The organism is Flavobacterium cheonanense, from assembly GCF_039539185.1.
Lineage (GTDB): Bacteria > Bacteroidota > Bacteroidia > Flavobacteriales > Flavobacteriaceae > Flavobacterium > Flavobacterium cheonanense.
On record NZ_BAABCT010000008.1, the window covers coordinates 1 to 57112 of the forward strand.

Here is a 57112-nt window from a genome sequence, read left to right on the forward strand (position 1 = left end):
AAGTTGTACTGAAGACCAACACCAAGCCAACAGAAGATCTGAATTTATTATTACTAAATTGTAGATTATTTAATATACAATTGTTTAAACCCTGGGAACCGTTCAAGTAATTGAGCGGTTCTTTTTTTACCTCTTACTTACCTGTATGAAGTAAACAATTTGAAGGTTGTACCATAAATACTTTATTTAATGTACTACAAACAAATACTGATAATAACGTAAATTATAAACCATTTAAGGAACTAAAAAAGAAAGCAACTAAGATGAAAGTAACATCTAAATAACCTTCTAAAACTTCTTTACAATTATGTTTCCTTCCCATCGGTTACTTAAATAGTATATTCATTTAAAAGACCAATAACGTTGGTGAAATTTATTCATTACTATTTCTTTTATTGCATGATAAGTGTTAACAATAATGATAAAAACACATAAAAAAAACCATCTGAAAACAGATGGTTTATTCAAAATTAAACAAAACTATAAATCAATTATTTTTTCATAAACATATTAGTGTAATACTTTTTACCTGTAGCAGGGTTAACTGTAATAGATATTCCGAAGTGAGTATAATCTCCATCTAAATTAGCTTTGTGTCCAGGACTTTGCAACCATGCATACAAAGCTGAATTTGGGGTAGAAAAATTATACGCAATATTTTCTCCAACTTTTACAGCACCCAAAACTTGTATTATATTGTTTGAACGCTCTTCAAAATAATCATGATTAACTACATTATTGTCAATCATGTATTGATTATGCTCTAAAGACTTATATGAAATGTGGTTAATAATTTCTAAAGCATTAAGACCTTTATTTACTCTATAATCATTGATTACTTCAGCTAATTTTAACTCATCTTGAGTGTAATTATAATCAGTGATTAATTTCGCTTCAACTTGTCCTTCTTCTTTAGAATCTGGTGAACAAGAAATCATAGTGAATACCAAAGCCATTGGCACAAACAATCTTAGTAGTTTTGCTTTCATAATAGTAGGTTAAGTTTTTTAAAGATAGATGTGGGGCAAAAATCTTTATGTTAATATTGTATGAACGTTTTCTCTGATTTGGTTATACAATATTACTACTATGTCGTTAAACTGACAAATAAAATCGATGAAATGCATCTTTTTTATTTTTTAATAAGAACTTTTCTTACAATTAAGATGAAAGTCTTTCAATTTTCCAGTTAAAATCATCTTGCAATTGATATCTAATTCTATCATGAAGACGATTAGGACGACCTTGCCAAAATTCAACTTCTTGAGGTCTAATTAAATATCCTCCCCAATTTGTTGGTCTTGGAATTTCTTTTCCGTCATAATATTGTTCTAATTCCCTTAACTTCTCTTCTAAAACAAGTCTAGATGCAATTACCCTACTTTGGTTAGAAGCAATAGCTCCAAGCTTGCTGCCTGTAGGACGAGAATCGAAATAATTGTCAGACACATTGGTAGGAGTTTTTTCAGCAATACCTTTAATTATTACCTGACGTTCTATACTTGGCCAAAAAAAAGAAAGACAAACATTTGGGTTGTTTGCTATGGCTTGACCTTTTTCTGAATCATAATTAGTGTAGAAAATAAAACCTTCTTCGTTAAACTTTTTAAGTAGTACGACTCTAGATTTAGGAAATCCATCAACACCAATAGTAGAAATAGTCATGGCATTGGCTTCATCAACATCATCTAAATCTTCGGTTTCATGGAACCATCTATTAAATAAATTGATTGGATCTTCTGGAATAGTAGTTTCCAAAAGTTCACTTTTTTCGTAGGATTTTCTGTAATTGCTTAAATCTTTCATTGTACTATAAATTGCTTTTATAGATACAAAGTTACTGAGATTTTGTTCTTAAAACGGAAACAAATGTTAAAATGAATTACTATTTAGCCCTGATGCTGGAATTGTTTGAGCTCTTTTTATATTGTTGCCTTCGAGAGCATTTCGACAGGATCAACATAAAACCTCAGGCAACAATATAAAAAAGCGAGTTCCTGCAGCAGGAAAAGGGTTTTCTGATAATGACCGAGCCATTCGCTCCTACTCCATTTCAAATTCTCTTCCATCGTCTGCCAGAAGAACGTTTGGAAAAATGGTTTGAGCTTCGGTTTTAAAGTATTCTATGTTGCCATAGCGTGTAGAATAATGTCCAAGTATTAGATGTTTGACTTTTGCTTTTAAAGCAATTGTAGCGGCTTGTTTAGCAGTTGAATGCATAGTTCGTTCCGAAAGATGGGCTTCACTTTCTAGAAAAGTACTTTCGTGATACAGATAATCTACATTTTCAATAAGTGGAATTATAGATTCATCGTACATAGTATCACTACAAAAAGCATAGCTTTTAGCAACTTGTGGATCAAAAGTTAGTTCTGAATTTGGAATAATGGTTCCGTTATCTAAAGTAATATCGCCACCATATTTAATTTTATTGAAATAAACTTTATCTATTTCATAATTTTCAACGGCTTCTACATTTAACTTTCGCTCTATATTTTTTTCTTGAAAAAGAAATCCATTGGTATAAATACGATGGTTAAGAGGAATGGTCTTCACTACTACTCTATCGTCTTCAAAAATAGTTTCAGATTCATTGGATTCTAATTCGTGAAAATATAAATTATAACCTGTGTAGGAACCAGAAGCTCGTAATTGAAGTAGAATGATTTCTTTGATTCCTTTTGGGCCATAAACGGTTAAATCACTTTCTCTGTTGAGCAACATAAAAGTTGATATTAATCCAACTAATCCATAAAAATGATCACCATGAAGATGAGAAATAAAGATATGGTTAATTTTAGAAAACTTGACTTTGCTTTTTCGCAATTGCACTTGAGTACCTTCTGCACAATCAATTAAAAACACACGATTTTTAATTTCTAAAACTTGAGATGTTGGATTGGAAATGGTTCTTGGAGTAGCAGCGTAACAGCCTAATATAGTAAGTTTCATTTGATAGTTTAGAAGTTTATGAGTTTAAATGTTTAAGGATTTCTAAACTTATAACTTGTCCGTTTTATCATTCTCAATTTTACCCAACTTCACTACTTTAATTATAATATAAATTAATAATCCAAGATTTACAGAAAGTCTTAAATAATCAAATTCTTGAGTTTTAAAACTTGTTATTAATCGGCTTGCAAATAAATAAGTTAAAATAAATAAAACTCCTACGTATATATATAATATTGTCTTGTTGTCTAGTTTCATAAATATTGTATTGATTAAAAAGATGAGATTCCTTCGGAATGACAAATGGTGATTAAAATCCTAAATCGCGTTCGATTTCTTCCATTTCAATAATATCGTGTGCTTCTTGTAATGAAGGAACAACAATTAACTTTGTTGGGACAGCATTAAAATCAATTCCATCGGCAACAATTACGAATGATTTCTTTCCTTTTTGGTGAGCTTTTGATAAATCAGAAAACAATTTAATATCCTTTAAAGTAACTTCTTTATCATGAGTAATGTCTAGAATTAAATTTTGAGATTTAAAACTATTGTGCTCATGTGTTACTTTTTCAAGAAATGAATTTACATTACCTTGAGTATCCTTTATGGTCGTTGTATGCCCTTTTTGATCTACTTTCATTTATTGTTTTATTTTTGAAGCTAATAAATAAATCACTGCCATTCTAATCGCAACTCCATTTTCAACTTGATCTAAAATAACCGATTGTTGAGAATCTGCTACATCTGAAGTAATTTCAACTCCACGATTTATTGGTCCTGGGTGCATGATTACTATTTCTTTGTTTAACGAATCTAATAACGCTTTATCGACACCATATTGTTGTGCATATTCTCTAGTTGATGGAAAGTAATTTACATCCATACGTTCGTTCTGAACTCGAAGCATATTGGCAACATCACACCATTCTAGAGCTTTTCTTAAAATAGGTTCAACAGAAACTCCTAGACTTTCAATATATTTTGGAATTAATGTTTTTGGTCCACACACTTTTACTTCGGCACCTTGCATTTGCAAGGCATAAATATTTGAAAGTGCTACACGCGAATGCAAAATATCACCAACAATAACCACTTTTTTTCCTGCAACTTCACCTAATTTTTCTCTAATCGAAAAACTATCCAATAAAGCTTGTGTTGGATGTTCATGAGCACCATCACCAGCATTTACAATACTTGCTTTAACATTTTGAGATAAAAAATAAGCTGCTCCAGGATTGGCATGACGCATCACCACCATATCCACTTTCATTGAAAGAATATTGTTTACTGTATCAATTAGTGTTTCACCTTTTTTAACAGATGATTGTGCTGCTGAAAAACTAATAACGTCTGCTGAAAGTCTTTTCTGAGCTAATTCAAATGATAATTTTGTTCTTGTACTGTTTTCAAAAAAGATGTTAGCAATAGTAATATCTCTCAAAGAAGGTACTTTTTTAATTGGTCGATTGATGACTTCTTTAAAATGGTCAGCCGTTTCAAAAATCAAATCGATGTCTTCTTTTACAAGGTATTTTATTCCTAATAAATGGTTTACACTTAATTCTTTCATTTATATAGTTAGTTGTGTTGTAGTTGTAATTACTTTTTCTAAATCAAATAAACAGCATCTTCACCATCATTTTCAATCCAGCAAACTTTCACTTTTTCATTATTTATGGCATCTACTTGCCTTCCTCTATAATCGGGTTGAATTGGTAAATGACGACTAAATCTTCTGTCAATTAAAGTCAATAGTTCTACTTCAGATGGTCTTCCAAACGATTGAATTGCGGTTAAAGCTGCGTTAATGCTTCTTCCTGTATACAAAACATCATCAATGAAAACCACTTTTTTATTTTCTACTAAAAAATCTATTTGGGTTTTATTGGCTTCTAATGGTTTTTCACCTCGACGAAAATCATCTCTAAAAAATGTTATGTCTAAAAAACCAAGCTGAATGCTTGCTACTTTGTATTCTTGCTCTAAAATTTGCTTAATTCGCTCTGCCAGAAACTTTCCTCTTGGTTGTAAACCTATTAAAACGGTTTCAGAAAAATCAAGATGCTTCTCAATTAACTGACAAGCCAAACGATGTAGAATGATGTTAACTTCTTTTGCAGTGAGTAATATTTTTTGACTCATAATGAAGTGGTTGTTTGGTGTGTAAAAGTAAATAAAATTATTTGAAGCTACTAATTCGTTGCGCATAAAAAATCCCTTTACTGCTGGTAAAGGGATTTAGCTTTATTCTTTCTCTATTTATTTTGAAATCCAATCTACAATTTCTGCATCTGTAGGAAGTACTTGTGGCGAAACTACTTTTTCTAATTCACCATTTTCATTAATCAAATATTTTTGAAAATTCCATTCTACTTGACTGTCTTGCAAACCATTTCTAGATTTTTGAGTTAAGAATTGATACAATTCACACATATCACTTCCTTTTACAGAGACCTTACTCATCATAGGAAAAGTTACACCATAATTTTTCTGACAAAAAGCACCAATTTCATCATTTGTTCCAGGTTCTTGTTTTCCAAAATTATTGGCAGGAAATCCAACAATTACAAAATTTTTATCTTTGTATTTTTCATAAATTGCCTCTAAGTCTTTGTACTGAGGAGTCAATCCACATTTAGAAGCCGTATTTACAATTAGAATTTTCTTTCCTTTTAGAGAAGCAAAATCAAATTCATCGCCACTTAAATCTTTAACCTTAAATTGGTAAATGTTTTCTTTATTCATAGTTTCAGTTTTTGCAATCAACTCAGATTTAGCATTTGTTTGTGCTTCATTTTTACAACTAACAAGCATAAATACGGATAACAATGCTATAAATTTTGTTTTCATAATTATTTATTTTTTTATAAAATTACGTAATAAAGTTAGGTGTAGTTCACTTATCAATATATAAATAAATGTTAAATTTTACATTTTATAAAACCATAAGTTGTCACTTTACGTAGATAAAATTACTCTAAATAATTTTATTAATTTTGAACAAACCCAAAAGCTTATGACACAAGAACAACTGATTCCGCTAATTTTAAAGAAAGACGACCGAGCGTTTACTATCATGTATGATATGTACTCAAAAAGTCTGTTTGCAGTAATTTCTAACTTGGTAAAAGAAACTGATGAAGCCGAAGATGTACTACAAGAAGTATTTGTAAAGATTTGGAAAAATATTGAATCTTATAATGATTCCAAAGGACGCTTATATACATGGATGTTGAATATTGCAAGAAATACAGCAATAGATAAACTTCGTTCTAAAGGATATAACAACAGTCAAAAAAACCTATCATCTGATAATTTCGTACATCTGTTAGACGACAGCAACAAGTTAATCAATCGCATCGATACGATTGGAATTCAAGAATTCGTAAAAAAATTAAAACCAAAGTGCATCCAATTAATTGAATTGCTATTCTTTCAAGGATACACCCAACAAGAAGCTTCTGACGAACTTGAAATTCCGCTTGGCACTGTTAAAACACAAAATAGAAATTGCATCAATGATTTAAGAACTTATTTACAAGTATAATGAACACACAAGAATACATAGAATCAGGAAACTTAGAACTTTACGTTTATGGTTTATTAAACGAAAGCGAAACTAAGGAAATTAGCGAATTGGCAAAGATCAATCCGGCTGTAGGACAAGAAATCATTTCAATTGAAAAAGCTATTCTAAATTTATCAAGCAGTTTTTCTCCAAACATATCTGCAGAAAATTTTGAAAAAATCAAAGCCAAATTAGAATTGAAACATGGAAAAGTAATTGATATGAAACCAAAATCAAATTGGTCACAATATCTTGGATGGGCAGCTTCAATTGCACTATTAGTTGGTGTAGGATATCAATATACCCAATTAAATTCAACATCACAACAATTGAACACTATTGAAACTGAAAAATCAAATCTTCAAAAATCGGTAGTTGAATTGGAATTAAAAAACAAAGAAACTGCAACGGCGTTGAATGTTATTAGAGACGAAAAAAACACAATTGTAAACTTGGCTGGACAAACGGTTGCTCCTACTTCATTTGCTAAAATCTATTGGAATAAAGAAACTTCAACAGTTTATGTAGATGCAAAAGGATTGCCTGAGCCACCTGAAGGAAAAGTATACCAAATATGGTCTTTGAAATTGAGCCCTACTTTAACTCCAACAAGCATTGGATTATTAGAAGATTTCAAAGGAAACAACGAAAAATTATTTGCTGTTAGCGGAACTTCTGATGCTGAAGCCTTCGGGATTACTCTTGAACCAGCTGGCGGAAGTAAAACGCCTACAATGGAACAATTATATACTTTAGGAAAAGTATAATTATTTTAAACCCTAATTTAAAATAGAAAAGGTTCAACTTGATTGTTGAACCTTTTTTTATGTCTAATTCTTTAAGAATTTTTTGTATCTGAAATAGGCAAATGTTGCTAAGATTGTTAATCCTGCTAGCGAATAATAAAACTCTACTGGAGTTACAACTTTATCTCCACTCGCATAAGAATGTAAACCTGTTAGATAGAAATTCACTCCAAAATAAGTCATCATGATTGAATAGAAAGCAACTACACTCATCAAATTATAAATCCATAATCCGCGTAAAGCAGGAACGAAACGAGCATGAATTACAAAAGCATAAATCATAATACTAATTAATGCCCAAGTCTCTTTTGGATCCCAGCCCCAATATCTACCCCAAGATTCATTTGCCCATTGTCCGCCAAGGAAATTTCCAATGGTTAGCATTACTAAACCTATGGTTAAAGCCATTTCGTTGATATAAGTGATTTCTTTGATGTTCAAACTCATTTTGGCTTTGTTCTTTTCGTTGGTGAACAACATCAATACTAAAGCTACAACACCTAAAATCATTCCTAGCGTAAATGGCCCATAACTTGCAACAATAACTGCTACGTGAATCATTAACCAATACGAATTCAAAACCGGTTGTAAATTAGCAATCGCTGGATCCATCCAATTCCAGTGAGCAATCATTAAAATCATAGAAGCTACGAAGGTTCCAGAAGCAACCGTTAATTTAGACTTTCTATCGAATGCTAAGGTAAAAAACATCGTTGCCCAAGCTACATAAATCATACTTTCATAGGCATCACTCCATGGAGCGTGTCCTGATATATACCATCTTGCGATTAATCCTAATGTATGTAAACCAAATAAAATACTTATTAATATATGAAAAGCATTGATGATTATTCGAATTGATTTCTTCTCAAAAAAGATGTTTACAATAGTAAATACCAACATTAGTACACCACAAAGCATATACAAATAATAGAGATTTTTGAAAATATCATATTTATTATACATTATTTCAGAATCAATCTTGTCATCGCTTGGCCTTACTGCTTTACCTTCTTTCTTTTGATAATTTTCCATACCAACTAAGAAAGTATTAGCCATAGTATAGTTATCATCTTGTGAAGATTTCATCAAAGCATCTAGGTAAATCGGAAGTGCATTTTTTATGGTATCCAACGATGTTCCAGTAGCATGATTTATTTCTAAATAGGAAGCCCATTTGTTATTTTTATCATTTGGTACAGGAAATATTTTTAAGATTTGACCACTCAAAGCTGTATTTAATAGATTTACTTTTTTATCAGTTTCTATAAAATCCTTCTCAAATTTACTTGGAACTTGTGCCTTGTAAGCCGATTCTAAATAAGGTGACAATTTATAATTTCCTTTGGCATCAAAAAATGACTTTAATGAAGCATAGGTTTCCTTTTTATCAATTCCGATAATTTTTCTAATACTGTCGTTTCCACTTTTTATATAAACCAATGGAACTTCATACCAAGCAATAGGAAACTGCGTCATAGAAACAAATACTTGATCCGAATTCATATCTTCGTAAGTATCTTTCTTACTAACTTTTCTAAGTAATTCTGATGAAAACGTATTGATTGGTTTCATTCTTCCACCTTCATCTTGAATTACCAATCGTCCAAATTGAGCGGCATGTTTTTCAGAAACTTTATATTTTAAAATAGAATCAACATAATTAAATTTTGCACTCTTTGTAGGAACTTTTTCTTTTCCATGATTGTGACCATCGTGATTATTGTGATTTTGAGAAAATCCAGTAAAAGATAACATTAATGCCAAAATGGTAATTAATTTCGACTTTTTATCTTTAATAACTTCTAACTTTCGTTTCAAATCAGTAAAACGAGAATGTTTTGTAAACAATATGGCCATCATTGCAAAGAATAAAATAAAATAACCAATGTAGGTAATTAAGGTACCCCAAAAATCATGATTTACAGAAAGGACAGTACCTTTTTCATCTGGATCAAAGTTGGCCTGAAAAAATCTAAATCCTTTGTAGTCCAAAATATTATTCATAAAAATTCTTGCGTCAAATTTGTCATTTCCGTCAATTACAGTGACTTTACTTTCAAATGATGAATATCTTTTTTCAGTTCCTGGATAACGTTGTGCGATAAAGTCATTTAATTTAAGACTAAATGGCAATGTGTAAACTTTACTTCCAAAGAAAAAAGTAAATTCTAATTTTCCAATTTTAACTGTTTGAGGTACACCTTGCTTACCTTTAGAACCTACTAAAGTAATTTCCTTTTCTTGACCTTCTGTTTTTACCTTAAGTACTAAAGCATCTTCACCATTTTTTGCTTTATAATCACCACTTGGTTTATAATCTTTTTCTCCTTTTATAGGTTGATCTGGAAATACAAATTGTGCGCCTCCCATGTTATATAGTGAACGAAACATCAACGGTTGAACTACATCTTTAGCAACTGTTCCTTGAAATTTATCTGCCATTCGCATAAAATTTCCTTCAAAAGGAGCTTCAATTGTGGTTGTTCCGTCTTTAATTGTGATGTTGATTGCGCCTTTAGTGTAAGAATTTAGAGCAAATAAAACATTGTGAATATTTTGAACTTCACCTTCTTTCAAATAATGTTCATGACGTTCACCGCCACCAGATTCAACCATTTTTAAATGAAACTTTCCGTTTGGCGTTTCTTTGATTGATTCTTTAGCATCAAGAATAAATTTTTCATATTCTACCTCAAAAGAAGTTTCATCGAATTTATCTTGAAAATTGAAATGATTATCTGCAATTGGTGAAAGAGACACTGAAGAAAACAATAATGGATGTTCAAATACTCTTCTTCTCATTTCTCCTTGATATTGTCCATCTACAAAATAAGTAAGATAATTTTTATCAGAGTAAATTTGATTAGAAGCTTCGCCTTCGCGAATTGGCATCATACCTTCATAACTTATATATCTGGTAATTGCTGCACCTATAATAATAAAAATAAAAGAAAGATGTAATAATAAAGTAGCCCACTTCTCTTTTTTCCACAATTGATATCTAGAAATATTTCCGAAGAAATTGATTAAGAAAAAAATGTGTATGGCTTCAAACCACCATGCATTATAAATAATTACTCGAGCTGTATCTGTATTGTAAGCGCTTTCAATAAAAGTTCCAGCTGCCATTGCAACAGCATAACCAATAAATAGAACAGCCATTAAACGTGTTGAGAAAAGTATAGATTTAATTTTTTCCATGAGGATTTTTGGAATGATTTTAAAAAAGTGTCACAAAAGTAAATTAAAATTGTGGATTTTTTTAAAATTATAACATGGTTTTAAGGGATTTTTAAGAGACGTTGAGAATATTAATTTTTACTGGTGCAGTAAAATATATTTTCAATATTTTTACCGAATGATTTCAATTACTATAATTGGTTCGGGCAATGTCGCACAACATTTAATAAAAGCCATTTCTAAAACTACAATTTTAGAAGTGACTCAAGTGTATGTACGAAATATTGATTCTGTTTCGCATCTAATTGATTATGATAAAATTACAAATGACATTTCGAAGTTAAAAAATGCTGATTTATATATTATTTCAGTTTCTGATGATGCTATTCAAACAGTTTCAAAATCCTTATTTTTTTCTAATAAATTAGTAGCACATACTTCAGGAAGTGTTGCTATGGAAGAACTATCAGACAACAATAGAAAAGCCGTTTTGTATCCATTACAAACTTTATCCAAGAAAAAAGAAGTCGATTTTACAACGGTTCCACTTTGCATCGAAGCTCAAAATGAAGCTGATTTACAACTTTTAACTGAAGTTGCTCAAAATCTTTCAGATCATGTCTACAATGTTGATTCGGAACAGCGAAAATCTTTACATGTTGCTGCGGTTTTTGTTTCCAATTTTGTAAATCACTTATATAAAATAGGAAGTGATATTTGTATCGAACACAAAGTACCATTTGAAATTCTAAAACCATTAATTTTAGAAACTGCTAAAAAAGTTCAAATAATGGAACCAAATGAAGCACAAACTGGTCCGGCAAAACGAAATGACACTTCAACAATAAACAAGCATTTAGCAATATTAACTGATGAAAATCAGAAAGATATCTATAAAATTCTAACCAAATCTATTATCGATAATGGCAAAAAGTTATAAAGAAATAATGAATACAATTGACACCTTTATTTTTGATGTTGATGGTGTTTTAACCGATAATTCTGTTCACGTTTCTCAAAATGGTGAGATGTTGAGAATTATGAATATTCGTGATGGTTTTGCCATGAAAGCTGCTATCGAAAGTGGTTATAATGTTTGCATCATTTCTGGTGGAAATAATGAAGGTGTTCGAATTCGCTTAAGAAATTTAGGAATTACCGACATTCATTTAGCATCACCAAACAAGGTAGAAACCTTTAAAGAATACACGGAATTATACAATATCAAGCCAGAAAATGTACTTTACATGGGAGACGATATTCCTGATTATCATGTGATGCAATTGGTAGGCTTACCAACTTGTCCGCAAGATGCTGTTGCTGAAATCAAAGCGATTTCTAAATACATTTCTCACAAAAATGGTGGAAAAGGCGCTGTTAGAGAAGTTATAGAACAAGTTATGAAAGTACAAGGAAAATGGCATTTGTATTACAACGGAAAACACGATTAACGATTTACAAGTTTCGGGTTTCGAGTTACGAGTTTCGTGGTAAAGGTTAATTAAAATTCATTATACAACAATACAACAATACAACAATACATTATACAACAATACATTATACAAAAACACATTATACAAAAAAAATGAACTTCCTAAAACTAATACGTTACCAAAACCTTCTTTTAATAGCATTAATGCAACTTATTATTCGATTTGGATATTTAGAACTCATCAATATTCCGCTTTCACTTTGGTATTGGCAATATTCTTTGCTGATTTTAGCAACTGTTTTAATTGCTGCTGGTGGTTATGTAATCAACGATATTTTCGATCAAGAAACTGATGCTGAAAACAAACCAAATAAAACAATTATTGGAAAATCAATTTCTGAATCTAATGCTTATATTATTTATGCTTCACTAACTATAACTGGAGTTGCGTGTGGATTTATTTTAGCTAATTCTGTTTCTCATCCTAACTTTGCAGTGGTTTTTGTTTTGATTGCTACACTACTCTATTTTTATGCAAGTACTTTAAAACAAATAGCTTTAGTTGGAAATATTGTAGTTGCATTATTACTGGCTTTTAGCGTCATTATCATTGGAATGTTTGACATTTTTCCAAATACATTTGATATCAACCGAAAACAAATGACTTTGGCTTTTAGTATCCTTTTAGATTATGCCAAGTTTGCTTTCATTATCAATCTAGTTCGTGAAATAATTAAAGACATTCAAGATGTAAAAGGCGATACTCTTCAAGAAATGAAAACCTTACCAATTGTTATTGGTGTTGCAAAAACTAAAATAATTGCTTTCATATTGTTATTGCTGCCAAGTTTGTATTTATTGTATTACTCTAAAACGTATTTATTTGAAAACAACTTGTTTTATGGATTAGCTTACATTTTAGCTTTAGTTGTTGCTCCAATGATTATGTGTTTAGTTCAAATTTGGAACGCCAAAGAAAACAACGATTACAAAAAAATTAGTACGCTTTTAAAATGGATTATTTTCTTCGGAATTTTATCAATCGCCGTCGTTACTTTAAATATCAAATACAATGCTTAAGGACTATAAAATAATTTTAGCATCTGGTTCACCACGACGTCAACAATTTTTTAAAGATTTCGATTTACAATTTGAAATTAGATTAAAAGAAATTGAAGAAATCTATCCTGAAAATCTAAAAGCTGAGGAAATTACAAATTATCTTGCCGAACTAAAAGCAAAAGCGTTTGAAGGTGAATTAGCAGACAACGAAATCTTGATTACGAGTGATACTTTAGTTTGGTTAAACGACAAAGCTTTGGGCAAACCAAAGGATTATGACGACGCTTTTCAAATTTTAAAATCTTTATCCAATCAAACGCACGAAGTAATTACATCGGTTTGTTTTAAAACAACTACTAAAACGGAAACTATTTTTGAAATAACAAAAGTATCTTTTCGAGAATTATCTGATGATTCAATACGTTACTATTTAGATAATTACAAACCATTTGACAAAGCTGGTGCCTACGGAATTCAAGAATGGATTGGTCTGATTGGTATACATAAAATTGAAGGTTCTTACACTAATGTTGTTGGTTTACCTACAGAAAAAGTATATACTTATTTAACATCTTATTTGGATTAAAGTGTGTAAATTTACATTACAATAAAAAGTGATGAAAGTTTATGGAAACCGAAGAAGAAATCAATGCAAAAATTTTAAAAATTACAATGGTTATTCAAGAAAATTATCCTGAATTATCAAAGTACTTAAATGAAATGCCTATCACAATTCCAATTGATAGCAATCCGAAAATGAATGTGAAAAATCTAGAAAAATATTACGATTCTTTAGTAAATCTTTTCAGAAATTATGTTGCAGTACATCAATTAAATTACATTAATCAGCATAAAAATTCAGGACATTTGTGACAAAAAAAATGTGATATATATAACTTTAATTAAAATTTATGTAACACATTAAACGAATCATTTAATCAATTTTACACCTACAAATAAGGTTTAACTAAAATTGAAACAAAATGAAAAAATTCACTTTCTACACTATGATGTTGTTACTAACTGTAACCATCTTTCCAACCAATTCTTTTGCAATTAATGAAAAGGTTCCTACATCATCATCCAATCCAAAAGAAGTCCCTGCTGAAGTAAAACTACTACTAAATAGATTGGAAGAAATTAAAAAAATGGACAAGTCCAATCTAAATTCTACAGAAAAAAAAGAACTTAGAAAAGAAGTTAAAGCAATTAAAAAAACTTTAAAATCAACCGGTAATGGCGTTTACCTATCAATTGGTGCTATAATTATCATTGTTCTGTTATTAATTTTATTGCTATAAGTAAGATGAAATTAAAACTATTTCTTTTTAGTTTACTGCTTATTGCAACTAGTACTATTCAAGGTCAAACCGAAGTAAAAATTACTTTTGGAACTCCTCCTGAATGGGCACCAGCAAATAGAGTTGAAACTCAATATTATTATTTGCCTGATATTGATGCATATTACGATGTACCATATGCTCGGTTTATTTACATAAAAAATGGTAAATGGATACGTGCTACTTCATTACCATACAGATATAGAAATTATAATTTGAGAGGTGGAAATATCATTTATTTAACAGATTACAGAGGAACTTCACCATATAAGTTTCACAAAAATCATAAAATAAAATATCCTAAAAAAGCACATTCAACCAAAGTTTATGTTGTGAAAAAGGAAAAAAATAAGGATCGAAAAAAGAATCCTAAAAAAGGAAAAAACAAAAAAGATTAGAAATCAAATCAAAAGCAATGTTTCATTATGTTGCTTTTTTTTTGTTAAAGAAATTCCAAATTTTTAAAAAATAAAACTTCACTTTATATTTATTGCTACATTTGATGCTATTGCAAAATAATAGTAAACAATGCAGAAATATTACTCTTTTCTATTCCTTCTTTCCTCTTTCATTGTTTTTGGACAACGACCTCAAAAACCTAATGCTGTAGAGATTTATCATCAAATTGAAAAACTAAATTTCTTAGGTTCAGTTTTATATGTCGCTGCACATCCTGATGATGAAAATACGCGTTTAATTTCTTATTTATCAAACGAAAAAAATGCTCGTACAGGATATCTTTCTTTAACTCGTGGCGATGGCGGACAAAACTTAATTGGTCCTGAACTACGCGAATTGCTTGGAGTTATTAGAACGCAAGAACTTATTGAAGCTCGTAAAATTGATGGTGGCGAACAATTATTCTCTCGTGCCAACGATTTTGGTTATTCTAAAACTCCTGATGAAACTTTACAAATTTGGGATAAAGAACAAGTATTAAGTGACGTAATTTGGGTAATTAGAAAATTCCAACCCGATGTAATTATCAATCGATTTGATCATCGTTCACCAGGAACTACGCATGGTCATCACACAGCTTCTGCAATGTTGAGTTTGGAAGCTTTTGATAAAACTAATGATAAATCTATTTTTCCAAATCAGTTGCAATATGTCAGTACTTGGCAACCAAAACGTATTTTTTTCAATACAACGTGGTGGTTTTACGGAAGTAAAGAAAAATTTGAAAAAGCTGATAAATCCAATTTAAGTAAATTGCAAATTGGTGTTTATTACGAGCTATTTGGAAAATCCAATCAAGAAATTGCAGCTTTAAGTAGAAGTTGTCATCAATCACAAGGTTTCGGAAATACCGGAACTCGTGGCGAAGAAGACGAATATTTAGAATTTCTAAAAGGTGAATCATTGAATGATAAAACCAATTTATTTGAAGGAATTGACACCACTTGGAATCGTGTAAAAGGTGGAAATGCTATTGGAATTATTTTAGAAAACGTACAAAAGAATTTCGATTTCAAAAATCCTGAAGCAAGTATTGCTGAATTGGTAAAAGCCTATGATTTAATTCAAAAATTAGAAGACAATCATTGGAAAACTATAAAATCGGAAGAAATTAAAAAGATAATTGCCGCTTGTGCAGGTTTATATTTGGAAGCTGTTGCCGATGTTCAAGAAGTTGCTTTAGGAAGTAAAACTAAAGTAAAACAAGAAGTTATCAATAGAAGTTCTGTAAAAATGAATTGGATTTCTAGTATCGATAATTCTAAAAAAAATGAGCTTCCATTTAATAAAGTAGTTAATGACAATATTGAAGTTGAAATGGAAAACAACGATCCATACACAAATCCATATTATCTAAACGAAAAAGGGACTGAAGGAATGTATGTTGTTAATGACCAAAGGAATATTGGAAAACCTGATGTTATTTCTAGGATTTCTGAAACTTTTTTAATTGAAATAAATGGAGTTACAATTCCTTTTGAAAAAAATATAGTCTACAAATACAATGATGATGTAAAAGGTGAAGTCTATCAACCACTTGATATTGTTCCGGTTGCCACATCCTCAATTCAAGAGAAAGTTTATATTTTTCCGAACAATAAAGAAAAAGCTGTTGTTGTAAAAATAAAAGCTGGTAAAGAAAACATATCGGGTTCGGTAAAACTAGAAGTTCCACAAAATTGGATAGTTTCACCATCTTCAATTCCATTTACATTGACTAAAAAAGGTGAAGAGCAATTAGCAGTTTTCAATGTAACTCCATCTAAAGAAGCATCAGACGTAACTTTAAAAAGCATCATCACTATTGACGGACAAACTTATGATAAAGAAAAAATAGACATCAATTATCCGCACATTTACAAACAAATGGTTTTAAAACCTGCTGAAGCAAAAGCTATAAAACTGAACATCAAAACTAAAGGTGAAAAAATTGCTTACATCATGGGCGCAGGCGATGAAGTTCCGAAAAGTTTGATGCAAATGGGATACGAGGTTTCCATTATAAAACCTGAGGACATTACTAATGAAAAACTTCAAAATTTCGATGTAGTTATGACTGGAATTCGTGCTTATAATGTAGTTACTGCACTAGGTTTCAAACAAAATATTCTTTTTGATTTTGTTAAAAATGGTAAAACTATGATTGTGCAATACAATACTCTTGACGATTTGGTTACCAAAGAAATTGCACCATTTCCGTTAAAAATTTCAAGAGATAGAGTTACTGAAGAAAATGCAGAAGTACGATTTTTGAACCCAAATCATCCTATTTTGAATATACCAAACAAAATAACATCTGAGGATTTTAAAGGTTGGAAACAAGAACATGGTTTGTATTATCCAAGTGAATGGGACGCTAATTTTACGCCGATTATTTCTTCAAATGATAAAGGCGAAAAAGCTAAAGATGGTGCTATTTTAGTAGCAAAATATGGCAAAGGAAATTACATTTACACAGGAATCAGTTTCTTTAGAGAATTGCCAGAAGGCGTTCCTGGTGCGTTTAGATTATTAGCTAACATGATTGCAATCGGAAAATAACTATGGAATCAAAAAAACACAATAAATGGAGTAATAATTATACTTGGCTTTTAGTAATGAACGCTATTTATATCATTATTTTTTTCATGCTAATGCAAATCTTCTCGTAATATGCAAAAGATAGACTGGATAATTCTTTCGGCAACACTCCTATTTATTGTAATATACGGAGTATACAAAACCAAAGGAAGTAAAAACGTAGAAGATTATATTTTAGGAAATAAACAAACCAATTGGTGGACCGTTGGTCTTTCTGTCATGGCAACACAAGCCAGTGCCATTACATTTTTATCAACACCAGGTCAAGCCTATCATGACGGAATGGGTTTCGTGCAGTTCTACTTCGGTTTACCTATTGCGATGGTAGTAATATGTTTCACATTTATACCTATTTACCATCGATTAAAAGTATTTACTGCTTATGAATATTTAGAACAACGATTCGATTTAAAAACGCGTTCCTTGGCTTCTATTCTATTTCTTATTCAACGTGGTTTAGGAACTGGTTTAACTATTTATGCACCAGCAATTATTCTATCAACATTATTGGGTTGGAACCTAACTTTACTAAATATCATAATTGGAATTTTAGTAATCATCTACACTTTTTCTGGAGGAACTAAAGCAGTAAACGTTACTCAAAAACAACAAATGTTTGTCATTATGAGCGGAATGTTCATTACGTTCTATCTAATCTTACACATGTTACCCAACGAAATGACTTTCAGTAATGCAATGCATATTGCTGGAGCAAATGACAAAATGAATATTGTAGATTTCTCATTTGACCCAGAAACTCGTTATACTTTTTGGAGTGGAATAACTGGTGGTTTCTTTCTGATGTTATCCTATTTCGGAACCGACCAATCTCAAGTTGGACGCTATTTATCTGGAAAATCCGATAGAGAAAGTCAGAAAGGTTTGATTATGAATGGATTTCTAAAAGTACCTATGCAGTTCTTTATTTTACTAACTGGAGTAATGGTTTTCGTGTTTTTCCAATTCAATGATGTTCCACTAAACTTTAATCCTGTCAATAAAATAGCCATTGAAAAATCAGAATATGCTGATCAATATCATGGTTTAGAAACCCAACTAAAAGCACTTACAGAAGAGAAAAAGGAATACAATCTTTTATACATGGATCACTTGAATCAAAATTATGACAACCCAATTTTGAGAAGCAAATTAGTTGCAATTTCTGGAAAAGAGAAAGATTTGCGAGATCAAGCTAAAGAATTAATTGCCAAAGCCGACCCAAAAGCAGAAACTAATGATAAAGATTATGTGTTTCTCTATTTCATACTAAATTATTTACCAAAAGGACTTATTGGATTATTACTTGCTGTAATATTATCTGCAGCTATGTCTTCTTCTGCTTCTGGACTAACTGCATTGGCTTCAACCACAGCTATTGATTTGTACAAACGTAATGTAAAAGGTGAAAAATCCGAAAAGCACTATGTAAATGCCACTAAATATTTTACACTACTTTGGGGTGTAATCGCAATACTTTTTGCTTGCATCGGAACATTATTTGAAAACTTAATCCAATTAGTGAACATAGTAGGTTCTATTTTTTATGGTACCGTATTGGGAATATTTTTAGTTGGATTTTATATCAAATTTGTTAAAGCAAGAGCTATTTTTTGGAGTGCTGTTGTAAGTCAGTTAACAATTTTCTACATATACTATTTAGATGTTGTAAGTTTCTTATGGCTTAACTTTATTGGTGCCTTGCTTACAATTCTTCTCTCCATGCTTTCACAAGTTATTCTCAAAGAGAAGAATACAATAGAAATCACCGCATAAAAAAACGTCCCAATTTCTTGGGACGTTTTTTTTTATATTTAAAGTAAATTATTTTTTACTCCATTCTTTTATACTGTCGTTATTCATTTTAACGTAATCTCCATTACCATCTTTTTCAGCACCAGCTAATGATAACTTTGCTGTTTCAATAGCACCTTTTTTATCACCAAGTTTTCCTTGAATTAATGATTTTAAACGTAAGTGCCAATATGGAGCTTCTTCACCTGGTTTTACCATAGATACAGCTTTGTTTACATATTCTAAAGCTTTATTCAAATCACCATTAGATTGATAGTAGTATTGTGCTGATGAAAAGTAATCTCCAGCAGTTGGTCCAGCCAAAACTTTAGCAATACTTGCCATTGCAGCTTTTTGTGTAGGAACTTCAAATTTCATTGAAACCATAGTTTTTTCCCATGAAATGTCTAAAGTTGCGCTATCATTGGTCAAATTATTAATTCCAATTGTAAAAGTTTCAACATTATTGTTCAATACAACTGGGTCAACATTTAAACTTACTGCCACTTTATTTACATCATAATTTTCAGGTAAACCCCAATTATCTGTAGTTGTGTAAAGGATGATTTCCCACATATCAGCTTTTGGTAAAGTGAAAATAGCATACTTCCCTTTTTTAACGGTTGTTCCATTTATAACTACATCTTCACTAAAAGAAACTGTTGAATTAGCATTCGCACCTGTTCTCCATAATTTTCCAAAAGGAACTAAATCACCAAATACTACTCTTCCTTTTGCACTAGGACGAGAATATTCTACAGTTACATCTGTAAGACCAACTAATTGATTTAAAACAGATTTCGGACTTGGTTGTGGTGTTTTCACCTGAGCTTCTACAGCGAAATTAGCAATCGCAATTGCCAATAAAAGAAATATTTTTTTCATGTTATTTGTTTTAGAGTTCCAAAATTACAAATTGTATCGGCTTCAAATGTTAATTTAAACTTAAATGATGTTATTTTTTGTTTAACAAATATTTTAAATAGTTAAACATTTATTACCTTTACATCGAATTAAAAGTACAATTTAAATGAAAATTTACAGATTACATACCAAACAAAATCTTCCTATATCAATTGATGAAGCTTGGGCGCTTTTATCAGATCCAAAAAATTTACAGAAAATAACTCCAGAATATATGGGTTTTAAAATCCTTTCTGGTGCTGACAGACCAATGTTTCCTGGACAAATTATTCAATATATAGTAACACCTGTTTTAGGAATTCCTGCAAAATGGGTAACCGAAATCACTCATGTAGTTGACAAACAGTATTTTGTAGACGAACAACGTTTTGGTCCTTACTCTTTATGGCATCACAAACATTTTATTAAAGAAATTCCAGGTGGTGTTGAAATGGAAGATATTGTTGATTATAAAGTTCCAATGGGAATTTTGGGTCAACTTGTTCATCCGTTTTTGGTTAAACCAAAGCTTGATGAAATATTTGAATACAGAAGAAAAAAATTAATTGAAATGTTCGGAGAATTTGACAGTGTAAATTCCAAATAATAAATTCCAAATTCCAAAATTATAATTATGAAAAATATACTACTAATTGGCGGTTCCTATGGAATTGGATTAGCCATAGCAAAAGAATTACAATATGAAAATAAGGTTTTTGTAGCTTCAAGAACCAATGAAGAAATTTCGGAAATGCATGTGACGCACATTCCATTTGATGCTACAACTGATACTTTAGACACCTCTAAACTACCAGAAGTAATTGATGGCTTAGTATATTGTCCTGGAAGTATCAATTTACGTCCATTTCGAGGTTTAAAACCTGAAGCATTTGAACAAGATTTACAAATAAATTTTATAAGTTTGGTGAAAGTAATCCAATCGGTTTTACCAAATTTGACTGCTTCCAATCAATCTAGTATTGTTCTTTTTAGTTCAGTTGCTGCTAGCATGGGAATACCTTTTCACACAAGTGTTGCAGCCGCAAAAGGTGCTATTGAAGGATTTGCAAAAGCATTAGCAGCAGAATATGCTCCAAAAATTAGAATCAATGTAATTGCACCTTCATTAACAGATACGCCATTGGCTGAAAAGTTTTTGAGTAACGATGATAAAAAAGAAAAATCAGCACAACGTCATCCTTTAAAAAGAGTTGGAACCTCTGAAGATATGGCTCAAATGGCAAGTTTTTTATTAAGTGAAAAAAGCAGTTGGATTTCCGGACAAATCTTCCATGTAGATGGTGGAATGTCAACTTTATTAGTTAACGGATAACAATAAACTAGCAACAATAAACATTCGAATGAACATATTTTGGTTTAGAAGAGATTTACGATTAGACGATAATGTTGGACTTTTTCATGCTTTAAATAGTGGTGAAGAAGTGCTGCCAATTTTCATCTTTGATGAAGCCATACTTTCTCAACTTCCAAAAGACGATGCTCGTGTAACTTTTATTCATCAGCAGTTAGAAAACATCCAAAGCCAACTGAAGGAAATCGGCAAATCGTTAGCTGTTTTTCATGGAACTCCATTGGAAGTATATCAAAAGTTGATTTCTGAAAATGATATCAAATCAGTTTTTACCAATCATGATTACGAACCTTATGCTCGTAAGCGTGACTTAGATTTGTATCATCTTTTTAAAGAACATAATATTGACTTCAAAACTAGCAAAGACCAAGTTATTTTTGAAAAAAGCGAAGTTGTAAAAGACGATGGAACTCCTTATGTTGTTTACACTCCATATTCGAATAAGTGGAAAGAAAACTTCAAAAAAATCCAATTAATCAATTATAATTCAGAAGATTTTTTGGAGAAAATTACACTTCACTCCTATCCTTTTTTGAGTTTAGCTGACATTGGTTTTGAAACTTCATCTATAAAAGTTTCTTCTTTTGACATTTCAAATTCCTTAATCGATAATTACGAAGCAACACGCAATTTTCCTGCTTTAAACAAAACTTCTTATCTAGGAATTTATCTCAGATTTGGAGCAGTTTCTATCAGAAAAATGGTTACTAAAGCTTTGCTAAGTAAAAACGAAACCTTTTTAAAAGAATTGATTTGGAGAGAATTTTTTATGCAAATTTTATGGCATTTTCCACACACTAACAAATCAAGTTTCCGACCAAAATATGATGAAGTTAAATGGGAAAACAACGAAGTTTTATTTAAAAAATGGTGTGAAGGAAAAACCGGCTATCCGTTTGTTGATGCTGGAATGCGAGAGCTAAACGCAACAGGTCACATGCACAATCGAGTGCGAATGATTGTGGCTAGTTTTCTGTGTAAACACTTATTGATAGATTGGCGTTGGGGTGAAACCTATTTTGCAACAAAACTTTTAGATTACGAACAAGCAAGTAATGTTGGTAATTGGCAATGGGCAGCTGGAAGTGGTGTTGATGCTGCTCCGTATTTTAGAATATTTAATCCTACTGAGCAAATCAAAAAGTTTGATAAAGAGTTGAAATACATCAAAAAATGGATTCCTGAACTAGAAACTCAGTATTATCCGAGCCCAGTTGTAGATCATAAAGAAGCTAGAGAAAGATGTCTGAGAGTTTATAAAGAAGCTGTGGGTTAGCATTTTAGCTCACAATGAATTCTAAATCGAAATCATTCTAATCCTCTCAAAACTCAACTCACTAAAATGACTGATTACTTCATCTGCTTTAGAATAATCTTGCATTTTTGAATTGACGCTATCATAACCAATACAATAAATACCGGCAGCTTTTGCAGCTAAAATTCCGTTAGTACTGTCTTCAATTACTATGCAATTTTCTCTTGGAGTTTCTGATAAAAAAGCAGCATGTTCAAATATAGCTGGATGTGGTTTCGATTTCGGAAAATCTTCTCCTGATACAATATGTGTGAAATATTGATGCAAATCAAATCGATTGAAAATCCTATTTATAGTAACTTTTGCCGATGAAGATGCTAAAACCAATTGCATTCCATTTTGATGCAATTCTTTTATCAATTCCTCCACTCCATCCAATAAATATAAATCTTCCTTTTTATCGAAAGCATCATTGAATAAATTGCGTTTGGTTTCTACAAGTATTTGAACATCTTGCTCCAAATTAAAATGTGCTTTCAATTTTTCAAAGATATTTTTGGTTGAATTTCCTGTAAAGGATGCATAGATTTCTGGAGTAATTTCTATATTCAATTGTTTAAAATGTTCGTTATAAGCATAATGATGCACAGGTTCTGTGTCTACAATTACGCCATCCATATCGAAAATTACTGTTTTTATCATGTTTTTTTATTGTATATTGTAAAGTTGTATATTGTATAATGCTTTGTTCAGTATACAATTTACAGTATACAGTATACAATTTTACAACTCTTTTTTTATCAAATATTTCACTACAGTTTCGGCAGCATGAAGTCCAAAAAGACATGGCATCCAACTGTTTGTTCCATAAAAGGATTTTTTAAAATTAGTTCCATCTGTCATCTTCAAACTGCTTTCATCTGGACATTCATAAGAATAAACTACTTTTATACCTTTAGAAATTCCTTCTTTTTTAAGTCGCTTACGAACTACTTTTGCTAATGGACAATAATTTGTTTTACTAATATCAGTGACTCTTACTTTTGAAGCTTCATATTTTCCACCAGCGCCCATATTACTAATTACTTTTACACCTTTTCGTTTGGCAGAAACAATCATATTCAATTTTGGAGTAATACTATCGATACAATCAAGAACATAATCAAAGTCAGGAGTTACTATTTCTGTTGCTCTTTCTGGAGATAAGAACTCTTTTATTGAAGTTAATTGTAATTCAGGATTAATATCCGATAATCTTGATGCCATTAATTCTACTTTAGGCAAACCAACCGTTGAATGTAAGGCTGGTAATTGTCTATTAATATTAGTTATATCAACAACATCGCCATCAACGATTGTCATTTTTCCAACGCCTGCACGAGCTAAAAACTCGGCTGCAAAAGAACCAACTCCGCCAAGTCCCACAACTAAAACATTAGCGTTTTTCAAATTATTTATACCTTCTGCTTTGAATAGTAATTCTGCTCTTTCTTGCCACTTTGCCATTCTTTTTTAGTTTAAATTGTTTAAGGTTTAAAAGTTTAAGTTTGTTTGAAAACCGTATTAAAATTTACATTCAAAATTTCAATCAAATCTTCAATTTTTATGTTTTTGTATTTTGCTGCTAAAATATAAACTTCATCTAAGGTTTCTTCGATAGTATCTGTTTCGAGGAAAAATCTATCATTAGGAACAGATTTAAAAACAGTTTCCAAGTCGGGATTTCTTAATAAATATTTCCCAAAAGAAAGATAGAATCCGTTGTCTATCAATTGCTTTGCAACTTGTTCCTTTTTAGAAAATCCGTGAATTACAATCGGAACATTTATTTTCAATCGCTTTTTAATTTCAATCAATTCATCAAAAGCTGCAACTAAGTGCAAAACTAAAGGTTTTTGATATTTTTCTGCCAATTCAATTTGCTTTTCAAAAACTTCAATTTGTAATGCCAACGGAATTTCAATTCGCTTGTCTAATCCACATTCACCTAGAGCTAAACATTCCTTTAGTTGAAGTTTTTCTTCAATAGTTTTCAAGTCATTTTCTAAACGATTTTCATCAATGTACCAAGGATGAATTCCTATAGAATAGTTTGGAATGGTAGCATCAAATTCCCAAGGATATTGATTTACCAATTCTAAAATATCAGATGAATTTGTGAATTTGTGCGTATGTAAATTGAAATACTTCATTAATCATGAAACTTCTTAACTCCTGCCAAAATCTCCACATTCAAATCATTTTCCAAAGGAACAATCGGACAAGAATATTTATGATTATAAGCACAATAAGGATTGTAAGCTTTATTGAAATCAATCGTCCAAAGTTTGCCTTTTTGAATTCTTAAATCTACATAGCGACCACCAATGTAGCTCTCTTTTCCCGAAGTCAAATCGGAAAATGGTAGAAATAAATAATCATCAAAACCTGGTTTTTTAATTAAATCAATATTTTGATAGACATTCAACTTACAATCAACTCCATCAATTTTAAAATGTAATTCTCCGTATTTTTTATACAAAGGCAAACGATCTGTTGACGTTTTCATTTTAAAAACTTTCTCTTTTTTTGTTCTCACAAAAGTTGCCTCAACAATATATTTATCACTTATTGGAAAGAAATCTAAAGACTTAAAACTTTTTAAATCTTCTTCCGTTAATGGACTTTTATCTCTATCGGCATAGTCTAAATTAAGATTTTCTTGAAACTCCTTAGAAGTTTCAGCTGTTTTATCTTGAGCGTTTGATACCAAAAAACAAAAAATAAGAAGGAAAGTGAATAACTTTTGCATCAGAATAATTTTTACAAAAATAGTTCAAAAGATGTTATACCACAAAGGCGCAAAGCCACAAAGTTTTATACCTTTGTAAAATAACGAATGATTCATGTTTAAAAACGCTTTCCGCAAGTATATCGATAATTTTAGAGGGTTTCGAAGAGAAGTTTGGATACTTACTTTGATAACCTTTATCAATCGTGCTGGAACGATGGTTTTACCGTTTTTATCAAAATATTTGTATGAAGATTTACATTTTTCTGAATTACAAATTGGAAACATTTTGGTTTGTTTCGGATTAGGTTCTATGTTAGGCTCATGGCTTGGCGGAAAATTGTCGGATAAAATCGGATTTTATAAAATAATGATTTTCAGTTTGTTTGTTAGCGGATTGATGTTCTTTGGTTTACAATATATTACAAGCTATATCGGACTTTGTATTGCTGTATTTTCAATTATGGTGGTTGCCGATATGTTTCGTCCTGCTATGTTTGTTTCTATTGGCGCGTATGCCAAACCTGAAAACAGAACGCGTGCCTTGACACTAGTTCGTCTTGCAATCAATCTCGGATTTGCAGCCGGACCTGCTTTGGGCGGATTAATTATTATGAACATTGGTTACAAAGGACTTTTTTGGGCAGATGGTGCTACTTGTATTATCGCAATTTTAATCTTTTGGATGTTAGTAAAAGAAAAGAAAAAACCTGCAGAATCTAAAGAAACTAAAGCTCTTTTAGAAGCAAATCGAGAATCTGTTTTTAAAGACAGACCATTTTGGATTTTCTTATTTATGTGTGTCATCACTGGCGTTTTGTTTTTTCAATTGTTTACCACGATCCCATTATATCATAAAAAACAGTTTAATTTAAATGAATTGCAAACTGGTTTATTGCTAACACTGAATGGTGTTTTAGTTTTCTTTTTAGAAATGCCAATCGTGAGTTATATCGAAAGAAATAAATTAGACAAAGTAAAAATAGTAACCATTGGTTGTTTCTTAATGACAATTAGTTTGTTCTTACTTTTAATCAACTTTTGGGCTGGAGTATTAATCATTATGATGTTGTTTATGACAGTAGCTGAGATGTTTGCTTTTCCATTCTCCAATTCATTTGCAATTAGTCGTGCGCCCAAAGGTCATGAAGGTCGTTATATGGCCATTTTCACCATGAGTTTTAGTGCTGCACATATTTTGAGTGCCAAAATCGGAATGGGTGTTGTTGCTGCCTATGGATACCAAATGAACTGGTTATTCATGGGAATTCTGGGATTAATCGGAACTGCTGCCGGTTATTGGGTGATGCAACTAGTAGCAAAGGAAAAATTAAAAGTTGAAAATCAATAATTAATAATTTTTAATTATCCTAAAAACCTTCTTCTTATTTCTTGAAAAGTTTGATTTGTAGTAATCATTTCCTCAATGATTTCTTTTCTTAAAACATCAATATTTTCATAGTTTAGATACTTTGCCCAAGCAGTTTCTTCAAATAAAGTGCGTATTTGCTTAATTAATTTTGTTGTTTCTGAGGATGATCTTAAAACTTTATCGGAAGAATAATTTAAACTTTGTTTGTGATAAAAATTCACCGTTTTAGACTCATAATCAGCTTCAAGAAAATACATTTTATCTACATCATTATCTGAATAAAAATCAGACCAATTGGCATAACCAAGTTTCGTTCTATTGGGATTTGGCACTTCGACTGCGCTCAGTGTGACAGCAGAATTTGAAACCAATCTCCATTTGCAATTGGCTACTCTACTCCAATGATTAGACAAACGATAGACTCCATTTTCGACAAAATAATAACAACTACCCGATTTGCTTTTGTAATTTAATTTCAAATCTTTAATTGCATCTACATCGACTTCTTTGAAAATACAAAAAGTGTATTTGTGAAAATTGGTTTTGTTGTACGTTTTAATTGGCATGAATTAAATTCTTGTTTGCGCAAAAGTACTATATTTTTTTTGCCACTGATTCAACAGATTTTTACTGATTGTTTTTTAAGTCCTAAATTTTACATAAAAAAAGTTAAAAAATTGTAAATCTATATCCGCTGAAATAGACAACTTTATAAATTTGTTTTAGAATTTTATCAATCAATAAATCAAATAACAAATCTTATGAAAACACAGTTTAGAAACTTTGCTTTTGTACTTCCTGCTTTTGTTGCACTTCTTTTTAATCAGAATGTGGCTTTGGCACAACAAAATCCGTTTACTTGGAACAGTCAAGCCAATAGTGATGACATTGTAATGACTTGGAACAAGAATACGCCAGAAAGCGAAATGAAAGACGACATTAAAGCTATGGCTGAAAATGGTATTACTATTAAATATTCTGGTGTAAAACGAAACAGCAAGGAAGAAATTACTGCTATTAAAGTAGAATATTCTGATAGAAAAGGAAATAAAGGCAAAATGGAATTGGATAATGCAAATCCAATTGCAACCATCAAATTCTTCAAACAAGGAGATACAGTTGGATTTGGTGAACCAACACACGGAAATGACTTCTTTGCTGGAAACCCTATGATGGGAGGTTTTGCAGGTGCAGATGACATTATGAAACGTTTCAACTTTGGTGGTGACAAGAATTCTCAATCGTACAGTTTTAGTTTTCCAAATGATGGTGATGGAATGAGTAAATCGAAATCACGCATTCAAATTCAAAAAGATGGTAGAAAACCATTGGTTATTGAAGACGGTGTAGTTATTGAAGGAGCTGATGATTATTCTGTAGAAGAGATAGAAGAAATCAAAAAGAACCACAAATTTGAATTCTCTGATGGTTTTGGAAATAACTTAGGCGAAAAGCAATTTGATTTCAGAAGCAATGAAGGCTTAGAAAACTTCAAAAAGCAAATGGAAGAAATGAAATCTTCGTTTGGTGGTTCTTCAAAAGATTTAGACAATACTAAAGAAGAAATGTTAAAAGCAAAAGAGGAAATGATCAAAGCAAAAGAGGAGCTAGAAAAAGCAAGAAAAGAATTAGAGAAATCTAAAACGTCAACTAAGACAAAGAAAGCGTAATAATAAAAAATCCCATCTAAATAAAGATGGGATTTTTTATTATTTTTTAAAATTTACAATTCCTTGTTTCAACCAATTCTCATACAAAGCAACATCAGGATCATAACTTGTAGTTGGTGTTACCTTATTCAAATTATTACCTTTATTGTCAACCAATACGTATAATGGTTGCGTATTAGTGTTGTATTTAGTAATCATAAAATCGGTCCATTTATCTCCAATCGTTTCAATTTCAGCTCCTGTTGATTTAGAAACAAACTGCTCTTCTTTTGGCAACGGACGTTTGTCATCGGCAAATAATGAAATTACAACAACATCGTTCTTTAATATTTTTAAAACTTTTTCTTCAGACCAAACATTGTTTTCCATTTTTCTACAATTCACACAAGCGTGTCCTGTGAAATCTAATAATGCTGGTTTCTTTACTTTATTAGCATAAGCCATTCCTTCTTCATAATCTGTAAAAACTACTATACCATGCGGACCAAGTTCAGCGCCTTCTGGTAATTTTTCTCCAGTACCATTAGACGAACCTCCTACTCCATTCGGACTTTCACTGTAAGTTTCTGGTGGTGGAAATGCACTGATTAATTTTAAAGGTGCACCCCAAAGACCAGGAATCATATAAATGGTAAAAGCTAATACTGTTAAAGCCAATCCTAATCGTCCTACAGAAATATGAGTTATTGGTGAATCGTGAGGCAATGTGATTTTTCCAAATAAATAGAAAGCCCAAGCTCCAAAAATAGCAATCCAAATTGCTAAGAATGTTTCTCTTTCAAAATAATGCAATTGCAATACTAAATCAGCATTTGATAAAAATTTGAACGCCAAAGCTAATTCTAAAAATCCTAAAGATACTTTTACTGTATTCAACCATCCTCCAGATTTTGGTAGCGAGTGCATCCAACCCGGAAACATAGCAAAAAGCATAAAAGGTAAAGCCAAAGCTGATGAAAATCCTAACATCCCAATAATTGGCGCAATACCTCCTTTAGAAGCAGATTCCACCAAAAGAGTTCCAACAATTGGTCCTGTGCAAGAGAACGAAACTATTGCCAAAGCTAATGCCATGAATAAAATTCCAACAATACCTCCTCTGTCAGCTTGTCTGTCTACTTTATTTGCCCATGAGTTAGGCAACATGATTTCAAATGCACCCAAAAATGAAGTTGCAAATACAACTAATAGCACAAAGAAAATAATATTAAACCAAACATTGGTCGAAAGCGCATTCAAAGCATCGGCTCCAAAAATACCTGTAACTGCTAATCCTAAAACAACATAAATTCCAATAATTGAAATACCATAAATAATAGCATTTCGCTTTCCTTGAGCTGGAGTTTTACTTTGTTTAGTAAAGAAACTAACCGTCATAGGAATCATTGGGAAAACGCAAGGAGTTAACAATGCTGCAAAACCTCCTAGAAATGCTAGAAAAAATATTGTCCAAAGTCCTTTTTTCTCTTCTTTTTTAGGAGCAACTTTTGCTGCTGTTTCTATAGCAGCTTTAACTTCCGTTTTAGTAGTGTCAACAGTTGTTGTTGGTGCTACTTTGGTTGTATCTACAGCTGGAGTAACTACAGCTGCTGATTCTATTACTGGAATAGCAAAACTAAAATCTTTATCATCATTAATACAACCATCTTTACAAACTTGATAATCAACGTTTAGAAGTATTTTACCAACTTTAGGATTGGTTATTTTTACTTTTTGAATCAGTGTAAACTTCTTTTCAAAATAGTATTCATCTACTCCAAAATCGGCATTGAATTGTTTTTTGTAAGGACTTTCTTTTGCCTTGCCTACCAATTCATAATTTCCTTTTTGGTTTTTAAATTCTAAAACAATTGGTAAAGGTCCATCTTCTGGAGTAAATTGAGAATAGACATGCCAACCTTCTTCAATAGTCGCATTCATAACCAAATTAAACTCAGTTTCGGATACTTTTTCTACTTTAGATGTCCAAGTTACTGGCTTTTTTATTTGCGCATTTATATTGGTTAAAACCAAAAAAGCAATCAATGTGTAAAAGAAATTCTTCATTTATTGAATGGTTATTTTTAAATTTTTAGTGGTGTTTGAAGTTGCTTTAAATCGTTCATCTTGTCGCATTCCAATTATCCAAATAATTTGATTATCAGAACATAACAACCATTGATTTGACTTTTCAATCAACGATAATTTCTCGTCCTTAAAATACTTGCTAACTTTCTTTTTACCAAGCATTCCTGCAGGATAGAAAAAATCGCCTTCTTGCCATCTTCTCAAGACCAACGGAAACAACAATTTTTCTTCATCGACAAAGATACTATTTGAATTTGATTCAGAAATGTCACCTACGTTACAAAACTCAAATTTTAAGGGAATATTAACTTGGCTTACATTTTTATCTATCAAATAAACGTCGGTTGCAGTGACTTCCTCTTTCAAAGATAAAATCAAACAATCTCTAACCTTCAATAAACAATAGTGTTCTGAAAAAATCTGTTTGCCTGATTGTGCCTCAACCAAATTATAGATATCATCCCAAGCTGTAAATCCATAATTTTTAAGCCATTGAAATAAATAAGCTTTGTAATTGGGCAATTTCAACAACTCTTGCAATTGAAATTTTAACAAATTCTTTTCCTCTTTAACTACAATTTTGTAAACCAATTTAGAAGCATCATCTACCAAAGATTGTGCTTGTTTCAAATGTTCTAAAGTGTTTTCAAAAGAAGCTAACAAATTAGGATGCAATTCTTTTAAAACCGGAACCACATCATGACGCAACTTATTACGCAAATATTTATCGGAAGCATTACTTGAATCTTCTCGCCAATTAATCTCATTTGCTTTTGCATAAAGTTCGATATCTAATCGAGAGAAAGACAATAACGGACGAATGATTCGATCATTTTGATTGGGAATTCCTGTCAGTCCATCCAATCCTGTTCCTCTGCTTAAATTGATTAAAAAGGTTTCTAAACTGTCATCTAAGTGATGAGCTGTCAATAAATAATCAAAGTGTTCTTTATCTAAAAGTTCATAAAACCATCCATAACGTAGCTTTCTAGCTGCCAACTGAATGGAAAGTTTATAATCTTCAGCAAACTTTGCAGTATCAAATTTTTGAACAAAAACTTCTATTTGCCTTTCATTACAAAAAGAAGTCACAAAAGCTTCATCACCATCACTTTCCTCTCCTCGAAGCTGAAAATTGCAATGAGCAACAGCAAAATCATACTTTAATTGATGTAGTAAATGCACCAAAACCATACTATCTATTCCGCCACTTGTAGCCAAAAGAAGCTTCTTTTCCTTTAGAAAAGGAAAGTTTTTTTGTAAATGATTTTGAAATTGGTGTAGCATTTATAGTATCAAAACGCTAAAGTACTAATAATAAAAGTTTGACGAAAAGAACTCATCAAACTTTTATTGTTATTTATAAAGAAGCAACTCGTTCTAGGGTTTTGGTAAGTTCTTCGGTAGTTTTTGAAATCGGAATCGATTCTACGATTTTTTTAGTTCTTGCATCAACAAAGAATAGAATTCCTGAAGAACGCAACTTTACAAATTCTAAGCCATTGGCTTTCAAAATTTCTGCAGAAGCAGCTTTGGTTTCTTTATTAGTTATATCATTTGTTAAAACTGTCATACTATTGCTATCTACTTTTGATAGGAGTTCGCTAACAACTCTATCTTCGTTTTTAATACAAGTAGAACACCATTTTGCTTTAACCAAAACCACATAATATTTAGGAGAGGTTTGAGCAAAAAATGAAGTAGTAAACAGTAATACCGCCAACACTATTAGTTTCTTGAAATTCTTCATAACACCTTTTTTAAATTGTAAGATTGCGCTAAGTTAAACATAAAAAATTAATTATTTTGTAAGGTATCTAACATTGCTTTGGCTTTTAACAAACATTCGTCGTATTCCTGCTCTGGAACTGACTTTGAAGTTATGGCGCTTCCTACAGAGAATGAAACGTATTGCAATTTTTCATTGTACAAAATGCTTCTTATGACTACGTTAAAATCAAAGTCACCATTGGGAGTAAAATAACCTACTGCACCACTGTACAAACCTCGCTTTGTTTCTTCTAAATCTTCAATGATGTTCATTGCCGAAATCTTTGGAGCTCCAGTCATACTTCCCATTGGAAAAGTAGTTTGCAACAACGCTGTTGACGATGTAGTGCCTTCAACCTCTGAGACAATAGTTGAAATCATTTGATGCACTTGTTTGAAGGTGTAAATGCCACACAACTCTTCTACTTGAACCGAACCTCTGGTAGCAGTTTTAGACAAATCATTACGAACCAAATCAACAATCATGATGTTTTCTGAACGTTCTTTCTCGTTATTGGAAAGCTCTTTCTTTAGAAGCGCATCTTGCTCTAAATCAAAACTTCGTCTTGCTGTTCCTTTGATGGGTTGGGAAATCACTTTATTACCTTCTCTTTTCAAATAACGCTCTGGAGAAGCACACATTAAATAATCGGTGTTGTTTTTGAAATATACTGCAAATGGTGGCTCCGAAATGGCATTCAATTTTTGATAAATGGTAACTGGATTTATTATCGCATTTTCAGCATAAAACTCCATACAAAAATTAGCTTCATAAATATCGCCACGATGAATATGATGCAACATTTTGCCAACTTTAGAAAGATAATCTTCTTTAGAAATGCGTTGCTGTATAGCTATTTCCGAATGTTGGGTACTGAAAACAGAACACTGGTTGATTTCATCAATATCCGAAGTCATTTCATCATCACACAAATACAAATAGTGCAACTCTAGTTGATTTCCTTTCAATAAAAACAACTTTTTGGGCTGAAAGAAAAACAAATCAGGAAAGTGCAAACCATCATAATTATTGGAATGTAAATCTTCGATATCGTTTTTTAAATCGTAGGATAAATAACCAAACAACCAATCGTTTGACTGACTTTGATATTGATGTAAATCTTCAAATGACTTATCAAAATCAGTTTTTATTGAGGTAAAAGCATCAACGGCAACTACACAATCATAATTGGAATAGTGTTGATGGTATTCATTAGAATCTAAAAAAACCACTTCTCTAAATTGATTGGACCACAACAAAAGCTGTTGCTTGAATAATTTAGGGTTTTCAATAGTTCTAGATTGGATTGTTCTCAAAGGAAATTTTATTTTTTCAAAATTACAACAAAAAATATTTTGAGCTAAAATTATAATTTCATTTTTTTTGGCACGATTTTTAGACTGCAGAAAATAGGCACAATTACTTCACTTAAAATTAAATTATTATTGATAATAAAACTACTTATATCTTACTAGTTAAATACAATTATCTAAATAATAACTTTAATTTTAATTTCTATGAACAAAACCACCAAATTCGTATGGGCAGTGTTACTTATGGGCACTGTTGTTGCTTGCAAACAAGCAGAAAATGAAAACGCAACCGAAGCGGCTTACGACCAACCAAGTGCTTCTGCTGATTCAACAAGTGTAATTTCTTCTTCAGCTGCTGTTGAGCCCAAGAACAGTAATCGAAAATTTGTTAGAACCGCCGACATCAAATTCAAAGTCAAAAACGTAGCCAAATCAACTACAATTATTGAAGACGCTACAACGAAATTTGGTGGATTTGTAACCTACAGCAACCTGCAAAGCCATATAAATGAGGAAGACAAAACCAAAGTAAGTCCCGATAGTACGCTTGTTACCACAAAATATACTGTTGACAACAATATTACTATTAGAGTTCCTAACACCCAATTGGATACTGTTGTAAAAAGTATAGCTAAGCAAATTGATTTTCTAAACTTTCGCGTTATTAAAGCCGACGATGTTACGCTTCAAATGTTGTCTAATAAAATGGCTCAAAAAAGAAGTACTGCTACCGAAAAGAGAATTGCAACTGCTATTGATGAGAAAGGTAAAAAACTAAATCAAGTTATTGATGCCGAAGAAAATTTAGACACCAAAAAAGAACAAAATGATGCTAAAACAATAGAAAACTTATCCTTGCAAGACCAAGTGAACTTTAGTACACTAACACTGCAAATCTATCAAGATCAAACCGTCAAACAAGAAATGGTTGCCAATGAAAAAAGCACCAACGCCTATCGTCCGAATATCGGACTTCAGATTTGGGATAATTTAAAAACTGGTTGGTTTATTTTAGAAAACATCATTTCCTTTGTAGTTGTGCTTTGGCCTTTTGCTCTTATGGCCTTCTTAGGATATCTGGGTTATAAAAAATATTTGAAAAAGTAAATTTGAATTACAGTCTCACAGAACCACTCTTAGGAGTGGTTTTTCTATTTGAAATAAAATTTATTATCTTTGAGAAACTAACCAATAAATTTTAAAACTATGAGAATTGCAATTATTATTGTGAGATTACTACTTGGTGGCATGATGTTGTTTGCTTCCATTTCCTATTTCTTTAATCTTGGACCGGCACAGCCTCAACCCACTGGTGACATGGCTACACTAATGGCAGGTTTTATGGCTTCTAAGTACATTTTCCCTGTAGCAAAAACAATTGAACTGTTGGCAGGATTGACTATAATTTCAGGAAAATTTCTACGATTAGGGATTATTGTCCTACTTCCTATTAGCATCAATATTTTTCTTATTCATGCGGTAGTTACTAAAACAGATTTACCAATGGCAACAGCAATTTTATTGGCAAACGTTTTCTTAATTTACGCAAACTGGAACAGCTACAAACATTTATTTGAGTGGAAATAAGAACAAAATGTCTCTGAATTTGAAGACTTTATTTAAAGTATAGTAGCAATTTTACCAAAACCTAACAAATGAGATATTTAATAACCTTTCTTACAATAACTACTCTTCTTATGTCAAATTTTTCATTTGGTCAGAAGGGAAAAAACTATAGTTATTTAATTGATTGTTTTAAAAATTATTCCACTGAAAAAGGTGAAAGAACAATAAATGGAATTGGTAATGTGGAAGAAATTGCTCTAAGTTCTAATGAGCTCAATGAAACTGGGATTTTATACTTTGAAATTCCAAAAAATAAAAAAGGCAAGTCACTTTTAAAATTAGCTGAATTGGTGACGAATGATTATATAATAACTTGGAAAAACAATTCAAAAGTCCTAGTTAATCAAAAATACGAAAACACTAATGCTTGTATAATTGATTTGAGACTTCATATTAAAATTGAAAATATTTACATGCAGGTAATTGTTATAAATGATGGTGAAAAGATTTATCAGATAATGTGTTTTAGAGATACTGCAGATGAAAATTATTTCAATTCATTAATAGATAAAATAAAAGAGCAAAACTGCTTATAAAAACTATTTTAATTTATTTCATACCAATGAGCTCGATACTATTTCGGGCTCATTTTTTATTATTCCAAACTAAATAAAACTAAAAAACTATCTTTGCAGAAAAAAGTGATGTACAAAGTCTTAGCTAAAATAAACAAACTTTTACTGCCAAGTTTTACCAAACAGCAATTGGATTTGGCTAAAGCTAAAAAGTGGCAAATGGCGCTTATTGCATATCGTTACTATGTAACTTGTCGTGCCATTGACTAATACGTCATCGCAGCAAAAATTTCATTGTCTCCCAATTTATCTCTTCCGTGAAGGAAAGTTAACTCCATTAGAAAATTGCATTGCACTATTTCTCCGCCTAAGCGTTCTACAAGTTCGCAAACGGCTTTTGCTGTACCACCTGTTGCTAAAACATCATCATGAATTAAAACCCTATCGCCTTTTTCAATTGCATCTATGTGTATTTCTAGAGTATCGGTGCCGTATTCTAAATCGTAAGTAGCTGAGATAGTTTCGTAAGGTAATTTCTTTGGTTTTCGCACAGGAATGAAGCCTACATTTAAAGCTTCGGCTAATAAGATTCCGAAGAAGAAACCTCTACTTTCTACTCCAATTACTTTATTAATTTGCTTGTCTTTTAGGGTTGAAAGAAGTAATTCAAGCGTTTCTTGTCTTGCAATAGGGTTACTTAGTAAAGGTGTAATGTCTTTGAAACCAATTCCTGGCTTCGGAAAATCCTGAATATCACGGATGTATTTTTTAAGTGGCATAATTTTTAAATTTAATCCTCGTTTTGATTTGCAAGTTACACATTTATCTTTATATTTGCACCCACAAAAAAGGCCTCGTGGCGCAACTGAATAGCGCATCTGATTACGGCTCAGAAGGTTACTGGTTTGAATCCAGTCGAGGTCACTCAAGAATGGAAAGCTCTGACGATAGTCAGGGCTTTTTTTGTATCCCATTTTTAATTTTGAGCTTGCTCAAAGAATTAAAAATGGGATACAAAAAAAGTTTTTCAATCGCAGATTGAAAAAAGCTTTTCATTTCCACTTCGGAGCTCATTCTGGAACTTGCAAAGCAAAATCCAAAAAAAAATACAGATTGAAAAAACCCGATAGCGCGGATTTGAAATCCGTGCTCACAATAGAAATTAAAACTAAGAGTTCGAAAAACAAGCATCTAACAAAATGAAAATAATTCATTTAACATCAGTTTTCATACTATTTTATCAATCATTTTATGGACAAGAAAAAGTTGATTTTGAGCAAAAAGCTTTTGATTTTTATAAAGATTCAATACTACCTAAAACTTCATCAAAAATTAATTTTGTAGTTAAGGTTCAAGATTACAACTATTGGGAATCAGACTGTTCACAAAAATTAAATCTTAAATGGCAAGATACAATTGTTAGTGGAACAAATAATTTGGATGTAAAAGATATAATTATAGCTGAAGACAAAAAATTTAAAAAATTTAAGCACTTTAAAAAAGGTGATTATCCAAAAACTTTTGTTATAGCTAATCTAAAAAAAAGTGAAAACCAAAACTTTGTCACTATTGTTGAAACCTATAAAAATGAAGTCATAAGTTATCTTTTTGAAATGGATATTTATGGCAAAATTAAAAATTGGTGTAAAGGAAAGTGGATTGGAGAAAATTAAAGTTTTACATTAGCTAAAATTTAAAAACCTTTATGACTTTTCCTTTTCAGTTTGATTTCTTTGGCGAAAAAGTATATTATCATTTTATATTTGAAACCTTAGCGTTCTTTATTGGTGTTCGATTGTATTACTACCACAAAAAAGGAATAACCGATACCATTTCCGATATCAATCGCCTTTGGATTATGTTGGGCTCGATGGTTGGTGCGCTAGTTGGTTCGAGAGTTTTGGCAATGCTCGAAAATCCTTCGGAAATTGCGAATCAAACCTTACTTACTTTTTATCAAAACAAAACCGTTGCTGGAGGATTTCTCGGCGGATTGTTTGGCGTAGAACTTTTTAAGAAATTTATTGGTGTCAAAACCGCTTCTGGAGATATTTATGTGATTCCGATAATCGTAGCGCTTTTCATTGGAAGAATCGGTTGTTTCTCAATGGGAATAGCCGAACCAACCTACGGAATTGAAACCACTTTCTTCACTGGAATGAATCTTGGTGATGGTAAATTGCGTCATCCTGTGGCATTGTATGAAATGACGTATATGATTTTGCTTTTGCTTATTTTCAGAAAAATAAAAAATGTAAATTTAATCAACGGCGACCGATTCAAACTCTTCATGGTTTTATACTTTTTGTATCGATTTTCCGTTGAATTTATAAAACCGTATCAACCTTTATTCTTACATTTGAGTAGCATTCAATGGAGCGCGATTTTTATATTTGTTTATTATTATAGATTTATTTTAAGATTGTTTAATTATGCCAAATAGACCTTACATATATTACGATTACACCAAATCACTTTGTCCAACTTGTTTAGAATTGGTCGATGCCAAAATTGTATTTCAAGACGAGAAAGTTTGGATGCTGAAGCATTGCAAAACCCATGGCGATTCTCGTTCCATGATTGCGGACGATGTAGAATATTACAAACAAATTAGAAACTACAACAAGCAATCGGAAGTGCCTTTAAAGTTCAATACCAAAGTGCATTATGGTTGTCCGTATGATTGTGGTTTGTGTACCGATCACGAGCAACATTCGTGTTTGTCGATTGTAGAAGTTACCGATAGATGTAATTTGGCTTGTCCAACTTGTTACGCTTCGTCTGCACCAAATTATGGCCGTCATCGAACGTTGGAAGAAATTGAAAAAATGTTTGACGTAATCGTTGCCAATGAAGGCGAACCTGATGTGGTTCAAATTTCTGGTGGCGAACCAACGGTACATCCGCAGTTTTTTGAAATTATGGATATTGCAAAAAGCAAACCTATCAAGCATTTGATGTTGAACACCAACGGAATTCGAATTGCAAAAGATATTTCATTTGTAGAAAAACTCGCAAGTTATATGCCTGATTTCGAGATTTATTTGCAATTTGATAGTTTCAAACCCGAAGTTTTAGAAAAATTACGTGGTGAAGATTTAACCGAAGTGCGAAAGCAAGCTATAGAAAATTTGAATCATTTTAATCTTTCAACAACCTTAGTAATTACGTTACAAAAAGGCGAAAACGATGACGAAATTGGTAAAATTCTTGAATATGCAACGAAGCAAAAATGTGTACGTGGTGTAACGTTTCAACCAACGCAAGTAGCTGGACGAAATGACAATTATGATGATGCAACCGGAAGAATTACGTTGACCGAAGTTCGTAGAAAAATCTATGAGCAATATCCAATTTTTACACCACAAGATTTGATTCCTGTGCCTTGCAATCCTGATGCTTTGTGCATGGCGTATGCGTTGAAAATGGATGGTGAAGTGATTCCGATGACTCATTTGTTAAATCCAGAAGATTTATTGAATACTACCAAAAATACTATCGTTTATGAAAACGATGAAGATTTGAAGAACCATTTAATAACGATGTTCAGTACCGGAATTTCGGTTGATTGCGCTGAGGATACTTTTGGAGAATTAATGTGTTGTTTGCCTAGAGTGCAATCGGATAATTTGCATTACGAAAATTTGTTCCGAATCATCATTATGAACTTCATGGACGCTAGTGATTTTGATGTCAGAGCCGTAAAGAAATCATGCATTCATATTGTAGACAAGCGCTACAAATTAGTACCATTTGAAACGATGAATTTGTTTTATAGAGATAATAAAATTGAGGAAATTAGAGAAAAATTAAATCGATAGTATGGAGTTTATCTTTAATTTAGTTCTAGTAGTGATTTTGGTTTGTGTAATTACTTTTTTTACAGGCGTAGTAAAACTATTTCAAAATAAAGATTCGAATTCGACTGCCATCAAAATGATTTTATTTTCTTTACTAACGATTATCATTATTCTAATTATAGGAGTCTCAGCTTGTTTTTCAACCTTAAGTTTAGGCGGAATGCATTAATACTTAACACTACCAAAATGATTTTTATACTAGTCGGACTTTTGTCTTTCGCAAGCTTGATAGGCTTATTGGTTGGATTTATTTTAGTCTTATCAAAAAAAGAGCAATCTAAAAAAGACGGAATACAAATTTTACAATATTCCGTAATAGGATTAATTATTGGTTTTGGTGCATGTGCTGTACTTTTAAATGGTTAAATAATATGAAATCGCCATTAACATCAAGTTTGTTGCAAACAAATATCAAAATATTAAGAGGCGATACCATATATGACCTCTAACAAATAAATTTTACATATATGAAAGAGACATTAGTAACAATTGGTATAATTCTAGCAATAATAAGTGTTATGGCATTTGTTGTTGGGTTCGTTATGATCTTTTTTGAAAGTAGAAGAAAATTAGGATTAAAAGTTATGCTTTTTTCTGTAATAGGATTTATCATTGGTTTTGGAACTTGTTTTGCTAATTTTTCATTGGGAGCGATGCATTAAATTAAAAAAAATGGAAGTTTTCTTACTTATATTACTTTTTATACTATTAATAATCAGCCCAATAACTTTACTAATTGGTTTGTATAAAGTGCTTTTTCAAAAAGAAGATAAAAAGTTTGGAATTCAACTACTTATCTACTCTTTAATTGTATTGATTATTGGATTTAGTTCTTGTATAGCCTTTGATGTAAATCCATAATATCGTGAAGGATTTAACTTTAACTAATGATTAACAATGTTTTTAGATACAACATTCTACATTTGTTTTGAAATATGTTTTTGATAAAAGTTTGCCCCGAATGAAATCATTTCTAATACCTACACTTCTTCTAATACTGATGAGTTCTTGTAAAAAAGAATTTTCTGGTGATAATTATGTTGCCTATTTTGGTGGAGAAGTTGCAAATCCGAACAATCCTTATGTCCTTTTTTGCAAAAACAATGAAGTAATTGATACTATTCCGTTAAACAAAGACAATACTTTTTTTAAAAAATTTGATTCACTTGCACCAGGTTTATATTCGTTTAAACATGAACCAGAATACCAATATGTTTATTTTGATAAAAATGACAGTATAAAAGTTCATATTGATTCTAAAGATTTTGACGAATCTATTATCTTTTGTGGAAGAGGTGATCGAAAGAATAATTTCTTAATGGAAATGTATTTAAGAAATGAAAAGGATAAGAACAATATGTTTGAAACCTTTGATTATCCTTTTGAAAAATTCAACAAGTATATCAATAAAACGAATTCTGAAAATGAAAAATTCTACAAATCAAGAAAAGAAGAAATAAAATGGAGCGACGAATTTGATGTGTATGCAAGTGGTATCGTTAAATTTCCTCATTATACCAAAAAAGAAATCTATCCTATCATTCATAAAATGAGAACTGGAGAGGATGTTTTATCTAAATTGCCAAAAGATTATTACGCTTTTAGAGATCAAATAGATTACAGCAATGAAGCTTTAACAGAATTTTCTCCATTTGTAATGTATCTTGACCATATGCTTAATAATGTTGGAGCAATCAATTATCATAATCATTTTTCTGATTGTGATTTGGCTTTAAAAATGAACATCAACAAATTAAACATTGCCGATACCTTAATAAAAAATGAAAAAGTAAAAAATATTGTTTTAAATAACATCGCTTTCCGTTATTTAATGGAAGATCAAAATGTAGTCAATAACACAGAATTTCTGAAAACTTATCATAAATATTCAACCGATAAGAGTAAGAAAAATGAAATTCTGAAAATTGGAAATGCTATACAACTACTAACAGAAGGTAAAAAATTACCAGAAGTTCAATTGGTAGATTCTAAAGGCACAAAAATATCTTCAAATGATTTAATAAAGAAAAATACGGTACTTTTCTTTTGGTCAGAAAAGCTTAACTCTCATTTAATTGCAGCTCACAAAAAAGTTTTGGCACTAAAATCTAAATATCCAAATTATAACTTTATTGCCATAAATCTTGATGATAACACAGAGCAATGGAAAACCGATTTAAAGAAATACAACTTTGGAAATATAACGGAATTAAAATGTGTAAATTTTGAAGACATAAGAGCTAAATGGGCGATTACAAAAGTACACAGAACTATAATCGTAAATTCTGACAAGACCATTAAGAATGGTTTCACCAACATGTTTGAAGTCAACTTTGAGGATGAATTGAAGTAGAGTTCAGTGTTCAGTGTTCAGTGTTCAGTGTTCAGTGTTCAGTGTTCAGTGTTCAGTGTTCAGTGTTCAGTGTTCAGTGTTCAGTGTTCAGTGTTCAGTGTTCAGTGTTCAGTGTTCAGTGTTCAGTGTTCAGTTTATAATACAAATTTCGGAAATATAGAAAAAATAAAAGGCGATTTTCATAAGAAAATCGCCTTTTATACATATGCTTTCGCACTGCTTACTGAGCACTGAAAACTGCTTACTTATTTCCCTTCTCGAAATCAGCAATAAATTGAGCTAATCCGATATCTGTTAAAGGATGTTTTAATAATCCTAAAATGGCTGAAAGTGGTCCAGTCATAACATCAGCACCAATTTTTGCACAATTTACAATATGCATAGTGTGACGAACAGAAGCTGCAAGAATTTGAGTTTCATAACCATAGTTATCATAGATTTCTCTAATTTCTTGAATCAAGTTCAAACCATCAGTAGAAACATCATCTAAACGACCAATAAATGGCGATACAAATGTTGCACCAGCTTTAGCCGCTAATAATGCTTGTCCAGCTGAGAAAACTAAAGTTACATTGGTTTTAATTCCTTTATCTGTAAAATATTTACAAGCTTTAACTCCTTCTTTAGTCATAGGAAGTTTTACTACAATTTGAGGATGTAAATCGGCTAATTCTTCACCTTCTTTTACCATTCCGTCGTAGTCAACAGCATTTACTTCGGCACTTACTTCTCCATCAACAATGTTACAAATGTCTACGTAGTGTTTCAAAATGTTGTTTTTTCCTGTAATTCCTTCTTTAGCCATCAACGAAGGATTTGTTGTAACACCATCAAGAATTCCAAGTGATTGTGCTTCTTTAATGTCGTTCAAATTGGCTGTGTCAATAAAAAATTTCATAATATATAGTTAAGTTGTGTTTTATTAAGGTGCAAAATTACGAATTCCTTTTTTAATATCAATTGCAAAATTCAAATGCTGAACTACATTATTCAACTTTATCATTACTATTTTCATTACTCAACTTTTTTTGATTTAACTTTTCAAGTTCATTTCTAATTTCTAAAAGTAAATCGGTAATTTCATCATGATTGTTTTTCATGTTTGCTAAATAATCAATTGCTTTTGCAATGGTTCTTATACCCTTCCAAATTATTAATAAAAAAGCAATTCCAATTGCTAACTGAATAAACTCTTTCATATCTTATAATTTATAATGATTCATTAACATTTTCTCGTAAACTTTATCAGGCAAAATTCTTTTTAAAACGATTGAAAATTTTTGCATAAAAGCGCCTACTTTATAATGAATTTTAGGATTCGAATTCTGAATAATTTTATAAATAGCTTCTGCCATTTCATTTGGATTACTTCCGCTATCAACGTGTTCATCCATTGTTTTTAAAGTATTTCCATACGGAATTTCATAAGCAGAACCTTTGATTAATGGAGCGTGGAAACGTCCTGCAGCAATATTGGTAGCAAAATCACCAGGAGCAACATTAGTAATATGAATTCCGAACGATTTTACTTCCATTCTCAAAGCTTCTGTAATCAATTCTAAAGCACCTTTTGATGCGGAGTAAATTCCTCTGTAAGGCAATCCCATATATCCAGCAATGGAAGTGATATTGATAATCAATCCTGATTTTTGCAATCTCATTTGTGGTAAAACCGCTTTCATCACTTCAATTGGTCCAAAAAGATTGGTTTCGAAGTTGTTTTTGATTTCTTCTGTCGGAATTTCTTCAATCGGTCCTGTAATTCCTACTCCAGCGTTATTAATAACAACGTCTATCCTACCCGATTTTGAAATTATTTCTTGAACAGCTTTTTGAATACTTTCAACATTTCGAACATCCAAAGCAATCAACGGAAAAACCGAACCTTGAATTCGCTCAGGGTTTCTACTTGTTCCATAAACTACAAATCCTTTGGCATGAAGAAACTCTCCAATAGATTTTCCAATTCCTGAAGAACCTCCTGTAATTAGTACTACTTTTTCCATAAATCTTGTCCGAATTGAATCATATAACTGTTATTATCATATATAGCAAACTCACGCATTCCCCAATCGAAATCTTCAATATCGTAAGCTACTTTTACTTTGTCTTTCAAATCATTCCACAAAGTATCAACATCGTCAGTTTTAATATAAAATGTTCCTGAAAAATAAGGTCTTTCAAATGGTGTGTGTTCGTTTGGTTCGGCAATCATAATTTCACATTCGTCTTTACTGACGGCTGCCCAACCCCATTCTTCACTTTGATTTCCGCAAGTAAATCCTAAAATATCGCAATAAAAATCGACAGTTTTTTGTAATTCTTTGGTCCAAATCATTGGAACTATTGGCTGAAATTTCATTTTAAAATAATTATGGTATAAAGATAGAAATTCTAATTTAGATAATAGAAATTCCAAATCCTGGTTTTTCAGAAATTTGGATTGTACCATTTACAATTTGACTTCCTTTTGCAATATCGTTAGCAACTAAATTAGCTCCATCCAAATCGGCAAAATCACATAATGGTGCTAAAACCGAACCAGCAGAAATACCAACAGATGATTCTGTCATACAGCCAATCATAATTTGATACTTCAAACTTCTAGCCTTTTGAATCATATCCAATGCTGGAGTTAATCCACCACATTTTACTAATTTGATATTGATACTTTTAAAATGAGGTTTCAATTGTTCTAACGAAGTTATATCTTGACAATCTTCATCCGCCATCCAATTGGAATGCAAATTAGCGTTTAAAATTTCATAATTTTCTTGACCTTTTTTCATAGGTTGTTCCAAGTAAGAAAACTTTTCTGAAGCGATTTCATTTTGCAACCAAATACAATTTTCTTTATCAAAACTTCCGTTGGAATCTAACGCAATATCATAACTTAATTCAAGTAAAGATTTAATCTCACTTTTATTGAAATGATTGCACTTTACTTTAAATTTATTCCAAGAAGATTTCTTTATTTTCTGAATTTGATTTTCAATAGAATCAACACTTATAGTTATTGACGATTCAGGAAGTTGATTTATTTCTATCGCATTTAATTCTAAAAACGATTTGTTCTCTAGTTTTCCAAATAAATCCCAATAAGCACAATCTAATGCCGAACGCAAGAAACTTGGCAAGTCTAAAGTCAATAAAAAAGTATAAAATTCAATAGGATGATTTATCTTTTGAAATTCAATTTGTTCTTTAATTACTTCTAATTTTTGAACAAAATCTTGTAAGTTTATTTGATAATAATCAATTGCGGTACATTCACCATAACCAATTGTATTGTGATTTTTCAACGAAACAATTAGTGCTTCTCTAAAAGTATAATTTCCATAAGAAATAGAGAAAGTTTCCTTTAATTCTAATCGAACTATTTGCCAAGATAAATTCATTAAAGGAGCGTTGAAGTTAATTTGTTTAATTACAAACAAATATAAAAAATAAATTCCGAAACGAGTTCGGAATAAAAAGATGGCAAGCGACCTACATCGCACCGCTACAACCACATACCTTTGCTATGTTCCCATCCTGGAGGATTCTGCAGGAGCTGGTCGTGTAGGACTTGCCGATGCAAAGATACAATCTTTTTATATTTTTGCAAGAAATTAACATCTTAAATAATACATTTGTATCTATAAATAGAATTAAAATCAGATGAAAAATTATAAATCATTAGCTGTCATTTTATTAGCCGGATTGTCTTTCAGTTGTAAAACTACTGATGAAGATTTTTTTACCATAAATGAGAGCAAAATAAAAGCTCAATACACTACCGAAGATATATTAAATCTTGAAGTTGATAATCCCAAAACTCAAAAAATTGATAGTGTTGTTTATACCATTAATGATAAAAAAGTAGGTTCAAGCAAAAGTAATTCTAGTTTTTCGTTTCCTTTAAAAAATCAAAAATTAGGATATCAAAATATAAAAGCTGCTATCCATTATGATGGTGCTACCGAACTAGATTCGACAAGAATTGAAGTTATTTCAAATTTGGAACCTAAAATTCTAAAATTCACACTTATAAATACTTATCCTCATGATAACAAAGCTTATACACAAGGATTAGAGTTTTATAATGGTGTTTTATATGAAGGAACTGGACAAAGAGGAGAATCTACTCTAAGAAAAACGAATTACAAAACAGGAAATATTGATCTAAAAATTGATTTAGAACCTCGCTTTTTTGGTGAAGGAATTACTTTCTTAAACGATAAAATTTACCAACTTACTTGGGAAGAAACTACCGCATTTGTTTATGATGCCAAAACATTGAAAAAAATAAAAGAGCTTCCTTATACTAAAAAAATTGAAGGTTGGGGATTAACTAATGATGGTAAATATTTATATCAATCTGATGGTTCTGAAAAAATTTATAAGTTAAATCCGGAAGATTTGAGTGTTGTTGATTATGTGAATGTATATTCAAAAGATACCAAAGTAAAAGAACTAAACGAATTAGAATGGGTTGATGGAAAAATTTACAGTAATGTTTACCAAAAAAATGCCATTGTAATTATAAATCCTACAAATGGTGTTGTAGAAGGAGTTATTAACTTGGCAGAATTAGAAGGTAAAACTACACCAATCGCAGAAAGAGATGTCCTTAATGGAATTGCCTATAATCCTGCGACTAAAACCTTTTTTGTCACTGGAAAAAATTGGGATAAAATGTTTGAGATAAAAATAAATCAATAAACTGATGAACAATAAAATGCCAAAATCTTGTCAAGAAAATTGGCTAGAACTTTCACCAAACGAAAAGGTTAGATTTTGTAATTTGTGTCAAAAAAACATATTTGACCAAACTACAGAAGGATCAGAATCTAATGAAATAATGTGCATGCGTTATGCTACTTCAGAAAACCATGTCAATAAAAAGTTTTCTCATAAGATAAAACAATTCATACTTTCAAGAATAAAAAAAAACCGAGCTCACTAACTCGGTTTTTTAATTTTTTTTATTTTTTCTTTGAATTTACAAACTCCATTTTCGTGGCATCATAAATTAATTTATTTTCTTGCGTTTTGTTTTTTTGAGTAATAGTTCCATCTGCATTTAGAGTAAACTCAAACCCTTCTCTTCTCATTCGCTCTTGGGTTTCTGAAGCATTTTTTAATCGATCAAGGAATACTTTTTCAACAATATGATTTGTTAGTTGGGTGTTGTAAAAAACTTGTTTCTTAGAAGTTATTTCATAAACATTAGAATAAACAGTTGTAATATCTTCTGTTTTTAAATCGGTTTTATTTAACGTTTTTTCTGTCCAAGACAATAGATATAATTTTACGCCACTAGCAGTAAATGATTTCAATTTGACATCAGTTGGAGTGAATTTTGCATCAGCAGGTTTTACGACAATAGCATCTTTACCATCAATAGTCAATTGAAAATTACCAGCTTTAACTTCGGCTACCAAGTTATCAACTTTGGCTAAAACTCCTTTAGAAGTTGCAACCGCTTTTTTAACTGTAGATTTTTTCTTTTGAGAATAACTTGTAATGCTACAAAGAGCAATTAATGTAAATAAAACAAAATTTTTCATAATAGTGTTATGGTTTAATAGGATAGCAATATACAAAAATATTTATTTAGTATATGTTAAATAAAAAAACCGCCTTGCTATGGGAACAAGACGGTTTCAACCAATAAAAACTTAAAACTATTCTTTTGTTGATTTTACTGCTAGGTTGTAAATTACCAAGCCAAAACCAATTTTGTTAATAGCATCAGCAATGTTGTAAGCAACATCAACATTTCCTTTTCCTAACAATCCTGTGTACCAACCGTCAGTTCCTAACATGTATCCTAATGGATAAATTGCCCAACCAACAAGTACAAACCAACATAAGATTTTGTGTGATGCAAGAACTTCTCCTCCAGCAGCAGCAGCTAATTTTGATGCTTCTCCTAACCAAATTTCGTATACAATAGCGAAATAAGCTATTCCAGAAACTAATCCCCAAATCCAAGCATTACCTGGATCTACAGCTTCACCAAAGTATCCTGTAACTAACATCACTAACGAATAAATAATCATTTTCCATAATAATGATTGTTTAGCGCCAGCAATTTTCAGAATTAAATAAAACTCTAAACACATCAAAGGAACGGTTAAAACCCAATCCACATAACGGAAAAAAGTTGGTGATTCTCCAAAACTTGCCCAATAATCTCTCATGTAGAAATAGTGAACCGCTGCAATAAAGGTAATTAAACCTGAAACTAAAACTGAAACACGCCACTTCTTATCAAACTGACTTAATGATAAAAAGAAAAATGCTGATGCAGCCATCATGGCCATGCATCCAATAAAAAATGTGAATCCAACATAGTCAGTTGGCAACATTTTAGAAACCAATGAAATTGATAATAAATTTGACATAGTATAAAAATTTAAGTTATTTGTTTAACCAAATTTAAAAAACAATAAACAAAAAAAATAAAAGTGTTTAACATTTTTTACATATCTTTAAACAAAATTAATTACAAATATTATGTCACATTCCAACAAGATAGCCATATTAATAAGTTTTTTTGCCTTGTGGATTAATATGTTTTTTTCTCACAAGTATCAACAAGTTATTGGATTTGTAGTAATATTCTTATTCGGAATCCTACATGGAGCCAATGATTTATCATTATATCAAAAAATAAATGAGAAAAAAAATACTATTTCTCTAAAAAAAATCATTCTCTATTATATTGGTGTTGTAATTTTAGGTGCATTACTTTTTTATAGTTTTCCAATTATGGCTTTGGTATTGTTTATACTTTTCAGCGGATATCACTTTGGAGAGCAACACTGGAACAAACTTAAAGATAAAGGAAACAATACAATACTAACAATCTTTCAAACTATATATGGATTGTTTATTCTCTTTTTATTGTTTCAATTTCATGAGTTGGAAGTCAAACAAATTATTTTTCAAATCTCTAAGACTTCAATTGAATTGTTAGATTTCAGAATGATAACATTAGTAATAGGAATACTTTTGATAATTTCTGGTTTTTTACTTAACAGAAAAACTACTAAATTCAAATCAGAAATAATTCTAAATATCTTTTACCTATTAGTATTTGCAATTGTATTTAAAACAGCTGATTTAATTTGGGCCTTTGCCATCTATTTTGTGGTATGGCATAGTTTTCCTTCTATCAAAGAACAAATTCAATTTTTATATGGAAGTTATAGTTTTAAAAACTTCAAACGTTATTTTAAATCTGCATTCATCTATTGGATAATTTCACTCTTTGGAATTGCCATTTTATATTTTCTTTTTAAGGATAAAGAAATTTTTAATGCTTTGTTCTTCTCTTTTCTAGCAGCAATAACTTTTCCGCATACAATTGTAATAATCAAAATGCAAAATAAAGCATAAAAAAAAACCGAGCTATTTCTAACTCGGTTTTTAAATCTATAATAAAATTTATTATTTTACTTCTTCAAAATCAACATCTTGAGTTTGATCACCACTTGCATCAGCTTGTGGTTGAGCTTCTTGAGTTTGACCTTGGTCACCTTGAGCGTACATTGCTTCTGTAGCAACTTTCCAAGCAGCGTTTACATTGTCAAGACCTTTTTGAATTGCTTCTAAATCTTGATTTTGGTGTGCCATTCTCAATTCCGTTAAAGCTGATTCGATTCCTACTTTATGATCGTCAGATAATTTATCACCAAGTTCTTTCAATTGACTTTCTGTTTGGAAAATCATACTGTCTGCCTCATTTAATTTATCAGCTTTTTCTTTAGCCAATCTGTCGCTTTCAGCATTCATTTCAGCATCTTTTTTCATTCTTTCGATTTCTTCTGCTGTTAAACCAGATGAAGCTTCGATACGAATATCGTGAGATTTACCTGTTCCTTTATCAGTTGCAGAAACTTTGATGATACCATTAGCATCAATATCAAAAGTAACTTCAATTTGAGGAACTCCTCTTGGTGCTGGTGGAATTCCGTCTAAGTGGAAACGACCGATTGTTTTATTATCTGCAGCCATTGTTCTTTCACCTTGAATAACGTGAATTTCAACACTTGGTTGATTGTCAGCAGCTGTTGAGAATATTTGTGATTTTTTTGTTGGAATGGTAGTGTTAGACTCAATTAATTTAGTCATTACATTACCCATAGTTTCAATTCCTAATGATAAAGGTGTAACGTCTAATAACAATACATCTTTTACATCACCTGTTAAAACTCCACCTTGAATAGCAGCTCCAATTGCTACAACTTCATCAGGATTAACTCCTTTAGATGCTTTTTTACCAAAGAATTTTTCAACTTGTTCTTGGATAACTGGAATTCTTGTAGAACCTCCAACTAAAATCACTTCGTCAATATCTGAAACAGATAAACCTGCATCTTTTAATGCTTTAGCAACTGGTTCCATTGAACGTTTTACTAAAGTTTCTGACAATTGCTCAAATTTAGCACGAGTTAATGTTTTAACTAAGTGTTTTGGTCCTGAAGCCGTTGCAGTAACGTATGGTAAGTTAATTTCTGTTTGAGTTGAAGATGACAATTCAATTTTAGCTTTTTCAGCAGCTTCTTTCAAACGTTGTAATGCCATTGGATCTTTACGTAAATCAACACCTTCTTCAGTATTAAAATCGTTTGCCATCCAATCGATGATTACTTGGTCAAAATCATCTCCACCTAAGTGAGTATCTCCATTTGTAGATAATACTTCAAAAACTCCATCTCCTAATTCAAGAACTGAGATATCAAATGTACCTCCACCTAAATCGTAAACTGCAATTTTTTGGTCAATTCCTTTTTTATCTAATCCGTAAGCTAATGCCGCAGCAGTTGGCTCATTGATGATACGCATTACTTTTAAACCTGCAATTTCTCCTGCTTCTTTCGTAGCTTGACGTTGTGCATCGTTAAAGTAAGCTGGAACAGTGATAACTGCCTCTGTAACTGTTTGACCTAAATAGTCTTCAGCTGTTTTTTTCATTTTTTGAAGTGTCATTGCTGACAATTCTTGTGGTGTATAAAGTCTTCCGTCAATATCAACACGTGGTGTATCGTTATCTCCTTTAACAACTTTATAAGCTACAGTCGATGCTTCTTTAGCACTTTCTGAGTATTTATTACCCATAAAACGTTTAATTGACGCTATGGTTTTAGTAGGATTTGTTACCGCCTGTCTTTTTGCAGGGTCACCTACTTTAATTTCGCCACCTTCTACAAATGCAATTACAGATGGTGTAGTTCTCTTTCCTTCTGCATTAGCAATTACAACTGGTTCTCCACCTTCCATAACTGACACGCAAGAATTGGTTGTACCTAAATCGATACCAATAATTTTTCCCATTTTCTTAATTTTCTATTTAATGTTTTTATTTAGTTTTTCAACTTGATTGTGATATGACAATGATTGTGCCAAGTGGAATTTGAGAATAAATTGTCAGTTTTACACATATAAATATGACAAGTTGACATTTATTTTTTAAAGTATACGAACTCTTTTTGTCTTAAAGTCAATATTTGTTTGATATTAAAAACAACTATCGACAACGCTATCAATGAATAAGAAATAATCTGTGCAACAGAAACCGATTCTTTAAAATAACAAATTGCAAGGAAAAAATGTATCAATGGATTGGTATACATCAATATTCCAACTGTTGAAGAATTCAATCCTTTAAGAGCATATAAATTCAAAAACAATGGGATAATCGTAAACAAAACTACTATCACTAAAAGCAAGGAATAAAATAAAGGTTCTGTTGGAATTGCTCCACCATAACTAGGATAAAATGGTAATAAGATAATGGATGCAAATACCATTTGAATCGTCAAGATTAAAAATTTATCAAAGTCATTATTTCTTCTTTGGGAAATAAGATATAATCCAAAGGAAAAGGCAATCACTATACTGTAAATCAAATCTTTTAAATTTCCATATGATAATATTATACAACTAATTACACATAATAAAACCGCAAACCATTGCCAATAATTGATTTTTTCTTTCAAAATTATGAAAGCCAAAACAGTGGTAATAATTGGACAAATTATATAGGCAAACGAAGCTGATTGCAAACTAACATGATTGACAGCATAAATGAACAAAAACCAATTCAATACTAACAAAAATCCTCCTAAAAGTGTCATTATAATTGTAGTTCTTCGCTTTTTATTTGAAAAATTTTTAAACGTTTCTAACGAAGTAACTAAAACTGATTTTCTGAAAACAAAATTAAGCGCTAATAAGCAAGCAGTTGCAATAAAGACTCGAAAAAATAAAATATCCAATGAAGCATAATTATGCAATGGTTTTAGCGCCAAACTAAAAAATCCCCAAATAATAAAAGCAGATAAGGCAGAAAGGAAATATTTGTTGATGGGCATCTTAGTTTTTTTTTTTGCAAAAGAACTAAAAATGTGAATACAAAATTCCTAATGATATGTTATTAAATTAGATTTCTTCATTTCAAAATACATTTGAGTAATAAAGTATCAAAAACTACTATTCAAATTCTAGGATTTTTGTCAAATTATCATTTTAAACCTTATATTTGCTTTACTAATTATTACAGTTTATGGAAGAATGCATCTCGGTTTTTGATATGTTAAAGATTGGTGTTGGACCATCAAGTTCTCATACACTTGGACCTTGGCGTGCCGCTGAACGATTTTTGGCTGAATTAAATCAAGAAAATTTACTAAACACTACAACTCGAGTTAAAGTAGATTTATATGGTTCACTATCATTAACTGGTGTTGGTCACGCTACTGATTTGGCAGTAATGTTAGGCTTGAGCGGACAAGACCCAGAATATATTCCAGTTGAGAATATTGATAAAATTATAAAATCAATTAAATCAACACATAAACTCAAATTGGGAAATCAGCTTTTAATTTCTTTTGATGTTGAAAAAGATATTGTTTTCAATAAAAACTTTTTGCCATTTCATGCCAACGGAATGACTTTTACAGCATTTACTTCTAACAAAGAATATACTTCTACCTTCTACTCTATTGGTGGCGGATTTGTAGTGAAAGAAGAACGTATCAATGCTAAGAAAAAATTAGAAATTAAATGTGCTTTTCCGTATCCAGTTCAAAATGCTCAAGAATTATTAGAATATTGCAATTCTTTAAATAAATCTATTTCGGAAGTAGTTTACGAAAACGAAAAATCGATGCGTTCGGAAGAGGAAATCGATAAAGAGTTAATGCGTATATGGAATACCATGTTAGAATGTATGTACATTGGATGCCACAGCGAAGGTATACTTCCTGGCGGATTGAATGTACGTAGAAGAGCTTTTGATATGCACCAAGGTTTGATTGGTTTATCCAATTATAATTCGCCTCAAGAATGGTTAGAATGTATTCGTAAAACCGAAGTTAAATTCCGTCAAATTCTAAAATGGGTTTCGTGTTTTGCCTTGGCAGTAAATGAAGTAAACGCAGCTTTAGGAAGAGTTGTAACAGCTCCAACCAATGGAAGTGCTGGCGTAATTCCTGCTGTTTTGATGTATTATTTGGTTATAGAAAATCACGAAGCTGGCGAAAAAGAAATCAAGCAATTTTTGATGGTTGCAGGAGAAATTGGAAGTATTTTCAAAAAAGGTTCAACTATATCAGCAGCAATGGGTGGTTGTCAGGCAGAAATTGGAGTTTCAAGTGCTATGGCAGCAGCTGCGTTGTGTGAAGTTATGGGTGGAACTCCAGATCAAGTACAAATGGCAGCCGAAATCGCAATGGAACATCACCTAGGTTTGACATGTGATCCTATTGGTGGTTTGGTTCAAATTCCGTGTATAGAAAGAAATACTATGGGTGCCATTAAAGCCATAAATGCTGCCGAATTAGCTATGGAAACCGACGCAAAAAATGCTAAAGTTCCTTTGGATAAAGTAATTAATACAATGTGGCAAACAGCTAAAGACATGAATTCAAAATATAAGGAAACTTCAGAAGGTGGCTTGGCAGTTGCCGTGAATGTTGCCGATTGTTAAGCATAAAAAAGGAGATGAAAGTAAATCATCTCCTTTTTAATTTAAATAGTAAAGTAACTTATTTGATATATACTTCAATATTACCATTGGCATCTTTTAATTTTAGTTCACTCAACGTATGATTAACAATATCTTGAGTAGTGGTAACACCATCAATAACTTTAGTCAAATTGTTATTTGATCGCGAATAAATACCTAAATCTGTGAATAATGCACAAGGATCAATTGTGGAGTCATAGTTGCCTTCTTCAACGGTATTGTCCGATTTTAATTGCATAAAATCTTTTTCGCAACCCGCTTGATTTTGAGGTGCAGAAATCAATGTTTCCACTCCAGCTACAGTTGTTCCTACTTGATTAATCTTCCATTTTCCTGTTAAAGGAGCCAATGTTTCTCCGTCATTATCATCATCACTACATGAAATTGTGAAGAAACCAAAAACAGCAACCATCATCACCAATACTAAACTTCTACTTTTTAGACTAACTTTTCTCATAACATTTTATATTAATTTGTTAATGAAAAAGTTAGTTGTGCAACGTTCAAACAATATTACACTTTAAATTTAAAAAATTGTATAATTAAATTAAACTAAAAATAATCTTTTGTATTAAAAATTAATTTTTCAATTTTTCAATTTCAGATTTCAATAACTCAATTTCAGAATTTAATTTATCGAACTCTTTTTGATTGGTTTTTCCTGCTTCAATAGTTTGATAAATTCTAATTTTTGAATCTTTTAAATCAGTTTTTTTAAGTTTATTTTCAATTGAATTTTGCAATGAATCATCATATTTTTCAACCGTTACATCAACTTCAATTACTTTAGTTTTATTATCAATTTTGGTCTGAACCACATGATATTTTGAATCAATTTCATTGGTTACAAATTGGTTTGCTTTCGATAAATAAATATTTGTTACAGCAAAATTATAAGCTAAATACATTGCAGGAATTATTGCAAGAAAAATCAAAACTCCAAACCAACTATTTACATGCTTTACATTTTCCTTAGAATGTGGACTGAATTTTAAATACTTGACAATAATATAACTTCCAACACAGATAAAAAGAGCATTGATGAAGTAAGTATAAAGTCCGCCAACAAAGTATTCCCATTGCAAGGTCGCTAATCCGAAACTTGCTGTACAAAGTGGAGGAATACATGAAGTTGCTACAGCTACTCCAATTAAAACTTGTGTTCCATTGTGACGAGAAATAGCTATAAATCCTGCCATTCCACCAATAAAAGCTAATAAAACATCAAATATAGTTGGATGTGAAAAGGATAATAATTCATCGGTTGCAATGGCATAAGGCGTTATTAAATAGTAAATTGTTGCAACGAATAAACTTATAAGTACAATTCGTAATGCATTTTGGATACTAACTTTTAACAAATCTAAATCAGAAACTCCTAATGAAAAACCGATTCCAAAAATTGGTCCCATCAATGGTGAAATTATCATCGCACCAATAACAGCCGCTTTCGAATTAATGTTTAATCCAATGCATGAAATGAATATCGCAAAAGCAAGAAGCCATAGGTTTTTCCCTTTAAAAACAACACCTTCTCTTACTTCTCTGTCGGTTTCTAGTTCATCTTCCTGACTTCCTTTTAAGTCAAAAAGTGAACGGAAATAGCGCTTTATAATTTGAATTCTTGTACTCATTTAAAATCGTAGAATGAAACGCTAATTTAGAATTAAAACTCAAAACTCAAACTAGTTGTCAAAAAGAAATTGGAATTAACTAAATCAGAACCTTTGGCAAATACTTCTTTCTTACTATCAAAGTAACGAGCTTCTGTTCTTAATTTCACTTTTGAATTAGGTAAATAATCAAAATTTAACGAAAATCCAAGAGTTTTAAATTCGTCATTTGTGGCAATAATCACATTCTTTTCATCTTGGTAATATTCGGTTCTAAAAGCCGTTTGCCACTTTGGATTTATTGAATATTGGGCAATAAAAACAGGACTTAACCAAGATGCAGATGAGTTATTTTTTGAACTTAAATCTTGCAAACCATAATCAAAACCTGCAATGGTTCGCCATTTGTCATTCCATTTTTTATCAAAATATAAATTACTGAAATAACGCATAGTATAATCAATTCCATTAAACTCTTTTCCTACGAAAGTGCTCCAATTTAAAGTGGAATTTGCAGATGATTTATAAACAATTTGAGTTCCTAAAGATGGTGCAACATCCTTTTGAGGTTTGTTGATTCGTTGCCAACCATTGGTCAATAAAGCAGCAAAACTCCATTTGTCTGATGGTTTGTAATTGTATTTCACTCCTGTCATAAAATAAGGCGAATTTTCAGCTAAAATAGAACGTGTTAAGGTTAAATTAGTTGCCGTTGTTGAAGATTCAAATCCTAAATAACTTGGTAAAATTCCAACTTCGATTGAATGTTTTTTTGATTGATCTAGGTACAAACCCACATAGGCTTCGCTTATATATTTTATCTTTTCGTTGGCATAATTATCGTCAACATAAGTTCCTGATTGTAAAGACAATACTGCATAAGCATTTTCATATTCCACTTTTGAACGTAGTAATACAATATTGATATTAAACTCATTATGACGATTGTAATTGTACATAAATGGCAATTTTGAATCGTTTAATGGTTGATTAAAATCATAGGAATAGTAAGTTTCTACAAATCCTGAAAAAGTAGTTTTTAGTTCACTCTTTTCTTGAGAAAATAGTTGACTGAAAATAAGTAGTGTTAAAATTGTAAATGTATTTTTCATAAACTATTTTCTTCTTGTATCAATGCAATAGATGATTCTCCAAATACCATTCTCCTTAAAAAGTGTAAAAGCATTCACACCAGAATGACTTAATTTTCCATTTATGTAGAATTCATAAGGTGTCCAAACATGTGCCATCGTGCCATCAACTTGAATAGAATAATTTAAAATCTTTTCTTCAAATTTAAAATCATTTGGAATAGTTGCAATAGAATTATAGAACTCTTTAGCCGATTCATCAGATAATTTGGCTCCTTTTACATTTTCCATAATCGATTGAAGAATGATTTTATCTGAACAAACTGATTTCATTTTAACAGTATCTTTAGCATGAAAACCTTC

64 protein-coding genes, 1 tRNA gene and 1 other RNA gene (1 of these 66 cut by a window edge) are annotated in these 57112 nt (G+C 31.2%); 32 read left to right on the plus strand and 34 right to left on the minus strand.

Annotated features, from left to right (window positions below):
• Positions 1 to 491 precede the first annotated feature (491 nt).
• From ABD766_RS12835 to ABD766_RS12870, 8 genes are all read right to left on the minus strand, one after another.
• Positions 492 to 989 carry a CAP domain-containing protein gene (locus ABD766_RS12835; RefSeq protein WP_344817053.1) on the minus strand — a complete coding sequence of 166 codons (498 nt, stop codon included), beginning with the start codon at positions 987 to 989 and terminating at the stop codon, positions 492 to 494.
• 172 nt (positions 990 to 1161) lie between these two features.
• Positions 1162 to 1806: a pyridoxamine 5'-phosphate oxidase gene (pdxH, locus tag ABD766_RS12840; protein ID WP_344817054.1), complete on the minus strand. Its 645-nt coding sequence runs from the start codon at positions 1804 to 1806 to the stop codon at positions 1162 to 1164.
• Between the two features lie 237 nt (positions 1807 to 2043).
• The gene (locus ABD766_RS12845; RefSeq protein WP_344817055.1) at positions 2044 to 2952 is read right to left on the minus strand and encodes a ribonuclease Z; all 909 of its coding nucleotides are present in this window, start codon (positions 2950 to 2952) and stop codon (positions 2044 to 2046) included.
• 48 nt (positions 2953 to 3000) lie between these two features.
• On the minus strand, positions 3001 to 3210 hold the full coding sequence (locus ABD766_RS12850) for a hypothetical protein (protein WP_344817056.1): 210 nt from the start codon (positions 3208 to 3210) through the stop codon (positions 3001 to 3003).
• A gap of 52 nt (positions 3211 to 3262) precedes the next feature.
• Positions 3263 to 3595 carry a ribonuclease Z gene (locus tag ABD766_RS12855; RefSeq protein ID WP_344817057.1) on the minus strand — a complete coding sequence of 111 codons (333 nt, stop codon included), beginning with the start codon at positions 3593 to 3595 and terminating at the stop codon, positions 3263 to 3265.
• Positions 3596 to 4525, minus strand: a complete 930-nt coding sequence (locus tag ABD766_RS12860; protein ID WP_344817058.1) for an aspartate carbamoyltransferase catalytic subunit — start codon at positions 4523 to 4525, stop codon at positions 3596 to 3598.
• Between the two features lie 38 nt (positions 4526 to 4563).
• The gene (gene pyrR, locus ABD766_RS12865) at positions 4564 to 5097 is read right to left on the minus strand and encodes a bifunctional pyr operon transcriptional regulator/uracil phosphoribosyltransferase PyrR (protein WP_298309051.1); all 534 of its coding nucleotides are present in this window, start codon (positions 5095 to 5097) and stop codon (positions 4564 to 4566) included.
• A gap of 117 nt (positions 5098 to 5214) precedes the next feature.
• Complete coding sequence (locus ABD766_RS12870; RefSeq protein ID WP_344817059.1) at positions 5215 to 5805, minus strand: glutathione peroxidase; 591 nt, start codon at positions 5803 to 5805, stop codon at positions 5215 to 5217.
• Between the two features lie 166 nt (positions 5806 to 5971).
• Here ABD766_RS12870 and ABD766_RS12875 point away from each other — a divergent pair, with 166 nt between their 5' ends.
• Both ABD766_RS12875 and ABD766_RS12880 read left to right on the plus strand, forming a co-directional pair.
• Positions 5972 to 6502, plus strand: coding sequence for an RNA polymerase sigma factor (locus tag ABD766_RS12875; protein ID WP_344817060.1), 531 nt, complete (start codon positions 5972 to 5974; stop codon positions 6500 to 6502).
• The gene (locus ABD766_RS12880) at positions 6502 to 7290 is read left to right on the plus strand and encodes an anti-sigma factor (protein WP_344817061.1); all 789 of its coding nucleotides are present in this window, start codon (positions 6502 to 6504) and stop codon (positions 7288 to 7290) included. Before ABD766_RS12875 ends, ABD766_RS12880 begins: the two co-directional genes overlap by 1 nt.
• Positions 7291 to 7353: 63 nt before the next feature.
• On the opposite strand, the gene ABD766_RS12885 is transcribed toward ABD766_RS12880, so the two are convergent.
• Positions 7354 to 10533, minus strand: a complete 3180-nt coding sequence (locus tag ABD766_RS12885; RefSeq protein ID WP_344817062.1) for a cytochrome c biogenesis protein — start codon at positions 10531 to 10533, stop codon at positions 7354 to 7356.
• A gap of 157 nt (positions 10534 to 10690) precedes the next feature.
• On the opposite strand from ABD766_RS12885, the gene ABD766_RS12890 reads away from it, so the two are divergent.
• The 9 genes from ABD766_RS12890 (at position 10691) to ABD766_RS12930 (ending at position 19158) form a co-directional block, all read left to right on the plus strand.
• Positions 10691 to 11452: a Rossmann-like and DUF2520 domain-containing protein gene (locus ABD766_RS12890; RefSeq protein ID WP_344817063.1), complete on the plus strand. Its 762-nt coding sequence runs from the start codon at positions 10691 to 10693 to the stop codon at positions 11450 to 11452.
• Positions 11436 to 11963: a KdsC family phosphatase gene (locus ABD766_RS12895; RefSeq protein WP_344817064.1), complete on the plus strand. Its 528-nt coding sequence runs from the start codon at positions 11436 to 11438 to the stop codon at positions 11961 to 11963. The genes ABD766_RS12890 and ABD766_RS12895 overlap by 17 nt, the downstream gene beginning before the upstream one ends.
• A 134-nt stretch (positions 11964 to 12097) precedes the next feature.
• Complete coding sequence (locus ABD766_RS12900; RefSeq protein WP_344817065.1) at positions 12098 to 13024, plus strand: geranylgeranylglycerol-phosphate geranylgeranyltransferase; 927 nt, start codon at positions 12098 to 12100, stop codon at positions 13022 to 13024.
• The gene (locus ABD766_RS12905) at positions 13017 to 13592 is read left to right on the plus strand and encodes a Maf-like protein (RefSeq protein ID WP_344817066.1); all 576 of its coding nucleotides are present in this window, start codon (positions 13017 to 13019) and stop codon (positions 13590 to 13592) included. The genes ABD766_RS12900 and ABD766_RS12905 overlap by 8 nt, the downstream gene beginning before the upstream one ends.
• 41 nt (positions 13593 to 13633) lie before the next feature.
• Positions 13634 to 13879: a hypothetical protein gene (locus ABD766_RS12910; RefSeq protein ID WP_344817067.1), complete on the plus strand. Its 246-nt coding sequence runs from the start codon at positions 13634 to 13636 to the stop codon at positions 13877 to 13879.
• Between the two features lie 110 nt (positions 13880 to 13989).
• Complete coding sequence (locus tag ABD766_RS12915; protein WP_344817068.1) at positions 13990 to 14307, plus strand: hypothetical protein; 318 nt, start codon at positions 13990 to 13992, stop codon at positions 14305 to 14307.
• Positions 14308 to 14312: 5 nt separating this feature from the next.
• Positions 14313 to 14744: a hypothetical protein gene (locus ABD766_RS12920; protein ID WP_344817069.1), complete on the plus strand. Its 432-nt coding sequence runs from the start codon at positions 14313 to 14315 to the stop codon at positions 14742 to 14744.
• A 130-nt stretch (positions 14745 to 14874) separates the two neighbouring features.
• Positions 14875 to 17346, plus strand: coding sequence for a PIG-L family deacetylase (locus ABD766_RS12925; RefSeq protein ID WP_344817070.1), 2472 nt, complete (start codon positions 14875 to 14877; stop codon positions 17344 to 17346).
• A 111-nt stretch (positions 17347 to 17457) separates the two neighbouring features.
• Positions 17458 to 19158 carry a sodium:solute symporter family protein gene (locus ABD766_RS12930; protein ID WP_344817071.1) on the plus strand — a complete coding sequence of 567 codons (1701 nt, stop codon included), beginning with the start codon at positions 17458 to 17460 and terminating at the stop codon, positions 19156 to 19158.
• A gap of 48 nt (positions 19159 to 19206) precedes the next feature.
• Here the strand turns inward: ABD766_RS12930 and ABD766_RS12935 are convergent, their stop codons facing one another.
• Entirely contained in the window at positions 19207 to 20061 is an 855-nt protein-coding gene (locus ABD766_RS12935; RefSeq protein WP_344817072.1) for a DUF2911 domain-containing protein, read from the minus strand.
• Positions 20062 to 20206: 145 nt separating this feature from the next.
• Here ABD766_RS12935 and ABD766_RS12940 point away from each other — a divergent pair, with 145 nt between their 5' ends.
• Genes ABD766_RS12940 through ABD766_RS12950 form a run of 3 tightly spaced genes read left to right on the plus strand, consistent with a single transcriptional unit; the run spans position 20207 to position 22727 of the window.
• Complete coding sequence (locus tag ABD766_RS12940; RefSeq protein WP_344817073.1) at positions 20207 to 20686, plus strand: SRPBCC family protein; 480 nt, start codon at positions 20207 to 20209, stop codon at positions 20684 to 20686.
• A 27-nt stretch (positions 20687 to 20713) separates the two neighbouring features.
• A complete protein-coding gene (locus ABD766_RS12945; RefSeq protein WP_344817074.1) occupies positions 20714 to 21412 on the plus strand; it encodes an SDR family NAD(P)-dependent oxidoreductase in 699 nt (232 codons plus the stop codon).
• A gap of 28 nt (positions 21413 to 21440) precedes the next feature.
• Positions 21441 to 22727, plus strand: coding sequence for a cryptochrome/photolyase family protein (locus ABD766_RS12950; protein ID WP_344817075.1), 1287 nt, complete (start codon positions 21441 to 21443; stop codon positions 22725 to 22727).
• 21 nt (positions 22728 to 22748) lie between these two features.
• Here ABD766_RS12950 and ABD766_RS12955 read toward each other — a convergent pair whose 3' ends face one another.
• The 4 genes from ABD766_RS12955 to ABD766_RS12970 form a co-directional block, all read right to left on the minus strand.
• Positions 22749 to 23408, minus strand: coding sequence for an HAD family hydrolase (locus tag ABD766_RS12955; protein WP_344817076.1), 660 nt, complete (start codon positions 23406 to 23408; stop codon positions 22749 to 22751).
• A gap of 81 nt (positions 23409 to 23489) precedes the next feature.
• Entirely contained in the window at positions 23490 to 24212 is a 723-nt protein-coding gene (locus tag ABD766_RS12960) for a tRNA threonylcarbamoyladenosine dehydratase (RefSeq protein ID WP_344817077.1), read from the minus strand.
• A gap of 35 nt (positions 24213 to 24247) precedes the next feature.
• Positions 24248 to 24898 (minus strand): TatD family hydrolase, encoded by a 651-nt coding sequence (locus tag ABD766_RS12965; RefSeq protein ID WP_344817078.1) that lies wholly within the window; start codon positions 24896 to 24898, stop codon positions 24248 to 24250.
• Positions 24898 to 25497 (minus strand): DUF1684 domain-containing protein, encoded by a 600-nt coding sequence (locus tag ABD766_RS12970; protein ID WP_344817079.1) that lies wholly within the window; start codon positions 25495 to 25497, stop codon positions 24898 to 24900. The genes ABD766_RS12965 and ABD766_RS12970 overlap by 1 nt, the downstream gene beginning before the upstream one ends.
• A 94-nt stretch (positions 25498 to 25591) precedes the next feature.
• Between ABD766_RS12970 and ABD766_RS12975 the strand changes: the two genes are divergently transcribed.
• The gene (locus ABD766_RS12975; protein ID WP_344817080.1) at positions 25592 to 26827 is read left to right on the plus strand and encodes an MDR family MFS transporter; all 1236 of its coding nucleotides are present in this window, start codon (positions 25592 to 25594) and stop codon (positions 26825 to 26827) included.
• A 14-nt stretch (positions 26828 to 26841) separates the two neighbouring features.
• Here the strand turns inward: ABD766_RS12975 and ABD766_RS12980 are convergent, their stop codons facing one another.
• Entirely contained in the window at positions 26842 to 27414 is a 573-nt protein-coding gene (locus tag ABD766_RS12980) for a hypothetical protein (RefSeq protein WP_344817081.1), read from the minus strand.
• Positions 27415 to 27609: 195 nt separating this feature from the next.
• Here ABD766_RS12980 and ABD766_RS12985 point away from each other — a divergent pair, with 195 nt between their 5' ends.
• On the plus strand, positions 27610 to 28518 hold the full coding sequence (locus ABD766_RS12985) for a hypothetical protein (RefSeq protein ID WP_344817082.1): 909 nt from the start codon (positions 27610 to 27612) through the stop codon (positions 28516 to 28518).
• A 39-nt stretch (positions 28519 to 28557) separates the two neighbouring features.
• Here ABD766_RS12985 and ABD766_RS12990 read toward each other — a convergent pair whose 3' ends face one another.
• The 4 genes from ABD766_RS12990 to ABD766_RS13005 form a co-directional block, all read right to left on the minus strand.
• Positions 28558 to 30564 (minus strand): protein-disulfide reductase DsbD family protein, encoded by a 2007-nt coding sequence (locus tag ABD766_RS12990; protein WP_344817083.1) that lies wholly within the window; start codon positions 30562 to 30564, stop codon positions 28558 to 28560.
• Entirely contained in the window at positions 30565 to 31872 is a 1308-nt protein-coding gene (gene tilS / locus ABD766_RS12995; RefSeq protein ID WP_344817084.1) for a tRNA lysidine(34) synthetase TilS, read from the minus strand.
• Positions 31873 to 31945: 73 nt separating this feature from the next.
• A complete protein-coding gene (locus ABD766_RS13000) occupies positions 31946 to 32335 on the minus strand; it encodes a hypothetical protein (RefSeq protein ID WP_344817085.1) in 390 nt (129 codons plus the stop codon).
• Positions 32336 to 32382: 47 nt separating this feature from the next.
• Positions 32383 to 33672 carry an anthranilate synthase component I family protein gene (locus ABD766_RS13005; protein ID WP_344817086.1) on the minus strand — a complete coding sequence of 430 codons (1290 nt, stop codon included), beginning with the start codon at positions 33670 to 33672 and terminating at the stop codon, positions 32383 to 32385.
• Between the two features lie 201 nt (positions 33673 to 33873).
• On the opposite strand from ABD766_RS13005, the gene ABD766_RS13010 reads away from it, so the two are divergent.
• The 4 genes from ABD766_RS13010 to ABD766_RS13025 all read left to right on the plus strand — a co-directional run bounded on the left by ABD766_RS13010 (position 33874) and on the right by ABD766_RS13025 (position 36080).
• The gene (locus ABD766_RS13010; RefSeq protein WP_344817087.1) at positions 33874 to 34776 is read left to right on the plus strand and encodes a DUF4349 domain-containing protein; all 903 of its coding nucleotides are present in this window, start codon (positions 33874 to 33876) and stop codon (positions 34774 to 34776) included.
• Between the two features lie 99 nt (positions 34777 to 34875).
• Positions 34876 to 35256: a DoxX family membrane protein gene (locus ABD766_RS13015; protein WP_298306140.1), complete on the plus strand. Its 381-nt coding sequence runs from the start codon at positions 34876 to 34878 to the stop codon at positions 35254 to 35256.
• 68 nt (positions 35257 to 35324) lie between these two features.
• Positions 35325 to 35831 carry a hypothetical protein gene (locus ABD766_RS13020; protein ID WP_344817088.1) on the plus strand — a complete coding sequence of 169 codons (507 nt, stop codon included), beginning with the start codon at positions 35325 to 35327 and terminating at the stop codon, positions 35829 to 35831.
• Between the two features lie 108 nt (positions 35832 to 35939).
• The gene (locus ABD766_RS13025; RefSeq protein ID WP_298306146.1) at positions 35940 to 36080 is read left to right on the plus strand and encodes an SsrA-binding protein; all 141 of its coding nucleotides are present in this window, start codon (positions 35940 to 35942) and stop codon (positions 36078 to 36080) included.
• Here the strand turns inward: ABD766_RS13025 and ABD766_RS13030 are convergent.
• Positions 36077 to 36589, minus strand: coding sequence for an adenine phosphoribosyltransferase (locus ABD766_RS13030; protein ID WP_344817089.1), 513 nt, complete (start codon positions 36587 to 36589; stop codon positions 36077 to 36079). The genes ABD766_RS13025 and ABD766_RS13030 overlap by 4 nt on opposite strands.
• Before the next feature lie 71 nt (positions 36590 to 36660).
• Here ABD766_RS13030 and ABD766_RS13035 point away from each other — a divergent pair.
• The 8 genes from ABD766_RS13035 to ABD766_RS13070 all read left to right on the plus strand — a co-directional run bounded on the left by ABD766_RS13035 (position 36661) and on the right by ABD766_RS13070 (position 42023).
• Positions 36661 to 36734 (plus strand) — tRNA-Arg (locus ABD766_RS13035).
• 275 nt (positions 36735 to 37009) lie between these two features.
• Positions 37010 to 37483, plus strand: a complete 474-nt coding sequence (locus ABD766_RS13040) for a hypothetical protein (RefSeq protein ID WP_344817090.1) — start codon at positions 37010 to 37012, stop codon at positions 37481 to 37483.
• 32 nt (positions 37484 to 37515) lie between these two features.
• Entirely contained in the window at positions 37516 to 38253 is a 738-nt protein-coding gene (locus ABD766_RS13045; RefSeq protein WP_344817091.1) for a prolipoprotein diacylglyceryl transferase, read from the plus strand.
• Positions 38243 to 39631: a radical SAM protein gene (locus ABD766_RS13050; protein WP_344817092.1), complete on the plus strand. Its 1389-nt coding sequence runs from the start codon at positions 38243 to 38245 to the stop codon at positions 39629 to 39631. Before ABD766_RS13045 ends, ABD766_RS13050 begins: the two co-directional genes overlap by 11 nt.
• 225 nt (positions 39632 to 39856) lie before the next feature.
• Entirely contained in the window at positions 39857 to 40036 is a 180-nt protein-coding gene (locus ABD766_RS13055; protein WP_298305277.1) for a hypothetical protein, read from the plus strand.
• A gap of 101 nt (positions 40037 to 40137) precedes the next feature.
• A complete protein-coding gene (locus ABD766_RS13060; protein WP_298305273.1) occupies positions 40138 to 40332 on the plus strand; it encodes a hypothetical protein in 195 nt (64 codons plus the stop codon).
• A gap of 10 nt (positions 40333 to 40342) precedes the next feature.
• Positions 40343 to 40531: a hypothetical protein gene (locus ABD766_RS13065; protein ID WP_344817093.1), complete on the plus strand. Its 189-nt coding sequence runs from the start codon at positions 40343 to 40345 to the stop codon at positions 40529 to 40531.
• A 100-nt stretch (positions 40532 to 40631) separates the two neighbouring features.
• Positions 40632 to 42023, plus strand: a complete 1392-nt coding sequence (locus tag ABD766_RS13070; protein WP_344817094.1) for a TlpA family protein disulfide reductase — start codon at positions 40632 to 40634, stop codon at positions 42021 to 42023.
• A gap of 241 nt (positions 42024 to 42264) precedes the next feature.
• On the opposite strand, the gene fsa is transcribed toward ABD766_RS13070, so the two are convergent.
• The 6 genes from fsa to ffs form a co-directional block, all read right to left on the minus strand.
• Entirely contained in the window at positions 42265 to 42921 is a 657-nt protein-coding gene (fsa, locus tag ABD766_RS13075) for a fructose-6-phosphate aldolase (RefSeq protein WP_344817095.1), read from the minus strand.
• Positions 42922 to 43009: 88 nt separating this feature from the next.
• Complete coding sequence (locus ABD766_RS13080; RefSeq protein WP_344817096.1) at positions 43010 to 43222, minus strand: hypothetical protein; 213 nt, start codon at positions 43220 to 43222, stop codon at positions 43010 to 43012.
• A 3-nt stretch (positions 43223 to 43225) separates the two neighbouring features.
• Entirely contained in the window at positions 43226 to 44029 is an 804-nt protein-coding gene (locus ABD766_RS13085; RefSeq protein WP_344817097.1) for an SDR family oxidoreductase, read from the minus strand.
• Positions 44017 to 44385, minus strand: a complete 369-nt coding sequence (locus ABD766_RS13090; protein ID WP_298305262.1) for a bleomycin resistance protein — start codon at positions 44383 to 44385, stop codon at positions 44017 to 44019. Before ABD766_RS13090 ends, ABD766_RS13085 begins: the two co-directional genes overlap by 13 nt.
• Positions 44386 to 44422: 37 nt before the next feature.
• On the minus strand, positions 44423 to 45421 hold the full coding sequence (locus ABD766_RS13095) for an enolase C-terminal domain-like protein (RefSeq protein WP_344817099.1): 999 nt from the start codon (positions 45419 to 45421) through the stop codon (positions 44423 to 44425).
• 78 nt (positions 45422 to 45499) lie between these two features.
• Positions 45500 to 45597: signal recognition particle sRNA small type (ffs, locus tag ABD766_RS13100), an RNA gene on the minus strand.
• A gap of 86 nt (positions 45598 to 45683) precedes the next feature.
• On the opposite strand from ffs, the gene ABD766_RS13105 reads away from it, so the two are divergent.
• Together ABD766_RS13105 and ABD766_RS13110 are read left to right on the plus strand one after the other, a co-directional pair.
• Positions 45684 to 46727, plus strand: coding sequence for a glutaminyl-peptide cyclotransferase (locus ABD766_RS13105; protein ID WP_344817100.1), 1044 nt, complete (start codon positions 45684 to 45686; stop codon positions 46725 to 46727).
• A 4-nt stretch (positions 46728 to 46731) separates the two neighbouring features.
• Complete coding sequence (locus ABD766_RS13110) at positions 46732 to 46971, plus strand: hypothetical protein (protein ID WP_344817101.1); 240 nt, start codon at positions 46732 to 46734, stop codon at positions 46969 to 46971.
• 19 nt (positions 46972 to 46990) lie between these two features.
• On the opposite strand, the gene ABD766_RS13115 is transcribed toward ABD766_RS13110, so the two are convergent.
• Both ABD766_RS13115 and ABD766_RS13120 read right to left on the minus strand, forming a co-directional pair.
• Positions 46991 to 47575 carry a hypothetical protein gene (locus ABD766_RS13115; RefSeq protein ID WP_344817102.1) on the minus strand — a complete coding sequence of 195 codons (585 nt, stop codon included), beginning with the start codon at positions 47573 to 47575 and terminating at the stop codon, positions 46991 to 46993.
• Positions 47576 to 47692: 117 nt separating this feature from the next.
• On the minus strand, positions 47693 to 48415 hold the full coding sequence (locus ABD766_RS13120) for a bacteriorhodopsin-like (RefSeq protein ID WP_298305247.1): 723 nt from the start codon (positions 48413 to 48415) through the stop codon (positions 47693 to 47695).
• Between the two features lie 112 nt (positions 48416 to 48527).
• Between ABD766_RS13120 and ABD766_RS13125 the strand changes: the two genes are divergently transcribed.
• Positions 48528 to 49412 carry a Brp/Blh family beta-carotene 15,15'-dioxygenase gene (locus ABD766_RS13125; protein WP_344817103.1) on the plus strand — a complete coding sequence of 295 codons (885 nt, stop codon included), beginning with the start codon at positions 48528 to 48530 and terminating at the stop codon, positions 49410 to 49412.
• A 51-nt stretch (positions 49413 to 49463) separates the two neighbouring features.
• On the opposite strand, the gene dnaK is transcribed toward ABD766_RS13125, so the two are convergent.
• Both dnaK and ABD766_RS13135 read right to left on the minus strand, forming a co-directional pair.
• On the minus strand, positions 49464 to 51350 hold the full coding sequence (dnaK, locus tag ABD766_RS13130) for a molecular chaperone DnaK (protein ID WP_344817104.1): 1887 nt from the start codon (positions 51348 to 51350) through the stop codon (positions 49464 to 49466).
• A 128-nt stretch (positions 51351 to 51478) separates the two neighbouring features.
• Positions 51479 to 52390: an EamA family transporter gene (locus ABD766_RS13135; protein WP_344817105.1), complete on the minus strand. Its 912-nt coding sequence runs from the start codon at positions 52388 to 52390 to the stop codon at positions 51479 to 51481.
• A 191-nt stretch (positions 52391 to 52581) separates the two neighbouring features.
• Here ABD766_RS13135 and ABD766_RS13140 point away from each other — a divergent pair, with 191 nt between their 5' ends.
• A complete protein-coding gene (locus ABD766_RS13140) occupies positions 52582 to 54006 on the plus strand; it encodes an L-serine ammonia-lyase (RefSeq protein WP_344817107.1) in 1425 nt (474 codons plus the stop codon).
• A gap of 58 nt (positions 54007 to 54064) precedes the next feature.
• On the opposite strand, the gene ABD766_RS13145 is transcribed toward ABD766_RS13140, so the two are convergent.
• The 4 genes from ABD766_RS13145 to ABD766_RS13160 form a co-directional block, all read right to left on the minus strand.
• Positions 54065 to 54502: a hypothetical protein gene (locus ABD766_RS13145; RefSeq protein ID WP_344817108.1), complete on the minus strand. Its 438-nt coding sequence runs from the start codon at positions 54500 to 54502 to the stop codon at positions 54065 to 54067.
• A gap of 121 nt (positions 54503 to 54623) precedes the next feature.
• Positions 54624 to 55679 carry a DUF389 domain-containing protein gene (locus ABD766_RS13150; protein ID WP_344817109.1) on the minus strand — a complete coding sequence of 352 codons (1056 nt, stop codon included), beginning with the start codon at positions 55677 to 55679 and terminating at the stop codon, positions 54624 to 54626.
• Between the two features lie 32 nt (positions 55680 to 55711).
• Entirely contained in the window at positions 55712 to 56770 is a 1059-nt protein-coding gene (locus tag ABD766_RS13155; protein WP_344817110.1) for a porin, read from the minus strand.
• Between the two features lie 3 nt (positions 56771 to 56773).
• Positions 56774 to 57112, minus strand: the 3' portion of a protein-coding gene (locus ABD766_RS13160; RefSeq protein WP_344817111.1) for a nuclear transport factor 2 family protein. 93 nt of this gene lie beyond the right edge of the window; the window shows 339 of its 432 coding nt (coding positions 94-432); the start codon falls outside the window, past its right edge — the gene reads right to left on this strand; it ends in the stop codon at positions 56774 to 56776.

Bases quoted from the DNA above. Each gene is read 5' to 3' on its own strand.
- ABD766_RS12835 (WP_344817053.1), bottom strand. From the start codon at position 989: ATGAAAGCAAAACTACTAAGATTGTTTGTGCCAATGGCTTTGGTATTC.
- pdxH (WP_344817054.1), bottom strand. From the start codon at position 1,806: ATGAAAGATTTAAGCAATTACAGAAAATCCTACGAAAAAAGTGAACTT.
- ABD766_RS12845 (WP_344817055.1), bottom strand. From the start codon at position 2,952: ATGAAACTTACTATATTAGGCTGTTACGCTGCTACTCCAAGAACCATT.
- ABD766_RS12850 (WP_344817056.1), bottom strand. From the start codon at position 3,210: ATGAAACTAGACAACAAGACAATATTATATATATACGTAGGAGTTTTA.
- ABD766_RS12855 (WP_344817057.1), bottom strand. From the start codon at position 3,595: ATGAAAGTAGATCAAAAAGGGCATACAACGACCATAAAGGATACTCAA.
- ABD766_RS12860 (WP_344817058.1), bottom strand. From the start codon at position 4,525: ATGAAAGAATTAAGTGTAAACCATTTATTAGGAATAAAATACCTTGTA.
- pyrR (WP_298309051.1), bottom strand. From the start codon at position 5,097: ATGAGTCAAAAAATATTACTCACTGCAAAAGAAGTTAACATCATTCTA.
- ABD766_RS12870 (WP_344817059.1), bottom strand. From the start codon at position 5,805: ATGAAAACAAAATTTATAGCATTGTTATCCGTATTTATGCTTGTTAGT.
- ABD766_RS12875 (WP_344817060.1), top strand. From the start codon at position 5,972: ATGACACAAGAACAACTGATTCCGCTAATTTTAAAGAAAGACGACCGA.
- ABD766_RS12880 (WP_344817061.1), top strand. From the start codon at position 6,502: ATGAACACACAAGAATACATAGAATCAGGAAACTTAGAACTTTACGTT.
- ABD766_RS12885 (WP_344817062.1), bottom strand. From the start codon at position 10,533: ATGGAAAAAATTAAATCTATACTTTTCTCAACACGTTTAATGGCTGTT.
- ABD766_RS12890 (WP_344817063.1), top strand. From the start codon at position 10,691: ATGATTTCAATTACTATAATTGGTTCGGGCAATGTCGCACAACATTTA.
- ABD766_RS12895 (WP_344817064.1), top strand. From the start codon at position 11,436: ATGGCAAAAAGTTATAAAGAAATAATGAATACAATTGACACCTTTATT.
- ABD766_RS12900 (WP_344817065.1), top strand. From the start codon at position 12,098: ATGAACTTCCTAAAACTAATACGTTACCAAAACCTTCTTTTAATAGCA.
- ABD766_RS12905 (WP_344817066.1), top strand. From the start codon at position 13,017: ATGCTTAAGGACTATAAAATAATTTTAGCATCTGGTTCACCACGACGT.
- ABD766_RS12910 (WP_344817067.1), top strand. From the start codon at position 13,634: ATGGAAACCGAAGAAGAAATCAATGCAAAAATTTTAAAAATTACAATG.
- ABD766_RS12915 (WP_344817068.1), top strand. From the start codon at position 13,990: ATGAAAAAATTCACTTTCTACACTATGATGTTGTTACTAACTGTAACC.
- ABD766_RS12920 (WP_344817069.1), top strand. From the start codon at position 14,313: ATGAAATTAAAACTATTTCTTTTTAGTTTACTGCTTATTGCAACTAGT.
- ABD766_RS12925 (WP_344817070.1), top strand. From the start codon at position 14,875: ATGCAGAAATATTACTCTTTTCTATTCCTTCTTTCCTCTTTCATTGTT.
- ABD766_RS12930 (WP_344817071.1), top strand. From the start codon at position 17,458: ATGCAAAAGATAGACTGGATAATTCTTTCGGCAACACTCCTATTTATT.
- ABD766_RS12935 (WP_344817072.1), bottom strand. From the start codon at position 20,061: ATGAAAAAAATATTTCTTTTATTGGCAATTGCGATTGCTAATTTCGCT.
- ABD766_RS12940 (WP_344817073.1), top strand. From the start codon at position 20,207: ATGAAAATTTACAGATTACATACCAAACAAAATCTTCCTATATCAATT.
- ABD766_RS12945 (WP_344817074.1), top strand. From the start codon at position 20,714: ATGAAAAATATACTACTAATTGGCGGTTCCTATGGAATTGGATTAGCC.
- ABD766_RS12950 (WP_344817075.1), top strand. From the start codon at position 21,441: ATGAACATATTTTGGTTTAGAAGAGATTTACGATTAGACGATAATGTT.
- ABD766_RS12955 (WP_344817076.1), bottom strand. From the start codon at position 23,408: ATGATAAAAACAGTAATTTTCGATATGGATGGCGTAATTGTAGACACA.
- ABD766_RS12960 (WP_344817077.1), bottom strand. From the start codon at position 24,212: ATGGCAAAGTGGCAAGAAAGAGCAGAATTACTATTCAAAGCAGAAGGT.
- ABD766_RS12965 (WP_344817078.1), bottom strand. From the start codon at position 24,898: ATGAAGTATTTCAATTTACATACGCACAAATTCACAAATTCATCTGAT.
- ABD766_RS12970 (WP_344817079.1), bottom strand. From the start codon at position 25,497: ATGCAAAAGTTATTCACTTTCCTTCTTATTTTTTGTTTTTTGGTATCA.
- ABD766_RS12975 (WP_344817080.1), top strand. From the start codon at position 25,592: ATGTTTAAAAACGCTTTCCGCAAGTATATCGATAATTTTAGAGGGTTT.
- ABD766_RS12980 (WP_344817081.1), bottom strand. From the start codon at position 27,414: ATGCCAATTAAAACGTACAACAAAACCAATTTTCACAAATACACTTTT.
- ABD766_RS12985 (WP_344817082.1), top strand. From the start codon at position 27,610: ATGAAAACACAGTTTAGAAACTTTGCTTTTGTACTTCCTGCTTTTGTT.
- ABD766_RS12990 (WP_344817083.1), bottom strand. From the start codon at position 30,564: ATGAAGAATTTCTTTTACACATTGATTGCTTTTTTGGTTTTAACCAAT.
- tilS (WP_344817084.1), bottom strand. From the start codon at position 31,872: ATGCTACACCAATTTCAAAATCATTTACAAAAAAACTTTCCTTTTCTA.
- ABD766_RS13000 (WP_344817085.1), bottom strand. From the start codon at position 32,335: ATGAAGAATTTCAAGAAACTAATAGTGTTGGCGGTATTACTGTTTACT.
- ABD766_RS13010 (WP_344817087.1), top strand. From the start codon at position 33,874: ATGAACAAAACCACCAAATTCGTATGGGCAGTGTTACTTATGGGCACT.
- ABD766_RS13015 (WP_298306140.1), top strand. From the start codon at position 34,876: ATGAGAATTGCAATTATTATTGTGAGATTACTACTTGGTGGCATGATG.
- ABD766_RS13020 (WP_344817088.1), top strand. From the start codon at position 35,325: ATGAGATATTTAATAACCTTTCTTACAATAACTACTCTTCTTATGTCA.
- ABD766_RS13025 (WP_298306146.1), top strand. From the start codon at position 35,940: ATGTACAAAGTCTTAGCTAAAATAAACAAACTTTTACTGCCAAGTTTT.
- ABD766_RS13030 (WP_344817089.1), bottom strand. From the start codon at position 36,589: ATGCCACTTAAAAAATACATCCGTGATATTCAGGATTTTCCGAAGCCA.
- ABD766_RS13040 (WP_344817090.1), top strand. From the start codon at position 37,010: ATGAAAATAATTCATTTAACATCAGTTTTCATACTATTTTATCAATCA.
- ABD766_RS13045 (WP_344817091.1), top strand. From the start codon at position 37,516: ATGACTTTTCCTTTTCAGTTTGATTTCTTTGGCGAAAAAGTATATTAT.
- ABD766_RS13050 (WP_344817092.1), top strand. From the start codon at position 38,243: ATGCCAAATAGACCTTACATATATTACGATTACACCAAATCACTTTGT.
- ABD766_RS13055 (WP_298305277.1), top strand. From the start codon at position 39,857: ATGATTTTTATACTAGTCGGACTTTTGTCTTTCGCAAGCTTGATAGGC.
- ABD766_RS13060 (WP_298305273.1), top strand. From the start codon at position 40,138: ATGAAAGAGACATTAGTAACAATTGGTATAATTCTAGCAATAATAAGT.
- ABD766_RS13065 (WP_344817093.1), top strand. From the start codon at position 40,343: ATGGAAGTTTTCTTACTTATATTACTTTTTATACTATTAATAATCAGC.
- ABD766_RS13070 (WP_344817094.1), top strand. From the start codon at position 40,632: ATGAAATCATTTCTAATACCTACACTTCTTCTAATACTGATGAGTTCT.
- fsa (WP_344817095.1), bottom strand. From the start codon at position 42,921: ATGAAATTTTTTATTGACACAGCCAATTTGAACGACATTAAAGAAGCA.
- ABD766_RS13080 (WP_344817096.1), bottom strand. From the start codon at position 43,222: ATGAAAGAGTTTATTCAGTTAGCAATTGGAATTGCTTTTTTATTAATA.
- ABD766_RS13085 (WP_344817097.1), bottom strand. From the start codon at position 44,029: ATGGAAAAAGTAGTACTAATTACAGGAGGTTCTTCAGGAATTGGAAAA.
- ABD766_RS13090 (WP_298305262.1), bottom strand. From the start codon at position 44,385: ATGAAATTTCAGCCAATAGTTCCAATGATTTGGACCAAAGAATTACAA.
- ABD766_RS13095 (WP_344817099.1), bottom strand. From the start codon at position 45,421: ATGAATTTATCTTGGCAAATAGTTCGATTAGAATTAAAGGAAACTTTC.
- ABD766_RS13105 (WP_344817100.1), top strand. From the start codon at position 45,684: ATGAAAAATTATAAATCATTAGCTGTCATTTTATTAGCCGGATTGTCT.
- ABD766_RS13110 (WP_344817101.1), top strand. From the start codon at position 46,732: ATGAACAATAAAATGCCAAAATCTTGTCAAGAAAATTGGCTAGAACTT.
- ABD766_RS13115 (WP_344817102.1), bottom strand. From the start codon at position 47,575: ATGAAAAATTTTGTTTTATTTACATTAATTGCTCTTTGTAGCATTACA.
- ABD766_RS13120 (WP_298305247.1), bottom strand. From the start codon at position 48,415: ATGTCAAATTTATTATCAATTTCATTGGTTTCTAAAATGTTGCCAACT.
- ABD766_RS13125 (WP_344817103.1), top strand. From the start codon at position 48,528: ATGTCACATTCCAACAAGATAGCCATATTAATAAGTTTTTTTGCCTTG.
- dnaK (WP_344817104.1), bottom strand. From the start codon at position 51,350: ATGGGAAAAATTATTGGTATCGATTTAGGTACAACCAATTCTTGCGTG.
- ABD766_RS13135 (WP_344817105.1), bottom strand. From the start codon at position 52,390: ATGCCCATCAACAAATATTTCCTTTCTGCCTTATCTGCTTTTATTATT.
- ABD766_RS13140 (WP_344817107.1), top strand. From the start codon at position 52,582: ATGGAAGAATGCATCTCGGTTTTTGATATGTTAAAGATTGGTGTTGGA.
- ABD766_RS13145 (WP_344817108.1), bottom strand. From the start codon at position 54,502: ATGAGAAAAGTTAGTCTAAAAAGTAGAAGTTTAGTATTGGTGATGATG.
- ABD766_RS13150 (WP_344817109.1), bottom strand. From the start codon at position 55,679: ATGAGTACAAGAATTCAAATTATAAAGCGCTATTTCCGTTCACTTTTT.
- ABD766_RS13155 (WP_344817110.1), bottom strand. From the start codon at position 56,770: ATGAAAAATACATTTACAATTTTAACACTACTTATTTTCAGTCAACTA.